53 protein-coding genes, 4 tRNA genes and 5 pseudogenes (2 of these 62 cut by a window edge) are annotated in these 57671 nt (G+C 51.7%); 32 read left to right on the top strand and 30 right to left on the bottom strand.

The annotated features are described in order from the left end of the window. Together tsaE and nnr are read right to left on the bottom strand one after the other, a co-directional pair. On the bottom strand, nt 1-10 hold the 5' end (the start) of the coding sequence (gene tsaE, locus K5I40_RS09985) for a tRNA (adenosine(37)-N6)-threonylcarbamoyltransferase complex ATPase subunit type 1 TsaE (protein WP_223074469.1). It extends 452 nt beyond the left edge of the window; 10 of the gene's 462 nt are visible here — the first part of the coding sequence; it begins with the start codon at nt 8-10; the stop codon falls past the left edge of the window. Then, nucleotides 3-1529, bottom strand: a complete 1527-nt coding sequence (gene nnr, locus K5I40_RS09990; protein WP_223074470.1) for a bifunctional ADP-dependent NAD(P)H-hydrate dehydratase/NAD(P)H-hydrate epimerase — start codon at nt 1527-1529, stop codon at nt 3-5. Before nnr ends, tsaE begins: the two co-directional genes overlap by 8 nt. On the opposite strand from nnr, the gene queG reads away from it, so the two are divergent. Further along, nucleotides 1528-2667, top strand: coding sequence for a tRNA epoxyqueuosine(34) reductase QueG (gene queG / locus K5I40_RS09995; protein ID WP_039028435.1), 1140 nt, complete (start codon nt 1528-1530; stop codon nt 2665-2667). The genes nnr and queG overlap by 2 nt on opposite strands. Nucleotides 2668-2937: 270 nt before the next feature. Here the strand turns inward: queG and K5I40_RS10000 are convergent. The 4 genes from K5I40_RS10000 to orn form a co-directional block, all read right to left on the bottom strand. Next, nucleotides 2938-3013, bottom strand: a tRNA-Gly gene (locus K5I40_RS10000). 158 nt (nt 3014-3171) lie between these two features. Next, nucleotides 3172-3247 (bottom strand) — tRNA-Gly (locus K5I40_RS10005). A gap of 78 nt (nt 3248-3325) precedes the next feature. Further along, nucleotides 3326-3401 (bottom strand) — tRNA-Gly (locus tag K5I40_RS10010). 189 nt (nt 3402-3590) lie between these two features. Further along, nucleotides 3591-4136, bottom strand: a complete 546-nt coding sequence (orn, locus tag K5I40_RS10015) for an oligoribonuclease (protein WP_039028434.1) — start codon at nt 4134-4136, stop codon at nt 3591-3593. A gap of 107 nt (nt 4137-4243) precedes the next feature. Between orn and rsgA the strand changes: the two genes are divergently transcribed. The 3 genes from rsgA to mscM all read left to right on the top strand — a co-directional run bounded on the left by rsgA (nt 4244) and on the right by mscM (nt 9703). After that, the gene (gene rsgA / locus K5I40_RS10020) at nt 4244-5296 is read left to right on the top strand and encodes a small ribosomal subunit biogenesis GTPase RsgA (RefSeq protein ID WP_171029960.1); all 1053 of its coding nucleotides are present in this window, start codon (nt 4244-4246) and stop codon (nt 5294-5296) included. Nucleotides 5297-5394: 98 nt separating this feature from the next. Next, on the top strand, nt 5395-6363 hold the full coding sequence (gene asd, locus K5I40_RS10025; protein ID WP_139564035.1) for an archaetidylserine decarboxylase: 969 nt from the start codon (nt 5395-5397) through the stop codon (nt 6361-6363). A gap of 16 nt (nt 6364-6379) precedes the next feature. Further along, the gene (mscM, locus tag K5I40_RS10030; protein WP_223074471.1) at nt 6380-9703 is read left to right on the top strand and encodes a miniconductance mechanosensitive channel MscM; all 3324 of its coding nucleotides are present in this window, start codon (nt 6380-6382) and stop codon (nt 9701-9703) included. A gap of 85 nt (nt 9704-9788) precedes the next feature. Here mscM and epmA read toward each other — a convergent pair whose 3' ends face one another. Further along, entirely contained in the window at nt 9789-10766 is a 978-nt protein-coding gene (epmA, locus tag K5I40_RS10035; RefSeq protein WP_223074472.1) for an elongation factor P--(R)-beta-lysine ligase, read from the bottom strand. A 307-nt stretch (nt 10767-11073) separates the two neighbouring features. Between epmA and frdA the strand changes: the two genes are divergently transcribed. From frdA to K5I40_RS10060, 5 genes are all read left to right on the top strand, one after another. Further along, nucleotides 11074-12864: a fumarate reductase (quinol) flavoprotein subunit gene (frdA, locus tag K5I40_RS10040; protein ID WP_223074473.1), complete on the top strand. Its 1791-nt coding sequence runs from the start codon at nt 11074-11076 to the stop codon at nt 12862-12864. Then, nucleotides 12857-13591, top strand: a complete 735-nt coding sequence (locus K5I40_RS10045; RefSeq protein ID WP_039028428.1) for a succinate dehydrogenase/fumarate reductase iron-sulfur subunit — start codon at nt 12857-12859, stop codon at nt 13589-13591. The genes frdA and K5I40_RS10045 overlap by 8 nt, the downstream gene beginning before the upstream one ends. 10 nt (nt 13592-13601) lie before the next feature. After that, nucleotides 13602-13997, top strand: a complete 396-nt coding sequence (gene frdC / locus K5I40_RS10050) for a fumarate reductase subunit FrdC (RefSeq protein ID WP_039028427.1) — start codon at nt 13602-13604, stop codon at nt 13995-13997. 10 nt (nt 13998-14007) lie between these two features. Continuing rightward, on the top strand, nt 14008-14367 hold the full coding sequence (gene frdD / locus K5I40_RS10055; protein ID WP_039028426.1) for a fumarate reductase subunit FrdD: 360 nt from the start codon (nt 14008-14010) through the stop codon (nt 14365-14367). Between the two features lie 86 nt (nt 14368-14453). Next, nucleotides 14454-14984: a lipocalin family protein gene (locus K5I40_RS10060; protein WP_039028425.1), complete on the top strand. Its 531-nt coding sequence runs from the start codon at nt 14454-14456 to the stop codon at nt 14982-14984. Here the strand turns inward: K5I40_RS10060 and sugE are convergent. Beyond that, complete coding sequence (gene sugE, locus K5I40_RS10065; protein WP_032616159.1) at nt 14981-15298, bottom strand: quaternary ammonium compound efflux SMR transporter SugE; 318 nt, start codon at nt 15296-15298, stop codon at nt 14981-14983. The genes K5I40_RS10060 and sugE overlap by 4 nt on opposite strands. 271 nt (nt 15299-15569) lie before the next feature. On the opposite strand from sugE, the gene K5I40_RS10070 reads away from it, so the two are divergent. Then, on the top strand, nt 15570-16148 hold the full coding sequence (locus tag K5I40_RS10070) for a helix-turn-helix transcriptional regulator (protein WP_039028424.1): 579 nt from the start codon (nt 15570-15572) through the stop codon (nt 16146-16148). A 66-nt stretch (nt 16149-16214) separates the two neighbouring features. On the opposite strand, the gene ecnB is transcribed toward K5I40_RS10070, so the two are convergent. The 3 genes from ecnB to efp form a co-directional block, all read right to left on the bottom strand. Next, nucleotides 16215-16361, bottom strand: a complete 147-nt coding sequence (gene ecnB / locus K5I40_RS10075) for a lipoprotein toxin entericidin B (protein ID WP_072036606.1) — start codon at nt 16359-16361, stop codon at nt 16215-16217. 107 nt (nt 16362-16468) lie between these two features. Then, nucleotides 16469-16573, bottom strand: coding sequence for an entericidin A/B family lipoprotein (locus tag K5I40_RS10080; RefSeq protein ID WP_375540637.1), 105 nt, complete (start codon nt 16571-16573; stop codon nt 16469-16471). Nucleotides 16574-16667: 94 nt separating this feature from the next. Beyond that, on the bottom strand, nt 16668-17234 hold the full coding sequence (gene efp, locus K5I40_RS10085; protein WP_010427766.1) for an elongation factor P: 567 nt from the start codon (nt 17232-17234) through the stop codon (nt 16668-16670). 40 nt (nt 17235-17274) lie between these two features. Between efp and epmB the strand changes: the two genes are divergently transcribed. After that, nucleotides 17275-18303, top strand: a complete 1029-nt coding sequence (gene epmB, locus K5I40_RS10090; protein WP_223074474.1) for an EF-P beta-lysylation protein EpmB — start codon at nt 17275-17277, stop codon at nt 18301-18303. A gap of 118 nt (nt 18304-18421) precedes the next feature. Here epmB and K5I40_RS10095 read toward each other — a convergent pair whose 3' ends face one another. Then, nucleotides 18422-18985, bottom strand: coding sequence for a winged helix-turn-helix domain-containing protein (locus K5I40_RS10095; RefSeq protein ID WP_251931015.1), 564 nt, complete (start codon nt 18983-18985; stop codon nt 18422-18424). Between the two features lie 500 nt (nt 18986-19485). Between K5I40_RS10095 and K5I40_RS10100 the strand changes: the two genes are divergently transcribed. From K5I40_RS10100 to K5I40_RS10140, 9 genes and pseudogenes are all read left to right on the top strand, one after another. Further along, a complete protein-coding gene (locus K5I40_RS10100; RefSeq protein ID WP_251929657.1) occupies nt 19486-20040 on the top strand; it encodes a fimbrial protein in 555 nt (184 codons plus the stop codon). Nucleotides 20041-20153: 113 nt separating this feature from the next. After that, nucleotides 20154-20521, top strand: a pseudogene (locus K5I40_RS10105) (fimbria/pilus periplasmic chaperone); the annotation flags it as partial. Nucleotides 20522-20533: 12 nt separating this feature from the next. Continuing rightward, nucleotides 20534-20806 (top strand): hypothetical protein, encoded by a 273-nt coding sequence (locus K5I40_RS10110; RefSeq protein ID WP_251931018.1) that lies wholly within the window; start codon nt 20534-20536, stop codon nt 20804-20806. Continuing rightward, nucleotides 20807-21163 carry a FimD/PapC N-terminal domain-containing protein gene (locus K5I40_RS10115; RefSeq protein WP_251931016.1) on the top strand — a complete coding sequence of 119 codons (357 nt, stop codon included), beginning with the start codon at nt 20807-20809 and terminating at the stop codon, nt 21161-21163. 11 nt (nt 21164-21174) lie between these two features. Beyond that, nucleotides 21175-23039 (top strand): annotated as a pseudogene (locus K5I40_RS10120) (fimbria/pilus outer membrane usher protein); the annotation flags it as partial. Beyond that, nucleotides 23022-23381, top strand: coding sequence for a FimD/PapC C-terminal domain-containing protein (locus K5I40_RS10125; protein ID WP_251931019.1), 360 nt, complete (start codon nt 23022-23024; stop codon nt 23379-23381). The pseudogene K5I40_RS10120 and the gene K5I40_RS10125, both read left to right, overlap by 18 nt. A gap of 12 nt (nt 23382-23393) precedes the next feature. Beyond that, the gene (locus K5I40_RS10130; RefSeq protein WP_223074478.1) at nt 23394-24353 is read left to right on the top strand and encodes a fimbrial protein; all 960 of its coding nucleotides are present in this window, start codon (nt 23394-23396) and stop codon (nt 24351-24353) included. 317 nt (nt 24354-24670) lie between these two features. Next, entirely contained in the window at nt 24671-25024 is a 354-nt protein-coding gene (locus K5I40_RS10135) for a hypothetical protein (protein WP_223074479.1), read from the top strand. Between the two features lie 175 nt (nt 25025-25199). Further along, the gene (locus tag K5I40_RS10140; protein WP_223074480.1) at nt 25200-25553 is read left to right on the top strand and encodes a hypothetical protein; all 354 of its coding nucleotides are present in this window, start codon (nt 25200-25202) and stop codon (nt 25551-25553) included. 135 nt (nt 25554-25688) lie between these two features. Here K5I40_RS10140 and K5I40_RS23925 read toward each other — a convergent pair whose 3' ends face one another. Beyond that, nucleotides 25689-25817: a hypothetical protein gene (locus K5I40_RS23925; RefSeq protein WP_255588926.1), complete on the bottom strand. Its 129-nt coding sequence runs from the start codon at nt 25815-25817 to the stop codon at nt 25689-25691. A 199-nt stretch (nt 25818-26016) separates the two neighbouring features. Between K5I40_RS23925 and K5I40_RS10145 the strand changes: the two genes are divergently transcribed. The 3 genes from K5I40_RS10145 to yjeJ are packed head-to-tail and all read left to right on the top strand — an operon-like array spanning nt 26017 to nt 30303. After that, nucleotides 26017-27303 carry an HlyD family secretion protein gene (locus tag K5I40_RS10145; RefSeq protein ID WP_223074481.1) on the top strand — a complete coding sequence of 429 codons (1287 nt, stop codon included), beginning with the start codon at nt 26017-26019 and terminating at the stop codon, nt 27301-27303. Beyond that, nucleotides 27296-29407 carry a peptidase domain-containing ABC transporter gene (locus K5I40_RS10150; RefSeq protein WP_223074482.1) on the top strand — a complete coding sequence of 704 codons (2112 nt, stop codon included), beginning with the start codon at nt 27296-27298 and terminating at the stop codon, nt 29405-29407. Before K5I40_RS10145 ends, K5I40_RS10150 begins: the two co-directional genes overlap by 8 nt. Before the next feature lie 38 nt (nt 29408-29445). Continuing rightward, the gene (yjeJ, locus tag K5I40_RS10155) at nt 29446-30303 is read left to right on the top strand and encodes a YjeJ family protein (RefSeq protein ID WP_223074483.1); all 858 of its coding nucleotides are present in this window, start codon (nt 29446-29448) and stop codon (nt 30301-30303) included. Between the two features lie 65 nt (nt 30304-30368). Here the strand turns inward: yjeJ and K5I40_RS10160 are convergent, their stop codons facing one another. From K5I40_RS10160 to K5I40_RS10170, 3 genes are all read right to left on the bottom strand, one after another. Then, nucleotides 30369-30722 (bottom strand): DUF4156 domain-containing protein, encoded by a 354-nt coding sequence (locus K5I40_RS10160; protein ID WP_039028412.1) that lies wholly within the window; start codon nt 30720-30722, stop codon nt 30369-30371. A gap of 137 nt (nt 30723-30859) precedes the next feature. Beyond that, a complete protein-coding gene (gene groL, locus K5I40_RS10165; protein ID WP_039028411.1) occupies nt 30860-32506 on the bottom strand; it encodes a chaperonin GroEL in 1647 nt (548 codons plus the stop codon). A 44-nt stretch (nt 32507-32550) separates the two neighbouring features. After that, the gene (locus K5I40_RS10170) at nt 32551-32844 is read right to left on the bottom strand and encodes a co-chaperone GroES (RefSeq protein ID WP_032616151.1); all 294 of its coding nucleotides are present in this window, start codon (nt 32842-32844) and stop codon (nt 32551-32553) included. A 177-nt stretch (nt 32845-33021) separates the two neighbouring features. Between K5I40_RS10170 and yjeH the strand changes: the two genes are divergently transcribed. Then, nucleotides 33022-34260: an L-methionine/branched-chain amino acid transporter gene (yjeH, locus tag K5I40_RS10175; protein ID WP_039028410.1), complete on the top strand. Its 1239-nt coding sequence runs from the start codon at nt 33022-33024 to the stop codon at nt 34258-34260. Nucleotides 34261-34339: 79 nt separating this feature from the next. On the opposite strand, the gene K5I40_RS10180 is transcribed toward yjeH, so the two are convergent. After that, on the bottom strand, nt 34340-34810 hold the full coding sequence (locus tag K5I40_RS10180; RefSeq protein WP_223074484.1) for an FxsA family protein: 471 nt from the start codon (nt 34808-34810) through the stop codon (nt 34340-34342). A gap of 335 nt (nt 34811-35145) precedes the next feature. Here K5I40_RS10180 and aspA point away from each other — a divergent pair, with 335 nt between their 5' ends. The 5 genes and pseudogenes from aspA to K5I40_RS10205 all read left to right on the top strand — a co-directional run bounded on the left by aspA (nt 35146) and on the right by K5I40_RS10205 (nt 40730). Then, a complete protein-coding gene (aspA, locus tag K5I40_RS10185) occupies nt 35146-36582 on the top strand; it encodes an aspartate ammonia-lyase (protein ID WP_039028408.1) in 1437 nt (478 codons plus the stop codon). A 114-nt stretch (nt 36583-36696) separates the two neighbouring features. Beyond that, nucleotides 36697-37997: pseudogene (locus K5I40_RS10190) on the top strand (anaerobic C4-dicarboxylate transporter). A gap of 120 nt (nt 37998-38117) precedes the next feature. Continuing rightward, on the top strand, nt 38118-38435 hold the full coding sequence (gene cutA / locus K5I40_RS10195; RefSeq protein WP_223074485.1) for a divalent cation tolerance protein CutA: 318 nt from the start codon (nt 38118-38120) through the stop codon (nt 38433-38435). Continuing rightward, nucleotides 38411-40108: a protein-disulfide reductase DsbD gene (locus K5I40_RS10200; protein WP_223074486.1), complete on the top strand. Its 1698-nt coding sequence runs from the start codon at nt 38411-38413 to the stop codon at nt 40106-40108. The genes cutA and K5I40_RS10200 overlap by 25 nt, the downstream gene beginning before the upstream one ends. 46 nt (nt 40109-40154) lie before the next feature. Then, complete coding sequence (locus K5I40_RS10205) at nt 40155-40730, top strand: transcriptional regulator (protein ID WP_039028483.1); 576 nt, start codon at nt 40155-40157, stop codon at nt 40728-40730. Here the strand turns inward: K5I40_RS10205 and K5I40_RS10210 are convergent. After that, the gene (locus K5I40_RS10210) at nt 40727-41317 is read right to left on the bottom strand and encodes a LysE family translocator (protein WP_223074487.1); all 591 of its coding nucleotides are present in this window, start codon (nt 41315-41317) and stop codon (nt 40727-40729) included. The genes K5I40_RS10205 and K5I40_RS10210 overlap by 4 nt on opposite strands. 36 nt (nt 41318-41353) lie before the next feature. Continuing rightward, entirely contained in the window at nt 41354-42196 is an 843-nt protein-coding gene (locus K5I40_RS10215; protein WP_223074488.1) for an AraC family transcriptional regulator, read from the bottom strand. A 171-nt stretch (nt 42197-42367) separates the two neighbouring features. Here K5I40_RS10215 and K5I40_RS10220 point away from each other — a divergent pair. Beyond that, a tRNA-Phe gene (locus K5I40_RS10220) sits at nt 42368-42443 on the top strand. A 119-nt stretch (nt 42444-42562) separates the two neighbouring features. Here K5I40_RS10220 and K5I40_RS10225 read toward each other — a convergent pair. Next, nucleotides 42563-43987 (bottom strand): DUF4832 domain-containing protein, encoded by a 1425-nt coding sequence (locus K5I40_RS10225; RefSeq protein WP_375540634.1) that lies wholly within the window; start codon nt 43985-43987, stop codon nt 42563-42565. A 228-nt stretch (nt 43988-44215) separates the two neighbouring features. On the opposite strand from K5I40_RS10225, the gene K5I40_RS10230 reads away from it, so the two are divergent. Both K5I40_RS10230 and galE read left to right on the top strand, forming a co-directional pair. Continuing rightward, nucleotides 44216-45142 carry a hypothetical protein gene (locus K5I40_RS10230; protein WP_138370065.1) on the top strand — a complete coding sequence of 309 codons (927 nt, stop codon included), beginning with the start codon at nt 44216-44218 and terminating at the stop codon, nt 45140-45142. Between the two features lie 121 nt (nt 45143-45263). After that, nucleotides 45264-46279: pseudogene (gene galE, locus K5I40_RS10235) on the top strand (UDP-glucose 4-epimerase GalE). A 41-nt stretch (nt 46280-46320) separates the two neighbouring features. Here galE and K5I40_RS10240 read toward each other — a convergent pair. The 10 genes and pseudogenes from K5I40_RS10240 to K5I40_RS10285 all read right to left on the bottom strand — a co-directional run. Then, entirely contained in the window at nt 46321-46728 is a 408-nt protein-coding gene (locus tag K5I40_RS10240) for a hypothetical protein (RefSeq protein WP_039028400.1), read from the bottom strand. A 2-nt stretch (nt 46729-46730) separates the two neighbouring features. Beyond that, the gene (locus K5I40_RS10245; RefSeq protein ID WP_223074489.1) at nt 46731-47843 is read right to left on the bottom strand and encodes a glycosyltransferase family 4 protein; all 1113 of its coding nucleotides are present in this window, start codon (nt 47841-47843) and stop codon (nt 46731-46733) included. Between the two features lies 1 nt (nt 47844). Further along, nucleotides 47845-49055: pseudogene (locus K5I40_RS10250) on the bottom strand (glycosyltransferase family 4 protein). After that, entirely contained in the window at nt 49055-50053 is a 999-nt protein-coding gene (locus tag K5I40_RS10255; protein WP_223074490.1) for a glycosyltransferase family 2 protein, read from the bottom strand. The pseudogene K5I40_RS10250 and the gene K5I40_RS10255 overlap by 1 nt, the downstream one beginning before the upstream one ends. Further along, nucleotides 50050-51426, bottom strand: a complete 1377-nt coding sequence (locus tag K5I40_RS10260) for a hypothetical protein (RefSeq protein WP_039028396.1) — start codon at nt 51424-51426, stop codon at nt 50050-50052. Before K5I40_RS10260 ends, K5I40_RS10255 begins: the two co-directional genes overlap by 4 nt. Next, complete coding sequence (locus tag K5I40_RS10265; protein WP_139564018.1) at nt 51423-52634, bottom strand: lipopolysaccharide biosynthesis protein; 1212 nt, start codon at nt 52632-52634, stop codon at nt 51423-51425. Before K5I40_RS10265 ends, K5I40_RS10260 begins: the two co-directional genes overlap by 4 nt. Beyond that, nucleotides 52631-54751 (bottom strand): polysaccharide biosynthesis tyrosine autokinase, encoded by a 2121-nt coding sequence (locus K5I40_RS10270; protein WP_223074491.1) that lies wholly within the window; start codon nt 54749-54751, stop codon nt 52631-52633. The genes K5I40_RS10265 and K5I40_RS10270 overlap by 4 nt, the downstream gene beginning before the upstream one ends. A 2-nt stretch (nt 54752-54753) precedes the next feature. After that, on the bottom strand, nt 54754-55311 hold the full coding sequence (locus tag K5I40_RS10275; protein WP_039028393.1) for a polysaccharide biosynthesis/export family protein: 558 nt from the start codon (nt 55309-55311) through the stop codon (nt 54754-54756). A gap of 1 nt (nt 55312) precedes the next feature. Next, entirely contained in the window at nt 55313-56599 is a 1287-nt protein-coding gene (locus tag K5I40_RS10280; RefSeq protein ID WP_039028392.1) for an outer membrane beta-barrel protein, read from the bottom strand. Then, nucleotides 56589-57671 carry the 3' portion of an undecaprenyl-phosphate glucose phosphotransferase gene (locus tag K5I40_RS10285; RefSeq protein ID WP_223074492.1) on the bottom strand. It continues 333 nt past the right edge of the window, so the window shows 1083 of its 1416 coding nt (coding positions 334-1416); its start codon lies beyond the right edge, outside the window; it ends in the stop codon at nt 56589-56591. Before K5I40_RS10285 ends, K5I40_RS10280 begins: the two co-directional genes overlap by 11 nt.

The raw sequence follows: 57671 nt of genomic DNA on the forward strand, positions 1-57671 counted from the left end.
GATTAATCATTTTCTACGTCAATTGTTTTCGGGTTAACGACACGCCGTAGCGCGTCAAAAAGATCGGTTGCCAGCATGCCGCGCGTGCCGTACTGGTCCGCCTGCCTGTCGGCAGCTGCACCATGCGCGACGCAGCCTGCGCAGGCGGCATCATAAAGCGCCAGTTTCTGTCCGAGCAACGCTCCGATAATACCCGAGAGCACGTCGCCCATTCCGCCGCTCGCCATTCCGGCATTGCCGACATCCACGATGCCTGCCATGCCGCTCTCGCTGGCGACGACGGTACCGGCGCCTTTCAGAACCACAACACCACCGTAACGTTTTACCAGACGCTGGGCAGAATGTAAGCGATCGCTTTCAATTTCTGCAACGCTGCAGTTAAGCAGCCGCGCGGCTTCGCCAGGGTGCGGCGTCAGGATGCGATTGTGACGTTTATCCGGGTTGATTGCCAGAAGGTTCAGCGCGTCAGCGTCCCACAGCATCGCATGCCGGAAGTTCTCGACCTTGCGTAATGCCTCTTTCCCCCATGACTCCTGCCCCAGACCGGGTCCAATCACCACCACATCGGCCCATTGCAGGCTGTCTTCCAGCGCCTCTGGCGTCAGTTCATGCACCATAAGTTCAGGCCGGGCGGTGACGATCGGCGCGATATTTTCGCTGCGCGTCAGCACGCGCACCAGCCCCGCCCCCGTACGCAGCGCCGCTTCGCCGGTCATGCGGATAGCGCCCGCAGTGCCGTGGTCGCCGCCGATAATCACCAGCCTGCCGTGATCGCCCTTATGGGATGTGGGACGGCGTGGCGGCAGCCACTGCGCCAGATGCGAGGCATCAAAGCGCGTAATACCCGTCTCCTGCCCGGCGAGCCAGCCCTCCAGTCCAAGGGCGTTATGATGCAACGTCCCGACCACATCCCGCGCTTTACCGGTCAGCAGGCCGGGTTTAAGGGCGATAAACGTCACCGTATGGTCAGCTTGAATGACCGCACCCGGCGTGGTGCCCGTCTGGGCAACCAGCCCGGAAGGAATATCCAGCGCCACGATGGGCGCTTTATGTTGGTTTGTATGGGTGATTAATCCGGCGACCTCATCGCGAGGTGCGCTGTGTAAGCCGGTTCCCAGCAGGCCGTCGACGATCAGGTCGATACCTTCCGGCCAGGGCGTATCCGCGGCATGGATCATTCCCGCCGCGTCCAGCCAGGCTTGCCGCGCGTTTGTTGCCTCTTCCGGAAGCGGTTTGTCGCTTTCAAGCGCCAGCAGCGTGACGGTAATGCCTGCGGCAAGCGCCAGGCGGGCAACCACATAGCCATCGCCGCCGTTATTGCCATGACCGCACAGGATCAGCCAGTGGCGGGACTGCGGGTATGCCGTGCGGGCAACGGTGAAAGCCGCCTCGCCCGCGCGCTGCATCAGTTCGTAAAGGGTTATGCCGAGACTGTCTGCCGCCTCTTTTTCGGCGCGCCGCAGGTCATCCGCGGGCCAGACAGAGTGTGGTATACTTGCAGGGTTTTTCTTCACAGTATGGTCCGTCATGTCACAGCCCCTCGATCTCAATCAGTTAGCGCAAAACATTAAACAGTGGGGCGCTGAGCTTGGTTTTCAACACGTGGGTATCACCGATACCGATCTCTCTGCCAGCGAGCCAAAGCTGCAGGCATGGCTGGATAATCAATACCACGGCGAGATGGAGTGGATGGCGCGCCACGGCATGATGCGCGCCCGCCCGCATGAACTCTTGCCGGGAACCCTGCGCGTGATCAGCGTGCGTATGAACTACCTTCCCACCGGGGCCGCTTTTGCCAGTACGCTGAAAAATCCGTCGCTGGGCTATGTCAGCCGTTATGCCCTGGGGCGTGATTATCATAAACTTTTGCGTAACCGACTCAAAAAGCTTGGGGAAAGGATTCAGGAGCAGTGCGCCACGCTGAATTTTAGACCCTTTGTCGATTCTGCGCCTGTTCTCGAGCGCCCGCTGGCTGAAAAAGCCGGGCTCGGCTGGACAGGTAAGCACTCACTTATCCTCAGCCGCGACGCCGGCTCTTTCTTCTTCCTTGGCGAGTTGCTGGTTGATATCCCTTTACCGGTGGATAAACCGGTTGAAGAAGGCTGCGGCCGCTGCGTGGCCTGTATGACTATCTGCCCCACCGGGGCCATTGTCGAGCCGTATACCGTCGATGCCCGCCGCTGCATCTCGTACCTGACCATTGAACTTGAAGGGGCCATCCCGGAAGAGTTTCGTCCCTTAATCGGCAATCGCATCTACGGCTGCGATGACTGCCAGCTGATCTGCCCGTGGAACCGTTACTCGCAGTTAACGGAAGAGGACGACTTCAGCCCCCGCAAGGCATTGCACGCGCCTCCGCTGATCGAACTGTTCGCCTGGAGCGAAGCCTGGTTCCTGAAAGTGACAGAAGGATCGGCGATTCGCCGTATTGGTCACCTGCGCTGGCTGCGTAATGTCGCCGTTGCGCTGGGAAATGCCCCCTGGGATGAGGCCAATATTCAGGCGCTGGAAAGTCGCCGGGGTGAGCACCCACTTCTCGATGAGCACATAGAGTGGGCGGTTGCGCAGCAAATAGACAAGCGAAACGCCTGTGTGGTGGAGGTGCAATTACCGCAGAAAATCAGGCTGGTACGCGTGATCGAAAAAGGGCTGCCGCGCGATGCATGATGTTTCCACAGGCTGTGAATAAAAATTAAAAGCCAGAAGTACTCTGGGTGCGGCTACAGGTCAAGTGATCGGCTTAACAATTTGAAATGAAATTTTATTTATAATTTTCAAGGAATTATAAAGTTACTATTCATCAGGCGAAGTAATTGAGTAATCGTCAGAAAAAGACAAAGCTGTGGATAAGTCTGTTAAGAAGAGTTTGTCAGAAATGAAACAAATCATCCCTGACGGGGCTTTCCGCTGTGGATATCTGGAGGAGGAGATAAAATTTGGAGCGGGAAACGAGACTCGAACTCGCGACCCCGACCTTGGCAAGGTCGTGCTCTACCAACTGAGCTATTCCCGCTTAATCTTCGTCTTTCAAGCCGCCACTGCGTTGGCTGCCTTCACTCACCTTAGTCACTTACTTAAGTAAGCTCCCAAGGATTCGTTCAGTTGCCGCCTTGTTGCAACTTGAAATCCTGCGATTTTGGTGGTGTGTATCTTGCGATACCTTTCAAATTTTGGAGCGGGAAACGAGACTCGAACTCGCGACCCCGACCTTGGCAAGGTCGTGCTCTACCAACTGAGCTATTCCCGCATAATCTTCGTCTTTCAAGCCGCCTTGTTGCAACTCGAAATCCTGCGATTGGTGGTCTTACTGCGCAGCAAACAGATTTGGAGCGGGAAACGAGACTCGAACTCGCGACCCCGACCTTGGCAAGGTCGTGCTCTACCAACTGAGCTATTCCCGCAAAATCTGTGCTGTCGTAACGATGAATTCTCTGTCGTTACGGGAGGCGCATTATACGAGAAATCTTTCCTCCTGCAACCCCCTCAAAAGCGTTTTTTTATAAATTTAGTTCAAGCGCTGCAATATTCATCACATTGTACAGATTTAGAGCGCAATACCCCGGCAGACGCAGCGCTGCCGGGAAGAGTGCTTATAAATTAATAAAATGTTCGCGGTAGTAAGCCAGCTCCGCCACTGACTCACGGATGTCATCCATGGCCTGATGGGTGCCCTGCTTCTTAAAGCCGTCGAGGATTTCTGGTTTCCAGCGACGCGCCAGCTCTTTCAGGGTGCTGACATCAAGATAACGGTAGTGGAAATAAGCCTCCAGCTCCGGCATGTACTTAAACAGGAAGCGGCGATCCTGGCCGATGCTGTTGCCACAAATCGGTGACTTGCCCTGCGGCACCCACTGCTTCAGAAATTCGATTGTTGCCAGCTCAGCTTCGCGGTCGCCCTGGGTACTGGCTTTCACGCGATCCACCAGCCCGCTGCCGGTGTGGGTACGCACGTTCCAGTCATCCATCAGCGCCAGCTGTTCGTCGGACTGATGTACGGCAATGGTTGGCCCTTCCGCCAGGATATTCAGGTTCGCGTCGGTCACCAGCGTGGCGATCTCGATAATGCGATCGCGCTCGGGATCCAGTCCGGTCATCTCCAGATCGATCCAAATCAGATTGTTTTCATCTGCACTCATGTTATTTTCCACCCTTCTCGCATAACCGGCCGTGGCAGGTTAACTAGTATTAATTAGTGTGTATCATAGAGGTTTTGCCCAATATGGGCGACCAGGAGCCAGCACGATTGAGTAAAAATAAACTCTCCAAAGGGCAGCAGCGCCGCGTAAAAGCCAACCATCAGCGCCGCCTTAAAACCACTTCGGAGAAGGTCGACTACGACGACAACCTGTTTGGCGAGCCCGCGGAAGGCGTCGTGATTAGCCGCTTCGGTATGCATGCCGACGTGGAGTCTGCCGATGGCGACGTTCACCGCTGTAACATTCGCCGCACCATCCGCTCGCTGGTCACCGGTGACCGCGTGGTATGGCGTCCGGGCAAAGCTGCCGCAGAAGGCGTAGCGGTGAAAGGGATCGTGGAAGCCGTGCATGAGCGCACGTCGGTATTAACGCGCCCTGACTTCTACGACGGCGTAAAACCGATTGCCGCCAATATCAATCAGATCGTGATTGTCTCTGCCATTTTGCCGGAACTGTCGCTGAACATTATCGACCGTTATCTCGTCGCCTGTGAAACTCTGCAGGTAGAACCGTTGATCGTGCTGAACAAGATTGATTTACTCGACGACGACGGTATGAGCTTCGTTAACGAGCAGATGGATATCTATCGCAAGATTGGCTACCGCGTGCTGATGGTTTCAAGCCGTACGCAGGATGGGCTGAAGCCGCTCGAAGAGGCGTTGACCGACCGCATCAGCATTTTTGCCGGCCAGTCCGGGGTGGGTAAATCCAGCCTGCTGAACAACCTGCTCGGCTTGCAGCAAGAGATCCTGACTAACGACGTTTCTGATAACTCGGGTCTGGGTCAGCACACTACTACCGCCTCACGTTTGTATCATTTCCCGCACGGCGGGGATGTGATCGACTCCCCTGGGGTGCGTGAATTTGGTCTGTGGCATCTCGAACCCGATCAGATCTTTAACGGCTTTGTCGAATTCCTCGACTATCTAGGCGCGTGTAAATACCGCGACTGTAAGCATGATAACGACCCCGGCTGCGCCATTCGTGCCGCGGTTGAAAACGGTGAAATTGCGGAAACCCGCTTTGCGAATTATCACCATATTCTAGAAAGCATGGCGCAGGTAAAAACGCGTAAAAGCTTTTCTGAATCTGATGACTGACAACTAAGCTAAGCGTCGCTAAAATCGTCCCCTTTTTTCAGGTTCCGGCTGTCTGACGGCCGGATCAGGAACGACAAAACAATGGCCTGGAGGCTACCTTGTTAAACTCATTTAAACTTTCGCTTCAATACATTCTGCCGAAACTGTGGCTCACTCGCCTGGCGGGCTGGGGCGCGAGCAAACGAGCGGGCTGGCTGACGAAGCTGGTAATCGATCTGTTCGTGAAATACTACAAGGTCGATATGAAGGAAGCGCAGAAGCCGGATACTGCCAGCTACCGCACCTTCAATGATTTCTTTGTCCGCCCACTGCGCGACGAAGTGCGTCCCCTGAATACTGACCCGAACGTGCTGGTGATGCCTGCCGACGGCGTGATCAGCCAGCTGGGCGCTATCGAAAACGACAAGATTTTGCAGGCTAAAGGCCACAACTACAGCCTCGAGGCCCTGCTGGCCGGTAACTACATAATGGCGGATCTGTTCCGCAACGGTACGTTTGCCACCACCTACCTGTCGCCGCGCGACTATCACCGCGTGCATATGCCGTGCAACGGCATCCTGCGCGAGATGATCTACGTGCCGGGCGACCTGTTCTCGGTTAACCACCTGACGGCGCAAAACGTACCGAACCTGTTCGCCCGTAACGAGCGCGTTATCTGCCTGTTCGATACCGAGTTTGGCCCGATGGCGCAGATTCTGGTGGGTGCGACCATTGTTGGCAGCATTGAAACGGTCTGGGCTGGCACCATTACGCCACCGCGTGAAGGCGTGATCAAACGCTGGACGTGGCCTGCGGGCGAAAGCGAAGGCTCGGTGGCGTTGCTGAAAGGCCAGGAGATGGGACGCTTCAAGCTCGGCTCCACCGTTATCAACCTGTTTGCCCCAGGCAAAGTGCAGCTGGCAGAGCAGCTCGAAAGCCTCTCCGTGACCAAACTCGGCCAGCCGCTGGCGGTATCGACGGAACCCTTCGTCACGCCGGATGCAGAGCCTGCGCCGCTGTCAGAAGAAGAAATTGCCGCCGAACTCGACGCCAGCCCGCTGGTTGACGACAAGAAAGACGAAAGCTAAGTAAAGGTAAACTGACGTGCGCCTGATTATCACTTTTCTGATGGCCTGGTGCCTCAGCATGGGGGCGTACGCAGCGACGGCCCCCGATACCAAACAAATCACCCAAGAACTGGAGCAGGCGAAGGCGGCAAAACCCGCCCAGCCGGAAGCCGTCGAGGCGCTCCAGGCTGCGCTGAACGCCCTTGAGGAGCGGAAAGGCTCCCTTGAGCGCGCCACGCAGTATCAGCAAGTTATCGATAATTTCCCCAAACTTTCACAGACCCTGCGCACGCAGCTGAGCGATATTCGTGAAGAGCCGCGCCAGGTGCCTGCGGGCCTGACCTCAGACGCACTCAATCAGGAGATCCTGCAGGTCAGCAGCCAGTTACTGGAAAAAACCCGCCAGGCGCAGCAGGAGCAGGAGCGTGCCCGTGATATCGCCGACTCTCTGAGCCAACTGCCCCAGCAGCAAACCGATGCCCGCCGTCAGCTTAATGAGGTAGAACGCCGGGCCGGGGCGCAAACCGGCAATACGCCTCTTAACCAGGCGCAGAGTCTCGGCATGCAGGCGGAATCCGCCAGGTTAAAAGCCCTTGTGGATGAGCTGGAACTGGCGCAACTGTCGGCCAACAACCGTCAGGAGCTGGCGCGAATGCGCTCTGAGCTGGCGAAGAAGCAGGGTGAACAGCTGGATGCTTATCTCCAGGCGCTGCGCAATCAATTGAACAGCCAGCGCCAGCGCGAAGCAGAACGGGCGCTGGAAAGCACCGAGTTGCTGGCGGAAAACAGCGAGAACCTGCCGGCCGGCATCGTTGAGCAATTCAAGGTTAACCGTGAGCTTTCGGCCGCGCTGAACCAGCAGGCGCAGCGCATGGATCTGGTGGCCTCGCAGCAACGCCAGGCCACGAATCAGACCCTGCAGGTGCGTCAGGCGCTGAACACCCTGCGCGAACAGTCCCAGTGGCTGGGTTCGTCGAATCTGCTCGGCGAAGCCCTGCGGGCTCAGGTGGCTCGTCTGCCCGAGATGCCTAAACCCCAGCAGCTCGACACCGAAATGGCGCAGCTTCGCGTCCAGCGCCTGCACTTTGAAGATCTGCTCAACAAGCAGCCTCAGCTGCGACAAGTCCACCAGCCGGACGGCAAACCGCTGACCGCCGAGCAAAACCGGATCCTGGAAGCCCAGTTAAGAACGCAGCGCGAGCTGCTGAACTCTCTGCTGCAGGGCGGCGATACCCTCCTGCTTGAGCTGACCAAACTGAAAGTCTCCAACAGCCAGCTGGAAGATGCGTTAAAAGAGGTCAACGAGGCGACTCACCGCTATCTGTTCTGGACCTCGGACGTGCGGCCGGTCTCTTTCTCCTGGCCGATTGATATTGTTCAGGATCTGCGGCGTTTAATTTCGCTGGATACCTTCAGCCAGCTCGGCAAAGCCAGCGTCATGATGCTCACCAGCAAGGAGACGATTTTCCCGCTGCTGGGGGCGCTGATTCTGGTGGGGTTCAGCATTTACTCGCGCCGCCACTTCACCCGCTTCCTTGACCGCTCCAGCGCGCGGGTCGGCAAAGTGACCCAAGATCATTTCTGGCTCACGCTGCGCACGGTCTTCTGGTCGATTCTGGTCGCCTCCCCGCTGCCGGTACTGTGGATGACGCTGGGTTATGGCCTGCGCGAAGCCTGGCCTTATCCGCTGGCGGTGGCCATTGGCGCCGGGGTGACGGCCACCGTGCCGCTGCTGTGGGTGGTGATGATCTGTGCCACCTTCGCCCGTCCTAACGGGCTGTTCGTCGCCCACTTTGGCTGGCCACGTAATCGCGTGGCGCGAGCCATGCGCTACTACCTGATGAGCATCGGGCTTATCGTGCCGCTGATAATGGCGCTAATCATGTTCGATAACCTGAACGACCGGGAGTTTTCCGGCTCGCTCGGTCGCCTCTGCTTTATGCTGATTTGCGGTGCGCTGGCGGTGGTGACGCTGAGCCTGAAGAAGGCCGGGATCCCGCTCTACCTCGATAAAGAGGGCAGCGGCGATAACATGCTTAACCGTATGCTGTGGAACCTGCTGCTCAGCGCCCCACTGGCGGCTATTCTCGCGGCAGCCGTCGGCTATCTGGCCACTGCCCAAGCGCTGCTGGCGCGCCTCGAGACATCGGTGGCGATCTGGTTCCTGCTGCTGGTGGTCTATCACGTCATTCGCCGCTGGATGCTGATTCAGCGCCGTCGTCTGGCCTTTGACCGGGCCAAGAACCGCCGGGCCGAAATTCTTGCCCAGCGTGCGCGCGGTGAAGAAGAGCCGGCCCATACGCTCAGCACCGAAGGGGCGATAGAGGTCGATGAAACCGAGCTGGATCTGGATGCCATCAGTACCCAGTCACTGCGCCTGGTGCGCTCCATCCTGATGCTGGTCGCCCTGCTCTCCGTTATCGTGCTGTGGTCGGAAATTCACTCGGCGTTTGGCTTCCTCGAGAACATCACCCTCTGGGATGTGACCTCGACGGTACAGGGCGTGGAGAGCCTGGAACCTATTACGCTCGGGGCCGTACTGATTGCGATTCTGGTGTTCATCATCACTACTCAGCTGATCCGTAACTTCCCTGCGCTGCTGGAGCTGGCCCTGTTGCAGCACCTGGATTTAACCCCCGGAACCGGATACGCCATCACCACCATCACCAAATACCTGCTGATGCTGTTTGGCGGGCTGGTGGGCTTCTCGATGATCGGGATTGAGTGGTCGAAGCTGCAGTGGCTGGTTGCCGCACTGGGTGTCGGGCTCGGGTTTGGGCTGCAGGAGATCTTCGCCAACTTTATCTCTGGCCTGATTATCCTGTTTGAAAAGCCGATCCGTATCGGCGATACCGTGACGATCCGCGATCTGACCGGGAGCATCTCCAAAATCAACACCCGTGCCACCACCATTAGTGACTGGGACCGTAAAGAGATCATCGTCCCTAACAAGGCGTTTATCACCGAGCAGTTTATTAACTGGTCGCTGTCCGACTCCGTCACGCGTGTGGTCCTGACCGTACCTGCCCCGTCGGATGCCAACAGCGAAGAGGTGACGCAGATCCTTTACACGGCGGCGGAGCGCTGCTCGCTGGTGATCAGCACCCCAGAACCGGAAGTTTTCCTGGTAGATTTACAGCAGGGTATCCAGATTTTCGAACTGCGTATTTATGCTGCGGAAATGGGGCATCGTATGCCGCTGCGTCATGAAATCCACCAGCTGATTCTGACGGGCTTCCGTGAACACGGTATTGATTTGCCGTTCCCACCGTTCCAGATGCGTCTGGAAAGTCTGGACGGGCGTAAGACGGGAAGAACCTTGACGTCAGCGGCGAAGGCGCGCCCGGCGGGGAGTTTGTAGTGCAAATGCCGGGTGGCGCCTCGCTTACCCGGCCTACGAAAATAGTAGGCCCGTGCAAGCGCAGCGCCACCGGGCAAAAAAACCGTCAGGCGCGATCTACGGTAAACGCAATCACATCACCCAGCTGCTCGGCGCCCAGCGCCAGCATCACCAGACGATCGACACCCAGCGCCACGCCGGAGCAGTCCGGCAGGCCGGCTTTTAACGCACCCAGCAAATTGTGGTCGATAGGCTGCTGCGGCAGGCCGCGCGCGGCACGCTTGCGGTTATCCTGATCGAAACGCTGCTGCTGTTCACGGGCATCGGTCAGCTCATGGAAACCATTCGCCAGTTCAATACCTTTAAAGTAAACCTCGAAACGCTCCGCCACGCGGTGGTCTTCCGTGCTGATCTGTGCCAGTGACGCCTGGCTTGCCGGGAAGTGATAGACGAAGGTCGGGCGATCTTTGCCAATCTGCGGCTCAACGCCAAAGGTAAAGAGCATCGTCAGCAGCGTGTCGCGATCTTCTTCGGTATCGGCAATATTGCTGAGATCCAGCTTCGCTGCCGCTTCACGCAGCTGGGTTTTGTCCGCAGAGAGCGGATCAAGCTCCAGATAGCGCTGGAAAGCCTGCTGATAAGAGAGCGTCTCGGCTTCCGGGCACTCCAGCACCTGCTGCAGCAGATCGTCCACCTCGTTCATCAGGCGATACATATCATAATGCGGGCGGTACCACTCCAGCATGGTGAATTCCGGATTGTGATGGCGTCCCATTTCTTCATTACGGAAGCTGCGGCACAGCTGATAAACCGGTCCACACCCCGCTGCCAGCAGGCGCTTCATGTGGTATTCCGGGCTGGTCATCAGGTAGAGATTCATCCCCTGGGAGTGACCAGGGCCAACAAAACGGGTTTCAAACGGCACCAGATGAATGTCGGTCACCGTCGCCTGACTCATGCAGGGCGTTTCCACCTCCAGCACACCGCGGTCGGCAAAGAAGCGGCGGATCTCCGCCATAATTGCTGCGCGTTTTAACAGATTGGGGATGGATGCGCTCGGCTGCCAGGTGGCCGTTTCGCTCATGAGAATTTCTCCGATTTCAGACAAGGGGACGAAGTCTACTCGTAACCCATGGCGGAGACAAATTTTGCACAGTGAATTTTGGGGTTTTCATAACCGACAATAATTACGTGACGCAATTCATCAATTGCGGTGATAAATCCAGAGAAATAACCGCAAAAATCGAACACGTCAAATTTCCCTTCTTTCCCTGCGGCTATACTGCGTTACCCATAAAGGAGCAGTGGAATCGCTTTCGCATTCGCCCTCCCGGGCCGTGCACTACCTTAGGTCGTTACGATGCGAAATATCAAAAATCTGGAGGAATGTCGTGCATACCTTTCAAGCCGATCTTGCCATAATTGGCGCTGGCGGAGCGGGATTACGCGCAGCAATAGCTGCAGCCCAGGCTAATCCAAACGCTAAAATCGCCCTGATTTCAAAAGTATACCCTATGCGCAGCCATACGGTTGCCGCTGAGGGGGGATCCGCCGCCGTTGCGCAGGATCATGACAGCTTTGATTATCACTTTCACGACACAGTGGCCGGCGGTGACTGGCTGTGCGAACAGGATGTCGTCGATTATTTCGTCCATCATTGCCCGACGGAAATGACCCAGCTGGAGCAGTGGGGTTGCCCGTGGAGCCGCCGGGATGACGGCAGCGTCAACGTGCGTCGCTTCGGCGGTATGAAGATTGAGCGTACCTGGTTTGCCGCCGATAAGACCGGCTTCCATATGCTACACACCCTGTTCCAGACTTCACTGCAGTTCCCCCAGATCCAGCGCTTCGACGAGCACTTCGTCCTCGACATTCTGGTTGATGACGGTCAGGCTCGCGGCCTGGTGGCAATGAACATGATGGAAGGTACGCTGGTCCAGATCCGCGCCAATGCGGTGGTAATGGCAACGGGCGGTGCGGGTCGCGTTTATCGTTATAACACCAACGGCGGCATCGTAACGGGCGACGGCATGGGCATGGCGCTCAGCCACGGCGTACCGCTGCGCGATATGGAGTTTGTGCAGTATCACCCAACCGGTCTGCCGGGTTCCGGCATTCTGATGACCGAAGGCTGCCGCGGTGAAGGCGGTATTCTGGTCAATAAAGACGGCTATCGCTATCTGCAGGATTACGGCATGGGCCCGGAAACCCCGCTCGGCGAGCCGAAGAACAAATACATGGAGCTTGGCCCGCGCGATAAAGTCTCTCAGGCCTTCTGGCATGAGTGGCGCAAAGGCAACACTATCCCAACTCCACGCGGCGATGTGGTCTACCTCGATCTGCGTCACCTGGGCGAGAAAAAGCTGCTGGAGCGTCTGCCGTTCATCTGTGAACTGTCCAAAGCCTATGTGGGCGTCGATCCGGTTAAAGAGCCAATTCCTGTGCGTCCAACCGCGCACTACACCATGGGCGGCATCGAAACCGATCAGCAGTGTGAAACCCGAATTCAGGGCCTGTTTGCGGTGGGCGAATGCTCCTCCGTCGGCCTGCACGGGGCTAACCGCCTGGGTTCAAACTCGCTCGCGGAGCTCGTGGTATTTGGTCGTCTGGCCGGTGAGCAGGCCATGGCGCGCGCCGCGACTGCCGGGGTAGCGAACGATGCCGCGCTCGATGCGCAGGCAGCAGATGTCGAGCAGCGTCTGAAAAAGCTGGTTAATCAGGAAGGCAGTGAAAACTGGGCGAAGATCCGCGATGAGATGGGTCTTTCCATGGAGGAAGGCTGCGGGATCTACCGTACGCCGGAGCTGATGCAGAAAACCATCGATAAGCTGGCCGAGCTGCAGGAGCGCTTCAAACGCGTGCGGGTGAGCGACACCTCCAGCGTGTTCAACACCGATCTGCTCTACACCATTGAGCTGGGACACGGTCTGAACGTTGCCGAATGTATGGCGCACTCCGCCATGGCGCGTAAAGAATCACGCGGTGCGCACCAGCGTCTGGACGAAGGCTGCACGGAGCGTGACGACGTTAACTTCCTCAAGCATACCCTCGCTTATCGCGACGCGGACGGCTCTACCCGTCTGGACTACAGCGACGTGAAGATCACTACGCTGCCACCGGCGAAACGCGTTTACGGTGCAGAAGCGGAAGCAGCCGATAAGAAGGAGACGGCGAATGGCTGAGATGCAAACTCTGAAAGTTGAAGTGGTGCGCTATAACCCGGAAGTGGACAGCGCGCCGCACAGCACTTTCTATGAAGTCCCTTACGATGAGCAGACCTCCCTGCTGGATGCGCTGGGCTACATCAAAGACAACCTGGCACCGGACCTGAGCTACCGCTGGTCCTGCCGTATGGCGATCTGCGGCTCCTGCGGGATGATGGTCAACAAGGTGCCTAAACTGGCCTGTAAAACCTTCCTGCGTGAATACCCGAAGGGGATGAAAGTCGAAGCCCTGGCCAATTTCCCAATTGAGCGCGATCTGGTGGTCGACATGACCCACTTTATCGAAAGTCTGGAAGCCATTAAGCCGTACATCATTGGTAACCCGCGCACGCCGGATCAAGGGCCTAACAAGCAGACCCCGGCGCAGATGGCCAAGTATCACCAGTTCTCCGGCTGTATTAACTGCGGCCTGTGCTATGCCGCCTGCCCGCAGTTTGGTCTGAATCCGGAGTTTATCGGCCCGGCAGCCATTACCCTGGCGCATCGCTACAACGAAGACAGCCGCGATCACGGTAAGAAAGAACGTATGGCGCAGCTGAACGGTCAGAACGGCGTATGGACCTGTACCTTTGTCGGCTACTGCTCGGAAGTCTGTCCGAAGCACGTCGACCCGGCCGCCGCGATCCAGCAGGGTAAAGTGGAAAGCTCGAAAGACTTTCTTATTGCCACCCTGAAACCACGCTAAGGAGTGCATGATGACGACTAAACGCAAAGCCTATGTGCGGCCGATGCCGTCCACCTGGTGGAAAAATCTGCCGTTTTATCGCTTCTATATGCTGCGTGAAGGCACGGCAGTCCCGGCGGTGTGGTTCAGTATTGAACTGATGTACGGCCTGTTTGCCCTCAAACACGGCCCGGAAACCTGGGCCGGTTTTGTCGGGTTCCTGCAGAACCCGATTGTGGTGATCCTGAACATCATCGTGCTGGCAGCGGCGCTGTTGCATACCAAAACCTGGTTTGAACTCGCGCCAAAAGCAGCAAATATTATCGTGAAAAACGAAAAACTCGGGCCAGAGCCAATTATCAAAGGACTCTGGGTGGTGACTGCGGTGGTAACCGTGGTAATTCTCGGCGTAGCCCTGTTCTGGTAAGGAGACCACTGTGATTAATCCAAATCCAAAACGTTCCGATGAGCCCGTCTTCTGGGGGCTCTTTGGGGCAGGCGGCATGTGGTGCGCCATTATCGCGCCGGTCATCATTCTGCTGGTGGGCATTATGCTGCCGCTGGGGCTCTATCCCGGGGATGCGCTGAGCTACGAGCGGGTGCTGGCCTTTGCCCACAGCTTTATTGGCAGGGTATTCATCTTTCTGATGATTGTTCTGCCGCTGTGGTGTGGTTTGCACCGTATTCATCACGCCATGCATGACCTGAAGATCCACGTTCCTAACGGTAAATGGGTGTTCTACGGTCTGGCGGCTATCCTGAGCGTGGTTACGCTGGTTGCCGTAGTCTTTATGTAATGCTTCCTCGCTCTCCCGCCCACCGGTGGGAGAGCAAAATTCCTGACAGGTTCTACACTTAACAAAAATCCTGTAAGGATAATCCTATGCGCATCCTGCCTGTCATCGCCGCAGTTACCGTTGCGTTTCTGGTTGTTGCCTGCAGCTCCCCTATCCCACCCCGGGGCGTGACGGTTGTCCATCCCTTCGACGTCCAGCGATATCTGGGCACATGGTATGAAATTGCCCGCTTTGACCACCGTTTTGAGCGTGGTCTGGAAAAAGTGACAGCGAATTACAGCCAGATGAACGACGGCGGCATTCAGGTTATCAACCGGGGTTATAATCCTGAACGTGGCATGTGGCAAAAGGTGACGGGAAAAGCGTACTTTACCGGCGCGTCTGATACTGCAGCGCTGAAAGTCTCTTTCATTGGCCCCTTTTATGGCAGCTATAACGTGATTGGGCTGGATAAAGATTACCGCCATGCGCTGGTGTGCGGGCCGGATCGCGATTACCTGTGGATCCTCTCCCGCACACCGACGATTTCAGATGAGATGAAACAGACGTTACTGAATTCTGCAACGCGTCAGGGATTTGATGTCAGCAAACTCATCTGGGTTGAGCAGACCCATTAATGGGTGCTGAGCTTCAGCCCGATAATACCGGCAACAATCAACGCGAGACTGGCAATACGCGCCAGGCTTGCAGATTCGCCCAGCAGTAAAATGCCGGTAATGGCTGCGCCTACCGCACCAATCCCCGTCCAAACGGCATAAGCCGTTCCTACAGGCAGCGAACGCATCGCCCACGAGAGCAGCACAATGCTTACAATCATGGCGGAAACGGTAATGATGCTGGGCGTAAGACGCGTAAACCCGTGGGTATATTTCAGGCCGATGGCCCATACCACTTCGAGTAAACCGGCAATAAAAAGAATGATCCAGGACATATCAGGCTCCTTAACTTAAATAACAGTCTGGGGCCGTCCCCGGTGAGAGAAATGCTTACAGGTCGTCCTGCAAGATATATGAATTACTTATTGTGAAGAGCATGAACTCTTTTTTCAACTTGTTTGTTTAAGGTAGCAATTGGGGCATTGAAGCCCAGAAATAGGCGCAATTCGAAGCGAAATTCAGTCATTTATTACTCATCCGACTTCTTTATGATGAGGCACTTCCTGATAGCAGGAAGCGACTACACTTTGCCGATTGCGAAATAACATGTTCAAAATTCTCTTGATTGACCGATGTCATTACACCCGCATGGGCCTGGAAATGTGGATCAATCATTCTGGGCTGTTTCCTTCACCTGTGTTGGTGACAGGCCTTAATAACCTCTTTCTTGCCAGAGAGCATATCCTGCAGTGGAAACCAGCGTTAGTTATCGCAGATTTTCAGGGGTTCGCCTCCGACATCCAGCAACTCTCTTCAGTGATGAACGCCAGCGAAACCGTGCCTTTCATTTTGCTTCACACAGATGAGACGCCTGAAATGTCAGCCTTCACGGGTACATTTCCTTTATGCGCATCGTTACCTAAAACGACCCCGCTGGAGGCGCTTGCAAAAGTGATTAATGAGGCGCTGGCAGCACATGAGGGTAGTGAATCCGGGCCTGTCGCTACGCCATTATTGACGCGTCAGGAGGAAAAAGTGTTAACGCTGTGGATGGATGGAGCCAGCAACCAGAAAATTGCCAGCAAGCTGAGTATTCATGGAAAAACGGTTTATACCTACAAGCGCAATATCAGGATGAAATTGCACATGGATACGCGGTACTCGCCGTTTCTGTCGCTACCGTGATGAGCAAAACTGAGGGTACGGCGACTCGATATTTAGCACCGTACCGCCCAAAATTATGCCTGTGCTTTAGTTCTGTGCTTTAGTTGCTGCGCCAGAGATTGCGCTACCACCCTGAGAGATATCCTCACCAACACCACGGGTGGTGTTACAGGCGGTTAAAACTGAAGAAAGCACGAGGACAGAAAAGATCGCTACAAATGTTTTCTTAAGCATAATGTCTTCCTTTTTTAGCCAAAGTTATTGTGTACAGCCACATAAGCATAGGACAGGATTTCGTCAGATGACGGAAAAGGAAGAATTTTTAAGAAAAGTAGAAAGTATCAGGAGGCGGCGTGCGAAATAGCATTGCCCAAGCTTTTAATGTCTTCCCCAACGCCACGGGCCGTGTTGCATCCGGAAAGCATTGTGCTGGCAATCACCATCATCAGAACAATTTTGATTGTGCGCTGCATCGTCCATGAACCTTTTTAAGGTTGGAAAGGCGCAGCAAAAGTGCTGCGCCCTGCATCCCGAAATGAATTACTTCACGCGAGAAACGTATTCACCAGAGCGGGTGTCTACTTTGATCACTTCGCCAGTCTGTACGAACAGTGGAACTTTAACCACTGCACCGGTAGACAGCTTAGCTGGCTTGCCGCCAGTACCTGCGGTATCACCTTTCAGACCTGGATCGGTTTCAACGATTTCCAGCTCAACGAAGTTTGGTGGGGTCACAGCGATAGGCTGGCCATTCCACAGCGTCACGATGCATTCAGCCTGATCCAGCAGCCATTTAGCGCTGTCACCGACCGCTTTCTCATCAGCGGAGAGCTGTTCGAAAGTAGAGTTGTTCATGAAGTGATAGAACTCACCGTCGTTGTACAAGTAGGTGAGGTTCATATCCACTACGTCTGCGCCTTCAGCGGAGTCGGTGGATTTGAAGGTTTTCTCAACACGGGTACCGGTCAGCAGGCGGCGCAGCTTAACGCGTGCAAAAGCCTGGCCTTTACCTGGTTTCACGAATTCACTGGCTTCAACCGCGTACGGTTCGCCGTCCATCATGATTTTAAGACCGGCACGAAAATCGTTGCTATAGTAAGTCGCCATAAGGCCCTCTGAAATTGTTAACTGGTAGCTAAGCCACAAAATGGCGCATATTGTAACCCTAAACACCCCATCCAGAGAAGATTGGTTATTGCAACTTGCAGATGTAATCACCAGTCCGGATGAACTGCTGCGTCTCTTAAATGTAGACGCTGACGAAAAACTTCTTGCAGGACGAGAAGCGAAGCGCCTCTTTGCGCTGCGTGTTCCACGTGCTTTTGTTGCACGTATGGAGAAAGGTAATCCTGAGGATCCACTCTTAAAACAGGTGCTTACTTCGCAGGAAGAGTTTATCGCCGCCCCCGGTTTCAGCACCGATCCCCTTGAAGAGCAGAACAGCGTGGTGCCCGGTTTACTGCACAAGTACCGCAATCGCGCCCTGCTGCTGGTTAAAGGCGGTTGTGCGGTAAATTGCCGGTACTGTTTCCGTCGCCACTTCCCCTACGCCGATAATCAGGGCAACAAACGTAACTGGCAGACGGCGCTTGATTACATTGCCTCCCATCCTGAGCTAGATGAGATCATCTTCTCCGGTGGCGATCCATTGATGGCGAAAGATCACGAACTGGACTGGCTGATTACAGAGCTGGAAGCGATCCCGCATATTAAACGGTTACGAATTCATAGCCGTTTACCGATTGTTATCCCCGCGCGTATTACCGATGGGCTGGCCCATCGCCTGGAACAATCATCGCTGCAAATCCTGTTGGTGAACCATATCAACCATGCCAACGAGATTGACGAGACGTTCCGGGACGCAATGGGTCGTCTGCGCCGGGCCGGCGTGACACTGCTCAACCAAAGCGTCCTGCTGCGTGGTGTGAATGACAATGCCGCGACGTTAGCCGATCTGAGTAATGCGCTGTTTAATGCCGGAGTAATGCCCTACTACATCCACGTGCTGGATAAAGTACAGGGTGCTGCGCACTTTATGGTGGATGATGATGAAGCTCGCGCCATTATGCGTGAGCTTTTGACTATGATTTCAGGGTATATGGTACCGAAGCTGGCACGTGAGATTGGCGGGGAGCCGAGTAAGACGCCGCTGGATTTAGGGCTTAAACAGTGCTGAAAGAAATGGACTGCCAGGGCTCGCCTGGCAGGCTTTTTGCGAACAAAACCACATACAAGCACCTTTTTAAGTAACAACTGAAATCTGGTGACTGATTCATATCAAAAAACACGGTTATTCAAATAATAATATTAAAAAAGAGCAAGATAATATTAATGGCAGCCATAACAATAAGAACTAATAAAATCCAAGCAGGTATATTAAGCACACTCTTTTTTCCAAAAAAAAATTTTTCATGGCCTAATGTGTTCCTGTTAACCACTTTGATTTCTTCATCATAACCCGATTTTTTTATCCTTTCCTTTATACCCCCCTCTTCATTATTACCCTCAGTGTTGGAACAAGGAGTTACTTCAATATTAGAAGCAAGAACAAACCCCCTTTGTCGAACAGTGACGATGATATCTTTAGACAAGCCAGCCTGTTCCAGCGATTTACGCAACAATGATATATTTTGATAAAATGTGTTTTGTGAAACAACCACGCCTCTCGCGTTCCATACCTCTGCCAGAAACTCTTCTCGTGAAATAACTTTACCATTGCTCATGAGTAAAAGCTTGAGGCAACGCGCTGTTGGGGCATTGAGAGTCACCTTTATCGATTCATCCTCTACAGAATGCAGTATATTAGCATCAGAATCGAATATCACTTCCTTATTAATTATAAATCGTGTAAATGCCAAAATATCTCTCCGCAATCATCAAATTGATTAAAAACATGAAGTTAGAACGATTTGTTTTAAAAATCATAATCCGCCATTGTGAACCAAAAGGGTAAGTGACTTCACATTTCAAATCTCTACTTCATCCCTAAAGTATAGCGAAGACTACCATGATTTAAGACTTCCGCAAAAGAATGCCATTATCCTAAAATCACATCTTCAACGGTTTATTAAGCCTAAAGGTAGGATTAAGGACACATATATCACATATTATTTAGTAAGAATTCACATGTACTTTATCCCTGTCTATATTAAATTCCTTGTCACTCCACACGGGTGCAGTTTGCAAACGTGATGAGAGAAAATGATACTAGATAGCTTTCAGAGCAACACCTAATAAGTAGCAAGTATAAATTTTACGATTCCGAATTTTAGTTATACTAAAATAACAAAACAGAAGATCTTAAAAGCCTTATTACTTATTATACTGATAGTTATTTAAGGACGATGTACTTACAAATATGGATTATCGTAATGAAAAAAATATTCTTGCTGTATTGCTGACCGCTGGTAGCCTCGTTTCCCTGAATGCACTGGCAAGCGATGGTACCGTTCAGTTCCAGGGCAGCATCACTGATGGTTCATGTACTGTTGACGTACAGAATTCAGGTGCTTCTGCTGGTACTGTTGTACTGGGTAACGTGCCTAAAAGCCAGTTTACCGGTGTAGGTTCTACTGCAGGTGGCGCAGATGGCTTGGCATCTATCGATATTTCTCTGAGCGGATGCCCAACCACCAAAACTGCTGCGTACGTTGCGTTTGATGGTGAATACTATAACGGTAACAACGACTATCTGAAACTGGCTGATTATGGCGACACCGGTGTAGCTACTGGTGTTGCAATCAAACTTTTAGATGGCAACGGCACCCATATGAAGTTAGGCGTTAAATCTGCACCAATTACACTGACCAATGGTAGCGCGAATGTTGATTTTAAAGCGAACTACGTTCAGGTAGAAAAAGACGTTAAAGAAGGTACTGCTAACGCAACCGCAACACTTCTGGTCACTTATTAATTATTCTTAATTAATAAATTGATTATAAATTCTATTCGCTCCTGAAAATGGGGCGAATATTTACTTTTCTCCGGTGATGTATGTTTAAGAAAATCATATCAAACACGGCACTAATGTTGGTATTGTCAACCTGCACCGCATATGCAGGAACACAAATAGGTGCAACGCGAGTTATTTATACAGAAGGAAAAAAAGAAGCATCCGTAAATATTACTAACAAAGATGCATCACCCTACTTAATTAAATCGTGGATAGAGAACTCTAACCTCTCGGGATCACATTTTATAGTTACACCTCCATTATTCAGAATGATGGTAATCAAAAAAATGTCATTCGCATTTTCAAAACGAATAATCAACTTCCTACTGACAGGGAAAGTTTGTTCTTTTTAAATATCACATCGATTCCGGCGTCAAGTACTGAAGAAGACCGAAATACACTGCAAATTGCCGTTAGAACAAAGATGAAACTGATTTACCGGCCTAAAGCATTAATGTATGACATACCAGAAACATTTTCCCAGAAAATAATATGGACGGTAAATGGAAACAGTATCACGGGTAAAAATTCCTCACCCTATTATCTAAACCTGGCGCAAATCACATTAAATGGGAAAGTCATCCCTATGGCAGAAAAAAACTATTTGCCCCCAATGTCGTCCACAACATATGAACTTCCTCAGGGAACCAGTAAAATTGGTGTTCTAGAATGGAGTGTTATAAATGACCATGGAGGAAAAGGGAACACTCATACAGCGAAGTTATAAATGAATATAACAAAGCCTGATTATTTTAATTTTATATTTACAGGGATAGTTAAGATGGCCACTATAAAATTCAAGTTACGATCTTGCTTAACCATACTAGTAAGTTTAAATATTATCGGAATGCCGTCAGTGGCGATGGCACGCGACCTGTTCAACCCCGCCTTCCTTAATGATATTAACGCTTCAGGAGCACGAGTCGATCTTTCGGCTTACGAACAATCCAATAGTCAGGCCCCTGGAGTCTATAAGGTTGATGTATTCATCAATGGTGAATTCATTGAAACATCGGACGTGGTTTTTACAACCTTAAAAAAGAAAGCAATGACCTTGTCCCTTGTTTTAGCCTTGACAAATTAAATAGCTATGGAATTAGAACGAAGGCAATTAAGAGCTTGAAGGTTGATGAAAAAGGATGTGTTGATCTTAAGCAGATTCCTGAGGCTGACTCTCAATTTAACTTCAACTTACAGCAGCTTAAATTAAGCATACCTCAAGCTGCACTAGTTGCAACTGTTCGTGGATATGTAGATCCAAAATATTATGACAATGGGATTACCAGCTTATTTTTAAATTATCGTGCTTACGGGAGTAAGGGTTATTCACGCGATAACAATCCTGATAACGAAACGTACAGCTTAAATTTATTGCCAGGTTTAAACATTGGGGCCTGGCGCTTGCGTAATTATAGCACCTGGAACAAATCATCGAATAATAACAATGATAGCTGGGATACTGTTTATACCTACTCAGAACGAAATATTATCCCCTTAAAAAGCGTTTTGACATTGGGCGAAAAATTCACATCTTCAGATATTTTTGATAGCGTTCCGTTTAAAGGGGCACAACTTTCAACAGATGAAAGCATGGATGCTGAAAGTTTACAGGGATATGCGCCTGTTGTTCGTGGTATCGCTAAGACAAATGCCAAAGTACTAATCAAACAAAACGGCTATACCATCTACCAATCATTTGTTCCAGCCGGCGCTTTTGAAATTACCGATCTCTACTCTACTGGCGGAAGTGGTGATCTTGAGGTGGAAGTTGAGGAAGCTGATGGTAGCAAGCAACAATTTGTCGTTCCTTATGCTTCTCTGCCCGTATTGCGTCGAGAAGGAAGTCTAAAATACAGCATCACTTCAGGTTTATATCGTCCTTCTGATGACGAAGTGGATGAAACACCCTTTACGCAAGCAACTGCAAGTTATGGCCTGCCTTTGAATACAACATTGTACGGTGGCTTCCAGGCGGCATCAAAATACCAAGCGATAACTGCGGGTATAGGTAATAACTTAGGCGATTTGGGTGCAGTTTCCGTAGATGTTACGCAAGCATGGTCAAAACTAAAAAACAGGGACGATCTCTCGGGCCAGTCTATCCGTTTTCGCTATAGTAAAAACCTAAGCTCAACAGGGACAAACGTATCGATTGCGGGTTATCGTTATTCAACCAGCGGTTTCATGACCCTAAATGATACCCTGGATACATATCGGGATAGTTATTCCTATAACATGATCGATCGCTTAAAGAGTCGTTCAGAATTAACCATTAGTCAGAATTTACCTGACCAGTGGGGCTACATTAATGTTGGCGGTTACATAGAAGATTACTGGAACCAGAAACGTAAAACGACCTCTGCAAATATTGGCTATAGTAATAGCTGGAAAGGAATAAGCTACACTCTTAATTATGCCTATAATCAATATTCATCTGAATATTCAGATAAGCAGAATGAGAAGCTTTTTTCGTTAAATGTTTCAGTACCTTTTTCGGCATTTATGCAGAATACCTGGCTTAATTATGGTATGACCACAAGTTCACCCGGCTCAACAGCAAATACCGTGGGTCTGACTGGCACTGCACTGGAAGGAAATAATTTAAGCTGGAACGTTCAGCAGGCATATGATAACCGAAATTATGCAAGTGGTAGTGCTGGCGTTGATTACAGCGGTACATATGGGGAAGTCTATGCTAATTATGATTACGATAACTCCCGGCAAAACATCAATTATGGCGCATCTGGAAGTATGATACTTCATGAAGACGGCCTTACGTTTGGTCAAGCATTCTCTGACAGTGCAATATTGGTGAAAGTACCAGGTGTAAATGGCGCGCGATTTCTAATGATGTTGGGGTATTTACGGACTACCGTGGATATACCATTGTTCCTAATGTTGCCTTATATCGACGTAATGATGTGTCTTTGGATACAGAAACAATGCCGGACAATGCCGAAATCGAAATTGCAACAACAAGCGTGATTCCATCAAGAGGCTCAATCACACGGGCTGAGTTTTCTGCGAACGTTGGTTTAAGAGCATTTTTAACGCTCAATGATTCGTCAGGTAAAAGCATACCTTTTGGTGCAACCGTTAGTTACCTTTCAACAGTTAATGGTCAATCATCAAACGGTATAGTCAGCGATGGTGGTCAGGTCTACATGTCAGGACTAGATGAGAGTGGAACGTTAGACGTCCAATGGGGCAGAAATAATCATCAAAAATGTAAAGCACAGTATCAGCTAAAAAGTAATAGTGCTGTTAATGGAATTACGCAAGCCAATTCTATATGCCGTTAAAAGGAATTTGAAATGTTCAGAAAAAGAGTCATCACAAGCGGAACACTGTTGCTTGCTCTCTATAACTATCAAAGCCTGGCCGCAGACTTCTGTAATATGAGTTTTAAAGATTATCCTATCCCACAAACAATTCTATATATCGACCCAGATATGGATGATGGTTCACTACTTGCAAAAGCCGAAGTGAATACTTCAGGTGTGAAAGGAATCTGTGCGCCCAATACAAAAAGCGGCAAATATGCCTCTTCGATGCAAAGCCCATTTAATACAGTGGTAGGCAGTAATGAAAATGGGAATATATATTCATCTGGCGTGCCTGGTATTGGTTTGCAGATTTCAGATTTGCAGAAACGTGTAAATATGGTGCCCTATGAGACTAACATCAGATACCAGGATTTGATTCCATGGGAAACTGTGGGTAGAACAACGGTATATTTTATAAAAACGGGAAAAATTTCTACTGGCACTACCTTAAAAGGGGTGGTTGCCAAGTATACTCTTGATAAACAAAATATTGCCACTGTCACACTTTCAACCAATCTTGCCTGGACAAAAAAAAGCTGTGTTGTCGATCCTGGTAATCGTAACCAAGTTGTACCAATGCCCCCCACATCTTACACCGTTTTTGGAGGTGTGGGCACTACGGGACCATCTAAAAATTTCAGCGTAACTTTAGATTGTGATGAAAATGATTTACCTGTCTTTGTTTCATTTGAAGCCACAACAGGAAGTACTGGTAATGGCATACTGAATATAGACAACACAGTTGAAAATGCGGCAAAAGGTGTGGCTATTGAAATACTGAATCGGGATGATTCTTCGCCACTAATTTTTGATAATGAGGTGAAATATCATTCCAACATGGAGAAAGTCGTCTCCATACCTTTTGTTGCGCGCTATAAGAAAATCGCCACGACTGTTACTGCAGGTACTGCTAATGCAGCAATGACGTTTACTATCAACCAGTATTAACGCTTTTATATATGAATTCATATAAATAGGCTCTAAGCCTATTAGACGCTGAATAGTTCAGATAAATTAAGCTATCTATTGCGCTGCATTTAGTTAAATGCAGCGCATTTTTAAGAAAATGCATTAACAATTAAAATGCACTAAAATTAACACAAGCAAAAAACCCAAATAATTAAATTAAATATTTTAAAGAAACCATTAACTTGTATTAATACTAGCTTCGAGTAATATTTACCTCCAGACGATGCATGCTTACAAGGCGTCGTTCATTGAAGATAACAATCATAGTTAATTAATGTCATTAAAAGGAAATTAAAATGAAAGAAATTTCAATTTTTGAAATGGAACAAGTCTCAGGTGCCGGTATCGCTGAAGTGTTAAATGGTTCACAGGGTATTATTAATGGGGCTGTTGATACAGTGTTAGGCGCCCTCTATGCGGCTGTTTCTGGGGCTGCTTTTGGTAGCGTAATTGGCGGTTACTACGGTGGTTCAAGTGGCGGTGGTATGCTGGGCTTTGGCGTAATTGGCACCATTGTTGGTTGGGGAGCAGGTGTAGTGCTTGGTGGTGCAGCTGGAGGCCTTTATGGTGCATTCCATGGCATTCCGGCAGGTGACCACATCATGGAAACTATGATAAATGCCTTCTCCAGCGGTTCGTGGGTAGCATAAGTTTAATTATACTTTATTTGAAAGTAAAAGTTCATAATACCAAATAACCCTATAGCTTGTTAATAAATACAAACGTCACATGTTGGTTTGTTATGAATAACCATCATTACAAGATAATTAAAGAGCAGCTATAGGATCTTATTTGATAGAATTTACTTATATAGAGGGAATTTATATGAAAGAAATTTCAGTTATTGAAATGGAACAAGTATCCGGCGCCGGACTGGCTGAAATGTTAAATGGTTCTCAGGGAATTATTCCAGGTATTGCCGATACCGCTTTGGGTGCTGTTTACAGCGCCGTTTTAACCGCGAGTTGGGGTAGCGTGATTGGTGGTTACTACGGTGGTTCCAGCGGTGGCGGAATGTTCGGTATTGGCGTAATCGGCACTATCGTAGGATGGGGTGCAGGTGTGGTGCTGGGTGCTCTGGCTGGCGGTTTTTATGGTGCGTACCACGGAGTTGCTGCAGGAGATCGCGTTGCTAATATGATTCTCGACTCCTTCTCTTCAGGTTCCTGGGTCTCTTAAGCAAGTGCTGCCTGAAGGTACCACATAAAAGAAAAATTTAATTCAGCTGGCCTTGTATTAGGTAACGCTATATTTTTACATAATACCTTGCCAGCTTTTTACATTAGTGTTTTGTTCATTTAAAAAATTGCAGTATCATTTTTTTAAAGCAGTTGGCTCGGCATTCACAAATTCCCCCTGCAATGTCGGCATTAACTCATCATGCAAAGCAGTTTCCATAATCCAGACATGTAAATCGATGTCAGTCAGTCGATCATAATCCATACCACAATGTCACCTTAGAAATCCTTAATCGCTATTGGTTGAAAACCGCTTTATAATCCATGAAAGTAAATTCATCATGCTCCATAAGCTTTAATACATTTAGCATAATCAATGCTCACATTCGATCAATGAGGTCGTATTAATTGGAAGTATTGACCTTACACTATTAACCCTAACCACTAAGTATGCTTACACAATTATGAGCAATAAATTATTTCGCAAGGAAGCGATTGAATACAAAAAAAACCATTGGAAGGGGAAAGCATTACTATTAGCCGGAATGCCCGCCTGGTTAATTACCTTTTTCGCAGTGGCATTTTTACTCATTCTCATTTCAACGCTCACCTTTTGTAGCTATACGCAGCGTATAGATGTCAGTGGAGAGGTCATCACAATCCCTCACTCAGTCAATGTCTACTCTCCTCAACAAGGTTTCGTCGTCAAAAAACACGTTGAGATAGGCGATTTCGTAAAGAAAGGCACCCCCTTGTATGAACTCGATGTATCTCGTTCAACAGTCATGGGTAATGTTACGGACGCTATGAATGCAGCAATCTTAGAAAAAATTAGTAATGCTGAGGAAATCATTGCCAAAATTTCGACTAACAAAGATGAAACATTAGAAGCGCCAGAAACTCAGGTTAAACAATACACTGATTCGCTGAAAGAAACAAAAGTCATGCTGAATAATGCGAGCGCAGGATTGAGCAAAATGAAGTCAAATCTTGCTAGTTACGATTCTTACCTGAAGCAAGGGCTGATAACTAAAGATCAATATAACTACCAGCATTCGCTTTATTTTCAGCAGCAGGGTACATATCAATCTCTTATTAGCCAAAAAATGCAACTGGAATCGCAATTAACTCAACTTAAAAGTGATTTGATAATAAAAGCCTCTGACTTTGACAATCAAATCTCTAATCAGAAAAACCAAATAAATGATTATAAAAATCAAGCTGTAGAGTCAAATGCTAACGGTAATGTTGTAATAAAAGCGACCACGCAAGGAAAGATAGAATCTGTTGCAGTCACTATTGGGCAAATGGTCGATAAAGGCAGCACTATGGTTCAAATAAAACCCACAGGTAACATTGAGTATTTTCTCATATTATGGTTACCTAATAACAGTATCCCATATGTTAAACAGGGTGATATTGTAAATATACGCTATGATGCATTTCCGTCAGATAAATTCGGCCAGTTCCCCGGAGAGGTTTTGTCAATTTCTTCTATACCAGCATCACGGCAGGAAATGACGGAATATACCAACGTTTACTCAGGCGGTAACCAACAAGAACTCGCGCTCTATAAGGCCATCATTAAAATAAAGAATAAGAATTTCCATTACAATGGAAAAAACCTTCAATTATCGAATGGTTTGAAAGCCCGAGCTATCGTCTTCCTTGAAGAACGACCACTGTATATGTGGATGTTTACGCCATTACAGAAAATAACTCAAAGCGTTGTTGGACCGATCAATGAATAAAGAATTATTTACACTTATTACAGACAAACTTAACTTTTCCCTGCGAAAAAAAACACCGGTTATTTTGCAATCTGAAGCATCAGAATGCGGCGTTGCCTGCCTTGCAATGGTTGCTGGATATTATGGACTGAACGTCGATCTTTTCACTTTCCGTGAGCGGTTTGGTAGTTCGGCGCAAGGTGTAACTCTTGTTTCTTTAAGTCGTATCGCTGAACGTGCCGGGTTAAAAAGCCGGGCTCTTTCTCTGGATATTAATGAAATTAAGCAACTGAAGCTCCCCTGCATTATTCACTGGGGGATGAATCACTATGTTGTTTTAACGAAAGTGCGCAAATCGAGCTTCATTATTCATGACCCCGCACTAGGTAAACGCGTTATTGGCGTTCAGGAGATGTCTAACTACTTCACTGGCGTAGCATTTGAACTTTGGCCGGATAAGAGCTTCAAGCAGGAGAAAGTTAAAACTCGCTTAAGTCTTATGGATTTAATGCGAAACATTGTCGGTTTAAAAGGTACCCTTACTAAGTTATTCGCTTTCTCAGTCGTTATAGAAGCGATAGGCCTGTTATTGCCAATAGGGACTCAGTTAGTTACTGACCATGTTATCATGGCTCACGATCAAAGTTTACTTGCGGTAATTTGTATAGGCCTGGTTTCTTTTACATTATTTCGTACATTTATCAGTATGTTGCGTGCATGGACCTCATTAACGCTTAATACGTTGACTAACATTCAATGGAAAACTACGTTATTTGATCATCTGGCTGGCCTGCCACTATCATTTTTTGAAAAACGTCACTTGGGTGATATTCAATCACGCTTTTCGTCGTTAGATACTATACGTTCTACTTTTACTAACAGCATCGTTTCCGGTGTGATCGATTCAATCATGACGATTGGTCTGTTAGTGATGCTCACGCTTTACGGCGGTTGGCTCGTCTGGGTGGTTATAGGATTTACCGCATGTTACGCTATTATGCGTTTGGCGACCTACCGCTTTTATCGCCGCGTTTCTGAAGAGCAAGTCATTAAAGGGGCGCGTTCCAATTCACATTTTATGGAGACCCTTTATGGGATTGCCACTATTAAAGCACTCAACCTTAAGGATATACGCTCCAAACATTGGTTAAATATTAATATTGATGCCTGCAATGCCGGAATCAAACAGACTCGTTTCGATATGATGTTTGGCGGCGTCAATACTTTCATTTCCACATTAGATCAGGTCGTTATCCTGTGGTTAGGCGCTGTGATGGTCATTGAGAATAATATGACCCTTGGGATGTTCATGGCATTCAATGCTTATCGAGGACAATTCTCACAGCGTGCATCAAGTCTCATTGACCTGTTTATGCAAGTCAGGATGCTGTCATTACATAATGAAAGACTTTCAGAGATTGTCTTTACTGAACCTGAAGCAGAACTGCCATCTCGTCGTGTTTTCGATGATAACCATGCGGTAGGTATTCAAATTAAAAACTTGAGCTATCAGTACGATCCGTTCTCTCAGCCCATTTTTTCCAACCTTGACCTCACTATTTCGCCAGGCGAATCGATTGCGTTGGTTGGGCCTTCAGGTGTAGGGAAAACCACGCTCTTAAAGGTTATGTGCGGGCTTCTTTCTCCAACAACTGGAGATGTCCTGGTAAACAATCTGGATATCAACAAAATAGGGTTGAATAATTATCGTCTCAGTACAGCATGTGTTTTACAGGAAGATCGACTTTTTTCCGGCTCCATTGCTGAGAATATTTGCTGCTTCGGAGAAAATATAGATCAGCAACTTGTTGAGCAATGTGCCCGTAACAGCAACATACACGATGAAATTATGAAAATGCCTATGGGCTATGAAACGCTCGTGGGTGAATTAGGTTTAGGTATTTCTGGTGGGCAAAAACAGCGTTTACTTATAGCGCGAGCGCTTTATCGTAAACCAAGCATTCTCTTTATGGATGAGGCTACAAGCCATCTTGACCTCAGCAATGAGTCACATATTAACCAGGCCATTTCAAACCTAAGCATCACGCGCGTCATTGTTGCTCATCGTCCATCGACAATTGCTTCGGCCGATCGTGTTATCGATCTTTCAAACTACAGAAATTGATTGTTCACGTTTTACATTAATGAAAGGAAATCAACAACATGGGAATTAAAGGAATTAATACTGCACCGATTATCCAGGATGATCGTTTATTTCTGATGTCATTTAAATTTAAAGATAGCAGTAATAATGAACGCATGTGTTTTATGCAGATCCCCACGCTTATTGATTTTCTTCTCATACTACGGGGCTGCGCTTCACGGGTCGGGCAACGACTTACTACTCAAGGCGAAGATTATAAAGCGAAATGTGTTGCTGATAATGAATTGCTGGCTAACAATATTCCTTTAATCACCCAAGAGGAAGTTATGCAGCCTGACCCAGGTAATTTGGTGATGTCTATTGCACCAAAACTGAGTCAAGACCATTTTTCTCTGATAGCTGTTTTACATAATGAACATGTAATAACCATTGAGATTGATGATACACAGGCTGAATTTGTTCTTTTAGCGGTCAGGAAAGCGATTGAGTATATCAAGGACGATGAAACATTACGTATGATTGGTACCTTTATGGACTTCATGGTACTTCTGGATGTTGATTTATCAAACATCAGCAATCTTAAATATAATGAATTAAAACATGAGCCATGGAAGCAATATTTTTTCGCAAAATATATTGCCATTCTTTATTGCTTCGAAACCGAGAATGGTAAGCAACTCTTGGCGGGAAACATAATTAAAATTAATGTAGAACCTGATTCACCCCAGGCAGAGAATATTCTGCAGAAAATTGCATCGCTGACGCCTACATGCAAAGCAATGCGTGAAAAATATACGCTCTGCCAGACTTTTACTCATGTAATTCCCACGGCTCAAAATCAGATCTTAACCCGGGATGAGAGTCTGCGAGCGTTACATAACTTTTGTCTTGAAACAAAAACCGCTCTTAGCCAGTAATGTAAATACCGAAATTCTTTAAAGCGTTATCCCTCTCTTTATACAGAGGGATAACGTTATCAGACTCAGTTTGGGCACTTATAAACCTGACCCTGCATCTCGCTGGCGGTCGGGACAAAGCTCGACAACATCCCCTGTGTCGGACTGCTCACGCCATAAATCACGTTTCCGCCCATCTCTGCCGCCTGATTACGCAGCGCGTTTGCCGCGCCGCGCATCGAACCGCCCTCTTCGCCATGCTGCCCTGAGAGCCAGTTACTTTGTTTACCGGTTGCGGTACCGACCAGCTGACATTCACTGCCCGGCTTATCTTCCACAAAGCGAACGCTCTGCCCACCAGCAGACAGTTCGTTACCGGAACTACAACCCGCCAGCAGCAACGCTGCTGCTACTATCCCTGCACCCACTTTAACGCGCATGTTATTCCTCGTTTTCAATAAGCTGGGCACGTGCTGCCCGCGTCTAAACCTTATACTAAAAAGATGACCAAAAGAAAAACCCCCGATCATTTCTGACCGGGGGTTTATTCATTTCTGCGAGGTGCAGAACAACATGATTACATCATGCCGCCCATACCACCCATGCCGCCCATACCACCAGCAGCACCTAAGTCAGGCGCATCGCCTTTTGGCAGGTCAGTGACCATGCACTCGGTAGTGATCATCAGGCCAGCAACAGATGCCGCGTACTGCAGAGCAGAACGGGTCACTTTAGTTGGGTCCAGGATACCGAAGTCGATCATGTTGCCGTACTCTTCGGTAGCAGCGTTGTAACCGTAGTTACCTTCGCCCGCTTTCACCATGTTTGCCACAACAGACGGCTCTTCACCGGCGTTGGAAACGATCTGACGCAGTGGAGCTTCCATTGCGCGCAGCGCAACTTTGATACCCACGTTCTGGTCTTCGTTCTGAGCGGTCAGGCCAGCCAGTTTCGCTGCAACGCGAACCAGAGCAACGCCACCACCAGCAACCACGCCTTCTTCTACCGCAGCACGGGTCGCGTGCAGGGCATCGTCAACGCGTGCTTTCTTCTCTTTCATTTCAACTTCGGTAGCTGCACCGACTTTGATAACTGCAACGCCGCCTGCCAGTTTAGCAACACGTTCCTGCAGTTTTTCACGGTCATAGTCAGAGGTCGCTTCTTCGATCTGCTTACGGATCTGAGTCACACGGCCCTGGATTGCATCTTCTTCACCCACGCCATCGATGATGGTGGTGGTGTCTTTGTTGATAACAACACGTTTCGCCTGACCCAGGTCTTCCAGGGTCGCTTTTTCCAGCTCCATACCGATCTCTTCAGAGATAACGGTACCGCCAGTCAGGGTCGCGATATCCTGCAGCATAGCTTTACGACGATCGCCGAAGCCAGGTGCTTTAACCGCAGCCACTTTCACGATGCCACGCATGGTGTTAACCACCAGGGTCGCCAGCGCTTCGCCTTCAACGTCTTCAGCGATGATAACCAGCGGCTTGCCTGCTTTCGCAACGGCTTCCAGAACTGGCAGCATTTCGCGGATGTTGGAGATTTTTTTGTCAGCCAGCAGGATGAACGGGCTTTCCAGCTCAACAGCGCCAGTTTCTGGCTTGTTGATGAAGTATGGGGACAGGTAGCCGCGGTCGAACTGCATACCTTCAACCACGTCCAGTTCGTCTTCCAGACCGGTACCGTCTTCAACGGTGATCACGCCTTCTTTACCGACTTTATCCATCGCTTCTGCGATCAGTTTACCTACGGTTTCGTCGGAGTTAGCGGAGATAGTACCAACCTGAGCAATGGCTTTAGAGTCAGAGCACGGTACGGACAGCGCTTTCAGCTCTTCAACAGCAGCAAGGACAGCTTTGTCGATACCACGTTTCAGATCCATCGGGTTCATGCCCGCAGCAACGGCTTTCAGACCTTCGGTGATGATTGCCTGCGCCAGTACGGTTGCAGTAGTGGTGCCGTCGCCTGCAGCGTCGTTCGCTTTAGAGGCAACTTCTTTCACCATCTGGGCACCCATGTTTTCGAACTTGTCTTCCAGTTCGATTTCACGCGCTACGGAAACGCCATCTTTGGTGATGGTCGGTGCGCCGAAGGATTTGTCCAGAACCACGTTACGGCCTTTCGGGCCCAGGGTTACTTTAACTGCGTCTGCCAGTACGTTTACGCCGCGCAGCATTTTCACACGAGCGTCGTTACCGAATTTTACGTCTTTAGCTGCCATTTTAATCTTTCCCTTAAATTCGTATGTTCAGTGTCGTTCGCGGATTACGCTTCAACAATTGCCAGAATGTCGCTTTCGGACATGATCAGCACTTCTTCGTTGTCGATCTTCTCGGACTTAACACCGTAGCCATCGTTGAAAATGACGATGTCACCAACTTTAACGTCCAGCGGCTGCACATTACCGTTTTCCAGAATGCGACCTTTACCGACAGCGATGATTTCGCCACGAGTTGATTTTGCTGCTGCAGAACCGGTCAGAACGATGCCGCCCGCAGATTTGGTTTCAACTTCTTTACGTTTGACGATCACACGATCATGTAACGGACGAATACTCATTGATAGCTCTCCTTTGAGAAAGTCATTATCAGTTATGGGTGACGCCGGGCCGTAAGCGGTTTTCCGGCTAGTGCCCTGAGAGATGGGGATGGGGTTTTACCCCTTCAAGGGGTAGTCGAAAAAAAATTTGTGAAAGTGTTACCATCGCCTCTCTTTTGATGGCGGCAGGACAATGGAATGAGTGGACTCAAACAGGAGCTGGGACTCGCGCAGGGTGTTGGCTTACTTTCAACGTCTTTATTAGGTACGGGGGTTTTTGCCGTGCCTGCGCTGGCAGCCCTGGTGGCGGGTGATAACAGCCTGTGGGCGTGGCCGGTGCTCATCGTGCTGGTCTTCCCGGTGGCAATTGTCTTTGCCATTCTCGGGCGTCACTTCCCGAGCGCGGGTGGTGTAGCGCACTTTGTCGGGATGGCGTTTGGCCCGCGTCTGGAGCGCGTCACCGGCTGGCTGTTCCTTTCCGTCATTCCCGTGGGTTTGCCTGCCGCTCTGCATATCGCGACGGGCTTCGGTCAGGCCCTCTTTGGCTGGCACGACGCGCAGCTGTTACTGGCCGAGCTGGGCACCCTGGCCATCGTCTGGTGGGTTGGCTCACGTGGAGCCAGCTCCAGCGCCAACCTGCAAACCCTGGTCGCCATTCTGATTGTGGCGCTGATTGCCGCCATCTGGTGGGCGGGAGATATTGAAGTTTCAAAGATCCCCTTCCCTGCGGTCACAGATATCAACCACTCGCAGCTTTTCGCGGCGCTTTCTGTGATGTTCTGGTGTTTTGTCGGCCTCGAGGCTTTTGCCCATCTGGCTTCCGAATTTAAACAGCCGGAACGGGATTTTCCGCGCGCCCTGATGATCGGTCTGTTGCTGGCAGGCACGGTCTACTGGGCCTGTACGGTGCTGGTACTCCACTTTACCGCCTACGGTGCCGAGATGGCGGCAGCGGCTTCGCTTCCTGCCATCGTGGTACAGCTGTTTGGCGTGAAGGCGCTGTGGATTGCCTGCGTCATTGGCTATCTGGCCTGCTTTGCCAGCCTGAATATCTATATCCAGAGCTTTGCCCGACTGGTCTGGTCCCAGGCCCTATACAAGCCGGAAAGCCGTCTCGCACGACTGTCGAAACGTCAGCTGCCGCTCAACGCCCTGAATACGGTGTTGGGCTGCTGTGTGCTGAGTACGCTGGCTATCTACTGGCTGGACATCAACCTCGACGCGCTTATCGTCTATGCCAACGGCATTTTCATTATGATCTACCTGCTGTGCATGCTCGCGGGATGTCGTCTGCTGAAAGGCCGCTATAAAGCGCTGGCGGTGATTGGCGGAGTACTCTGTTTGCTGCTGCTGGCAATGGTGGGATGGAAGAGTCTCTACGCAATTGTGATGCTGGCGGGATTATGGCTGTTTTTGCCGAAGCGGAGTGCGGTGTAAGTTACGCCCGGTGGCGCTTCGCTTACCGGGCCTACAGATTCCCCAGGCCCGTGCAAGCGCAGCGCCGCCGGGCACATAATCAACGGTCGTCTTTATGGTCCAGACGGTCGCGCTGATCATCCTTGCGCTGATATTCCCCGTCAAACGTCTCGCCACCGCCCGTACCGGTGCTGAAACCACCGCCCGGCATACGGTTAAAACGCAAATGCGGCATCAGCTTCAGCGTCAGGAGCTTTTGCACTGGCGGGACAAGCAGCAGCAGGCCGAGGAAGTCGGTGAAAAATCCGGGAATAATCAGCAAAATACCGCCGATAATCAGCGATACGCTTTTGATCATCTCCGCAGCCGGACTCTCCCCTGCGGCCATCTTCTGCTGCATTAACAGGAAGTTTTTGAAACCCTGATTGCGCACCAGCGACATGCCAATCACCGAAGTGAAAATCACCAGTATCAGCGTCAGCAGGACGCCCAATACGTGGGCGACCTGAATAAAAATAGAAATCTCTATGTAAACATAGAGAAAGATTGCAGCTAACGGTATCCAGCGCACTGGCTTCTCCTGTGTGGCAGACGCCTTTATGGCCCCTGTCGGTATCAATTTGCGATTCGCGTCTGTCAGAAATGGAGGCGTTTAGTCAAAATTCAATCGGTTTGCACGGATATTTTTTCTGGAAATATTAAAGCGGTGATTCATTTCACAGATTAATAAATATCATGTCGCGGGCTCCATAATAAGTGATCCAGGTTACGGCATTTCGCTATCATCAGCATATCATTCCGGGTATCTGGTCGATTCAGGGGATAATCGTCGGTCAGAAAATAGACATAACCACATATGTACTGTGTGTTTAGTACATCAATCGGCAGCTTGAAAAGAAGGTTCACATGTTAAACAACATTCGTATCGAAGAAGATTTGTTGGGTACCAGGGAAGTTCCAGCGGATGCCTACTATGGTGTTCACACTCTGAGAGCGATTGAAAACTTCTACATCAGCAACAGCAAAATCAGCGACATCCCTGAGTTTGTCCGTGGCATGGTGATGGTGAAGAAAGCGGCAGCCATGGCGAACAAAGAGCTGCAAACCATTCCTAAAAACATCGCCAATACCATCATCGCCGCCTGCGATGAAGTGCTGAACAACGGCAAGTGCATGGACCAATTCCCGGTCGACGTCTATCAGGGCGGCGCGGGTACATCAGTGAACATGAATACCAACGAGGTACTGGCAAACATCGGCCTTGAGCTGATGGGCCACCAGAAAGGTGAGTACCAGTACCTGAACCCGAACGATCACGTCAATAAATGCCAGTCCACCAACGACGCCTACCCGACCGGTTTCCGTATCGCCGTGTACGCCTCTGTCGTGAAGCTGGTTGATGCGATTAACCAGCTGGGCGAAGGTTTCCAGAACAAGGCTGTCGAATTCCAGGACATCCTGAAAATGGGCCGTACCCAGCTGCAGGACGCGGTACCAATGACCCTCGGTCAGGAGTTCCACGCGTTTAACGTGCTGCTGAATGAAGAGACCCGCAACCTGATGCGCACCTCTGAACTGCTGCTTGAGGTGAACCTTGGGGCAACGGCGATTGGTACGCGCCTGAATACCCCGGATGGCTATCAGCAGCTGGCGGTGCAGAAGCTGGCCGAAGTCTCCAACCTGGCCGTTGTGCCGGCGGAAGACCTGATTGAAGCCACCTCCGACTGCGGTGCCTACGTAATGGTGCACAGCGCGCTGAAACGCCTGGCGGTGAAACTGTCCAAAATCTGTAATGACCTGCGTCTGCTCTCCTCCGGGCCACGTGCCGGTCTGAACGAAATCAACCTGCCGGAACTGCAGGCGGGCTCGTCCATCATGCCAGCCAAAGTGAACCCGGTCGTGCCGGAAGTGGTAAACCAGGTGTGCTTTAAAGTCATCGGCAACGACATTACCGTTACCATGGCGTCCGAAGCGGGCCAGCTGCAGCTGAACGTAATGGAGCCAGTGATTGGCCAGGCGATGTTTGAATCCATCCACATCCTGACTAACGCCTGCTACAACCTGCTGGAAAAATGCGTTAACGGCATCACGGCCAACAAAGCGGTTTGTGAAAGTTATGTATATAACTCTATCGGTATCGTGACTTACCTTAACCCGTTCATCGGTCACCACAACGGCGACATCGTCGGTAAAATCTGTGCTGAAACCGGTAAGAGCGTACGAGAGGTCGTACTTGAGCGCGGACTGCTGACAGAAGCCGAGCTGGATGATATCTTCTCGGCGCAAAACTTAATGCACCCGGCCTATAAAGCAAAAAGATATACGGATGAAAGTGAACAATAACAGTTCAGGTTAAACTTCATGAAGGCACGTCAGATGACGTGCCTTTTTTCTTTTTAGGCGTTACCAAAACACAACAATTTAATATCAACTTGTTAATAAGCAAGGTAGGCACTTATGTTCGGAGCAGAACTCGTCATCGTCTTGTTGGCGATATACTTAGGCGCAAGGCTCGGAGGGATCGGTATCGGTTTCGCCGGCGGTCTCGGCGTGCTTGTCCTCACTCTCTTTTTCAAATTAAACCAGGCGCTATCCCGTTTGACGTTATTGAAATCATCATGGCGGTTATCGCCGCTATCGCAGCCATGCAGGTTGCAGGCGGTATGGACTACCTGGTGAGTCTGGCGGAGCGTATGCTGCGTCGTCACCCGAAATACATCACCTTCCTTGCTCCGCTGGTCACCTGGTTTATGACTATTCTGGCCGGTACCGGCCATACCGCTTTCTCCACCCTGCCGGTCATCACCGAAGTGGCGAAAGAGCAGGGCATCCGTCCGTCCCGTCCGCTCTCTATTGCCGTTGTCGCCTCGCAGATTGCGATTACCGCCTCGCCAATCTCGGCGGCAGTGGTGTTCTTTGCCGGTATTCTTGAGCCGCTGGGCGTGAGCTACCTGACGCTGCTGGCGATCTGTATTCCGGTGACCCTGATTGCGGTGATGATCACCGCGGTGGTCTGTAACTTCCTCGGTGCCGAGCTGAAAGACGATCCGGTGTATCAGGAGCGTCTGGCAAAAGGTGAAGTGAAGCTGCGCGGCAGCCAGGCATTTATCCTGAAGCCACACGCTAAACGCTCCGTGCTGCTGTTCCTGATCGGCATCGTCGCGGTGATGTTCTATGCCACCGCCATCAGCGATACCGTTGGGCTGATCCAGAACCCGGTTCTGCCGCGTAACGAAGCCATCGTGGTGTTTATGCTGACCATCGCTACGCTGATTAGCATCACCTGTAAAATCGACACCAGCGAAGTGCTTAATGCCAGCACCTTCAAATCCGGTATGAGCGCCTGCGTGTGCGTACTGGGCGTGGCCTGGCTGGGCGATACCTTCGTCAAAGCCCACATCACCGATATCCAGACCGTTGCGGGCGACCTGCTGCATAACTACCCGTGGTTGCTGGCGGTGGTGCTGTTCTTTGCGGCTACCCTGCTCTACTCTCAGGCGGCCACCACCAAGGCGCTGATGCCTGCGGCATTGATGCTGGGCGTTTCTCCGCTGACTGCAATCGCCTCGTTTGCTGCCGTTTCCGCGCTGTTTGTGCTGCCAACCTACCCGACCCTGCTTGCAGCCGTCGAAATGGATGACACCGGCTCGACCCGCATTGGTAAATACGTGTTTAACCACGCCTTCCTGATCCCGGGCGTGATTGCCATTACCCTGTGCGTGATCCTCGGCTTCATCATCGGCGGGATTGTGCTGTAAACCTTTTTTGGCTGTAAAAAGAGTTAAAGTCGGGCCGCTTAGCGGCCCGATTCATTAATGAGCAGCGGCCCGTCGTGATATAGTGATTTTTTTACGCGATAACGAGGTCGACCTGTGAATATGCGTGACACTGTTGTTGTACTCTGTACCGCCCCTGATGAAGCTACCGCTCAGGATCTGGCTGCCAAAGTCCTGGCAGAAAAGCTCGCGGCCTGCGTGACCATCCTCCCCGGCGCCACCTCCCTTTACTACTGGGAAGGCAAGCTGGAACAGGAGTATGAAGTGCAGATGCTGCTTAAATCCAGCGTGGCCCATCAGCAAGCACTCCTCGACTGCCTCAAATCGCATCATCCTTACCAGACCCCGGAACTGCTGGTGCTGCCAGTGCTCCACGGTGATAACGACTATCTCTCATGGCTCAACGCGTCCTTACGCTGATCCTGCTGCTGTGCAGCACATCAGTTTTTGCCGGGTTGTTTGATGCACCCGGCCGCTCAAACTTCACGCCAGCCGATCAGGCTTTCGTGTTCGATTTTCAGCAAAACCAACATGAACTGAATCTCAACTGGACTGTGAAGGAGGGTTACTACCTCTATCGCAAACAGATCAGCATTACGCCCGCTCAGGCGCAGGTCGGTGAGCTCCAGTTGCCCCCCGGCGTGGCGCACGAAGACGAATTTTACGGTAAAAGCGAAATCTACCGCGGCCAGCTGTCTGTCCCGGTAACGGTCACTCAGGCTGATAAAGGTGCCACCCTGACGGTCACCTATCAGGGCTGTGCCGACGCGGGCTTATGCTATCCGCCCGAGACCAAAGTCGTGCCGCTGAGCGAAGTTACCGCAACTGACCAACCGGCTGTTTCCCCTCTCCCCTCAGGGGTGACGGGCGAAAGCGGCAGTGAACTGCCCTTCTCCGCCCTCTGGGCCCTTCTGATCGGCATCGGCATCGCCTTTACGCCCTGCGTATTGCCGATGTATCCGCTTATCTCCGGCATCGTGCTCGGGGGCAAGCAACGTCTCTCCACCGCCCGCGCGCTGCTGCTGGCGTTTATCTACGTACAGGGGATGGCGCTTACCTATACCGCGCTTGGCCTGATCGTGGCGGCAGCCGGGCTCCAGTTCCAGGCCGCACTGCAGCATCCGTGGGTGCTTATCGGGCTGTCAGTGGTGTTTATCCTGCTGGCGCTCTCCATGTTTGGCCTCTTCAGCCTGCAGCTGCCCTCTTCCCTGCAAACCCGCTTAACCCTGATGAGTAACCGTCAGCAGGGTGGTTCCATGAGCGGGGTATTTGCGATGGGCGCTATCGCCGGGCTGATCTGTTCGCCCTGCACCACCGCCCCGCTCAGCGCGATCCTGCTCTATATCGCCCAGAGCGGTAATATGTGGCTCGGCGGCGGCACGCTCTATCTTTACGCTCTGGGAATGGGTCTGCCGCTGATTCTGGCGACGGTATTCGGCAACCGCCTGCTGCCCAAAAGTGGCCCGTGGATGGAAACGGTCAAAACCGCGTTTGGCTTTGTGATCCTGGCGCTGCCGGTGTTCCTGCTGGAACGCGTGATCGGCGATGTCTGGGGGATGCGCCTGTGGGCCATGCTGGGGGTGGCATTCTTTAGTTGGGCATTTATCAGCAGCCTCAGTGCCCGCAAGCCGTGGGTCCGCGTTGTGCAGATCCTGCTGCTGGCTGCCGCGCTGGTTAGCGTGCGCCCGCTACAGGACTGGGTGTTTGGCGCGCCGGCCGCGCAAAGCCGGGCGCACCTGAATTTCACGCCGGTCAGGAACGTCGACGAATTACATCACGCGCTGGCGCAGGCGCAGGGCAAACCGGTGATGCTCGACCTCTACGCCGACTGGTGCGTCGCCTGCAAAGAGTTTGAAAAATACACATTTAGCGACCCACAGGTGCAAAACGCGCTGAAAGATACCGTCCTCCTGCAGGCTAACGTCACGGCGAACGGCCCGGAGGATAAGGTCCTGCTGAATGAGCTTAAGGTGCTCGGCCTGCCTACCATCCTGTTTTTTAATGCTCAGGGTGAGGAGCAGTCCGCTCAACGGGTAACGGGCTTTATGGATGCCGCCGCATTCAGCGCGCATTTGCGCGATCGCCAACCGTAAACGACACTTTAAGCGGGAAAGTACGAAAGTAACGGAGGAGAAAACCGTGCAACGTGAAGATGTTCTGGGCGCAACCCTGCAATTGCTTGAAATTCAAGGGATAGCCAGTACCTCGCTGGAAATGGTCGCTGAACGTATTAATTATCCTCTGGATGAACTCCGCCGTTTCTGGCCCGATAAAGAGGCTCTGCTGTACGATGCCCTGCGCTACCTCAGCCAGCAGGTGGACATCTGGCGCAGGCAGCTGATGCTTAACCCTGACCTCTCGGCGGAACAAAAGTTAATGGCGCGCTATTCCGCGCTCACCGACTGCGTGCGCAATCACCGCTACCCAGGGTGTCTGTTTATTGCCGCCTGTACCTTTTTCCCGGATCCGGGCCACCCTATTCACCAGCTTGCCGACCAGCAAAAACGCGCCTCACATGACTTTACCCATGAGCTGCTGACCACGCTTGAAGTGGACGACCCGGCGATGGTGGCAAAGCAGATGGATCTAATCCTGGAGGGCTGCCTCAGCCGGATGCTGGTGAACCGCAGCCAGGCAGATGTCGACACCGCCCAGCGACTGGCGGAGGACATTCTGCACTTCGCACAATGTCGTAAAGGGGGGGCGCTGACTTAAGCCAGCATTCCCGCCCATGCAGAAATAAAGAGGCACAGCGCCATCAGGCGCTGGAAACGCACCATTGCCGCAGTGGTGCGAAACAGCCTGTTTACTGCTTTTCCCAGCCATGCCCAGCACAGCAGGCAGGCCACTGAAATCAGTAAAAACCAGAGCGCCATCAGCGCGACGTCCCGTAATACATGCGCCCCCGCAGGCGCAAACAGGCTGACTACCGCCAGCGCCATCATCCAGGTTTTAGGATTGATCACCTGCAAGAGTGCCGCCGCACGCGCGGTAAACCGGGTATGCGTATTACCGGATAAGTTAGCCGCGGGTGCGCAAAACAACTGCCAGCTCATCCAGCTCAACCACAACACCCCGGCCCAGCTCATCCCCTGACGCACCAGCGGATACTGATGCAGCAGCTCACCCGCTCCGGCCCCCGAAATCAGCACAATGGCACTGGCTGCCGCGCAGGCGCTCACCAGCGCAGGCAGGGTTGCCTTCACACCGTGGTGCTGACTGTTGGTCAGAATCAGGATATTGGTAGGGCCCGGCGTTATCGAGGCGACAAAAGCAAACAGCAGAAACGGGATCAGATTCACAGGTGGCTCCTTTTGATAAGAGCCCTGACATTGCCGCTATTTTCTGGAAACGTCTGGAAGGTTTGTGCATAACCGCCGGTAGTGGGCGGGCGTAATGCGATAGGCACGCTGGAACCAGCGCCCTAAATGGCTTTGATCGGCAAACCCCAGCGCCGCCGCCACATCGACAGGCTGATCCCCACGCGCCAGAAGCTGCCGTGCTTTTGCCAGCCGCAGCTGAATGAGCCAGGCATGGGGCGCCAGATGAAACTCGCGCTTGAAGCAGCGGGTAAGCGTAAAGCGATCGGTGCCGGTCTCCCGTGCCAGATCGGAAAGACCAATATTGTCGCCCAGGTGCGCATAGAGATAGTCCCGCGCCCGGTGCGCTACCTCCGCGCTCTGCAGTTGCGAGGGGAGTTTTTTGCGCCAGTAGCAGTGTGACGTGAGCTGGGCCAGCAGATTATCCATCGTGCTTTGCTGCACGATTTTCATCTCGTCGTTGTGCAGCGTGGCAAAGGTGTCGCCAATGATGCGCACAAGCTGCGGCTCGCGGGTCAGGGTTTGCGTGAAATGCAGGGAATAACTGCCGGGGGTGGATTCATACAGGCCATGCAGGGTATCGGTCAGCCAGCGCTCGTCGAGGTAGAAGGTCAGATAGGTGAAGCCGCCTGCGACAGGAGCGTCGCCGTCGTGGATCTCACCCGGCTCAAGCAGAAACGCATCACCCGGATGGCTACGATGGCGCTCACGACGGCAATGGAACTGCTGGGTACCGCTCAGGGTGATGCCCACCAGATAGCTGTCGTGCCAGTGCGGATCGTAGGCATGCCCTTCAAAGTGCGCCTTGATCGTTTCAATTCCTGTATCCGCATGCTGTCGCAGTTCAAGCCAGTCGTTCACTGTCGCTCCCCTTTTTCGCTGCCAGCATTGCCCGAGCGTATCTTTCTGTCTGGAAGATTTGTGCAAAATCGCCGCGCAAACCGACAGATTGCCGCAATCTTAAGCAGTTGAACAGGGTTTCCCGAAATAAGGTTGACGACCGTACGCGATTACGGTTTAATGCGCCTCGTTGCCCGGATAGCTCAGTCGGTAGAGCAGGGGATTGAAAATCCCCGTGTCCTTGGTTCGATTCCGAGTCCGGGCACCACTATTTAAAGAACCCGCCTTTTAGGCGGGTTTTTGCTTTTACAGAGCCGGACTGGCACCACTATTTAGAAAAACAGCCTTAGGGCTGGTTTTTTGCTTTTCAGCTTTCAGCCAAATCCTTCAGTTAATCACGACCGACGACAGCCGATACCAGCCATCACTCAGTTTCCCCTCGTTAGCGAGCTGGATCCGCGCTGTGTTGTTTTTATCCACCAGCGCCATGTCCAGCTGATAGCGTCCGGCCGCAAGGTTACGCGGCGTTGCCAGCTGATAAGCCGAACTGTGCCTGCCCGGCAGCCACTGGCGGATATCATCCCCGGCGCTGCCCTGGGCGACCGTGCTCCCTCGCTGGTCCTGCAGGCGCCAGGCGAGGGTATAACGCAGATAAATCGGCGCCACGCCATCGTTTGACCATTGGCTGGTGAGCGACAGGGCCTGCCCCGCACGCGCACTCGCCGGATGCGTCAGCGACACCACCCGGAAGCGGTAACCTATTTTAGTCAGCGCCTTGTCGACGATATCGCGATACACCTTCGGTATTTCAGTGGATTTGATATTCAGGGTGCTGGCATGCTGCGCCAGCGCCCAGTCAAAGGTCGCCTGTACCTCTTCGCGAGAGTACTTTTGCTCGGTCAGCCATTCCGCCATATGGCCGCAAATCTCCAGGCTGACGGGCGCTTTTTTCCAGGCGTCGTTGAATCCCGGCCAGGCCGCCTGCGCCGCCGTAATACGCTCCGGGTAATCATTGGCCATATGGCTCCAGGTAGGGCTGAAGTTGCGCCAGTCTCCCCAGCAGTCCGCCCGCCAGCCCGCCCCTTTTTTCGCTGCATAGGCGACGGAATCATAGCCGTTGATCAGCATGATCTTAGGCGTGTCAGGGAAGGCACTGAAATGCATATCAACGTAACGGTTGAGCAGCGCGGGGGAATAGCGCTCCTGCAACGGCGGCAGGTTCGGGAAGTTGCTGTTATGCCACTCCCCCCAGGCGCCAACCATCCCAATGTCGATGAAAGCCAGCTCCGGGTTATTGTTGTACCGCGCGCCAAACGCCTGCAGAAGCCGCCGGGCGTAGGCAATATAGGTAGGATCGTCCAGATCGGGGGCAAAGGTTTTATGATCCGGCGTCCAGATGCCTTTAATCCCTTTGTCGATCAGCCACTGGGGGATCTCAGAGCCTGACTCCGGCCCATCGAGGATCATAAAGCGCAGTCCGACGTTCATGGGCGGTTGATGGGCAGCGGCCGCCGCAAACCCCTCATCCACCAGCGCAAAATTGTACTGCCCTTCTCGCGGTTCAACCTCGCTCCAGTAATAGCGCCGATATTCGAGGCCCGTCGCCGGATAATCCGCAAGGTTTAAGTCCTGATCGTGAAAACGGGCCACGCCGTTCCCGGGATTAGCCAGCGGGCCGCTAATGGCGGGCGGATTCACCGTCTGCAAGGTTTCTGCACTTTCAGCGCAGGCCCAACCCGAAGAGAACATCAGCGCTCCGGCGATAAGCAGTAACAACCCATTTTTACTGCATGGCAGATCGTTTAAGCGCATTGAATCCCCTTTTTACAGTGACTTACTTCTTATAAATAACATTTTATTTCACAGAATATATTCCCGGACTCACACGAATTGACTATTTCCATAAACCTGAAAGGAACTAATGTTGATATGTTACTGCGCGGGAAAAGTGAGTGTCAGGATTCATCTATCATACCTCTGGGCCAACAGACACCGCTTATTTCTGGTTTTATCAATTTTTATCATGAGTAGCATGGTGAAATGTTCAATAAAAATAACAAGCTAATCAAAAAGCTGTTCTTCCATGAGTCCTGGGACATCATGGTCATAAACAGCCACGGCCAGCATGTTTTCCCGGAAAACACGCTGGATATTCTTTGTAACGCTAAAGCACAGCAGCTTGATAAAAAATATATCTTCCAGGCCGACCCTTTTATTATAGATAAAGGCGATCGACTGTATGTTTTTTATGAAGCTTTCTCCTTCCTCAACTCTAAAGGCATTCTGCGTTGCCGTATCCTGAATAAAGACCTTCAGGAGATGGACGACGTTAAGCTTGAAGGCTTTGACGACTTAAAATGCCATCTCTCTTTTCCGTTCCTGTTTGAACTCGAGGGTAAACTGTTCATGATCCCCGAGTCGTCAGAGAGAAAAGAGGTCATTCTGTTCCAGTCCGTCGATTTCCCCGCGCGCTGGGAAAAGGTTAAAGTGCTGGTCTCCGATATAGCCGTGACGGATAACGTGGTCTTTGAGCTGAACGGCGTGAACTACCTGGTCTCCACCACGCTGGATAACGAGCTGGTGATCCACACCTCAGAGGGCATTCTCGGCGACTGGAAGCAAATCTCCCCGGCCCTGGATATCTGTAATGTTCATGCCAGAGGTGCCGGCAAGCCTTACTCGATCAACGACAAAACCTACCTCTTTACCCAGGAGTGCAATCCTGGCTTTTATGGAAAGTCTATCTTCATCAAGGAATTGACCAGCCTGACGCCGCATAAATATGAAGAGAAACTGGTAGGCAAAATAAGTTCGTCGATTAATAACAGTGACGGTATTCACACCTTAAACTTTACCGATAACTATATTGTCTACGATACAAAACACCTGACCTTCAGCCTGCTCTCCACGCTTAAAAAGCTGACGTATAAAGTTATGGTTAATCACCGAAAGCGTCTTTTTAGCTAAGTGACAATATGGGGAATTAGCACTAACCTAACCAGTGTCACAGGATAAAAAACTGCAAAAGAGCGTCTATATTCCGCCACCCCGGTGCGCGGACGGATGCGGGCTTTTTGGGGGATTTATTATGGCAATTCTGGTTACGGGCGGTGCAGGCTATATTGGTTCACATACGGTGCTGACATTACTGGAGCGAGGAGAAGAGGTCGTTGTCATAGATAATCTCTCTAATGCTTCGCAGGAGTCGTTAATCCGGGTTGCAGAATTAACGGGAAAACAGCCGGTGGTTCATATCGCTGATATTCTCGATCGCGACGCGTTAAAAACGCTTTTCACTCAACATACCATTACCGACGTCATCCACTTCGCGGGCCTTAAATCTGTTTCCGAGTCTATTGCCCAGCCGCTCGCCTATTATGAAAACAATGTGGTCGGGACGATGGTCCTTCTGGATGAAATGCAGCGGGCAGGCGTGACCAGTTTAATTTTCAGCTCGTCGGCCACGGTTTATGGCAATCCTGACGCCGTTCCCCTGAGCGAGAAGTCCCGCACCGGCGGTACCACGAACCCGTACGGCACCTCCAAGCTGATGGTAGAGCAGATTTTGCGGGATTTCGCGGCCGCGCAACCGCAATTCAGGATCACCTGTCTGCGCTATTTTAATCCGGTGGTGCGCACCCTTCCGGGCGCCTGGGAGAAGATCCGAACGGTATTCCCAATAATCTTGTGCCCTATATTTCCCAGGTTGCGATCGGCAAGCTGGAGTGCCTGACCGTCTTCGGCGACGACTATCCGACGCCTGACGGAACCGGCGTTCGGGATTACATTCATGTGATGGATCTGGCCCACGGCCATCTGGCCGCGCTGGATCATAAAGACGAAGGCGAGGCGTTTAAGGTCATCAACCTCGGCACCGGCATCGGGTATTCGGTAATTGACCTGATCAAGGCATTCGAAAAAGCCGCCCAGACCAGAATCAATTACCGCATCGTCGGCAGGCGTTCCGGCGACGTGGCAGAGTGCTGGTCGGATTCGTCGCTGGCGCGCCAGCAGTTGGGATGGCAGGCCACGCGCAACCTGGACGAGATGATGCGCGACGCCTGGAACTGGCAGAAGAACAATCCCGGGGGTTACAACGCCTGACGTTCAGCAGATCAAGCAGGTGCCATCAGGCACCTGTTTTTTTACTGATATTTCAGACTGAGCCACCAGTCCCAGATCCCGACGTGGAAGTTCTGGAAGACGTCTATCCCCAGCGCCGATTTGATCATGTACAGCGTCAACAGCACGCAGCACAGCAGGAACAGCGTGGCGAACAGGATGAGGAAGGTCACCACGATGCGTGACAGTTTTGACTCCGGGCGGGAACGCGCGCGGAGGTCCCGTCCCAGTAAGAACACCATATAGAGGCGTTTGCCGAAGAAAGGAAAACTTTTACGGAAATCGATCCGATGCCGCGATGCCAGGGTAATCGAAACGATGGCGTCCTCGATCTCCTCTTTTTGCTCTGGGGTCAGCTGAGCGGCAACGTTCTTATCAAGCACTTCGTAAAAACGATCGATAACTATCGGGTTTCTGGGCTTACTGGTCAATTTTAACCTATTGTTTTATCTATTTTATGGTAGACAGAGACGGTTTTTCTGGCGATTTCGTCCCAGTTGTAACGCTTCAGAAAATCACCGTAATCCACGCGCGGCAGGTTCGCCTGGCTTGCCATTTTCCGGGCTAAATCCGCGATGTTCCCCAGCTTAAAGCTGGTCTCATCCGGCAAGCCGACCTCGAGATTGGGCAGAATATCGCTTACCACCACCGGGAGCGAGTAGGACATCGCCTCCAGTAGCGCAATGGGTAGCCCCTCATGGTACGACGGCATCACAAAGAGTGAAGCCTGAGAGAAGACAACCTGCAACTCCTCGCCTTTTAAAAACCCCGTCATTACCACGCCCGGCGTCTCAAACGCGAGCTGCTTCAGACGCAAACTGTATTCCGAGGGGTGATCCGAATCCCCTACCAGCACCAGCGGCAACGTCAGGCCCGACTGTTGATACGCGGCGATGGCGTCATGCATCCCCTTCTCTTCAACGAATCGCCCGACCATCACGATATAGCCCCCGGGCTGGAGATCATAGCGCCCGAGGATCCTGTCGATCGTCTCGTTATCCAGCGGTGCTGGCACCTTCACGCCGTTATAAATCAGATGCGCATCATAGCGGTAGTATTTCTGCTGGATCAGCTGGTTGATCACCTCAGAAATCACAATCACTTCACTGGCGTACTTCACCGCCACTTTCTCACCGAGCATCAGGATTTTTTTCGCCGTCTTGCCCCACTTCTGGCGATCGTAGTCCGGCCCGTGATGGGTAAAGACCACGCGTTTGCCCAGCAGGCGTAACAGCGGCACCACGAGGCCGGGTCCGATGGCGTGAACATGAACAATATCGGATCGATCGAAGAATGTCCTCAACGCAGCGATAACAGAGTGCACGATGGCCTCAAAACTGCGTTTTTTAGGTGCCCACAGCGCCAGCGTCTCGACGTTTTTGTAGCGCGAGCGCCGGTAGGGTACATAGGGAGACCGGGCAATGACGCAAATCTCCACGTCATACTGCTGGCGAATAGCCGGATAGAGATGCTGACAGTGGGTTTCGACGCCGCCCAATACATCGGGGATCCCCCGGGTACCCAACACCGTGATTTTTTTTGCCATGTTATCGCCCGTCGAGCAGCTCGCGGTACAGCGACTGCAACGTTTCCATGTGCTTACGCAGTGAGTATTTCTGGCAAAGCCGTTCCCGGCCTCTCAGCCCCATCTCCCGGGCCTGCTGCGGGTTTTCCGCTATCACGTCCAGCGCATCGGCCAGATCCTGAGCGTTGCCAGGTTCAAACAGCAATCCTTCCACACCGTGTCGAATCTGCTCCGGGATGCCGCCAATGCGGGCCCCCACCACCGGCCGGGCGAACGACATCGCCTCCAGCACCGCCATCGAGCAGTTCTCATAACATTCTGAGGGCAGCACCACCGCCCGGGCGTTTTTAATCAACGCATCCAGCCCCGGTCCCTGCTGCACATAGCCCAGGAACTCCGCATCGGGGAAGTTCTTAACCATGTCGTCATGCAGCGGCCCGTGGCCGACCACTTTTAACGGCATTTTGTTGCGCATAAGCTGATGCGCCCGGGTCAGCGTCGGCACCCCTTTTTCGCGGCTCAGGCGCCCGACGTAGAGCAGATACGACTCATCGGGGCTCTCTTCTGGCGGCTTACCGTCGTCGATGCCGTTCACAATGACCTCGATACGGGACTTCGGCAGCGAGCGCTTCAGCTCGTTACGCAAAAATTCGCTCGGGGAGACAATCACGTCCAGCGCCTGATAATTTTGCGCGATGTACTGCCAGGTGGCCTCTAAGGAGAGCAGCAGGCTTTTCGCCGCCGAGCCCTCCTGGCAGCGATAGCGAAACGCATTGAACACGGTACCGGTCACGCAGGCATCACACACCTTGCCGTCGCGCAGCATGGAGTACGACGGGCACATAATTTTATAGTCGTGGGCGGTTAACACCGTCTTACAGCCGAAATCCCGGGCGACCTTGATCAGAGCCGGCGTCAGCTGGTGATAGATATTGTGGAAGTGGACGATCTCCGGGCGCGTCTGCTCCAGCAGCGCCCGCATTTTTTTGCAGGCTTCCCGGTTGTGAATAAAGTTGATGGCGGTTTTAGCCCCCGCCAGCAGACCACCCTCTGTATGGTAATCCACGTTGGTGACAAAGTAGTCCGCATAGTCAGAGGGAAAGTTTTCTCATGCTGCATCGAGAAATCGATCACCTCCACGCCGGCCTCTTTCAGCATGTTGCGTTCCTGAAAATAGACCGTTTCAGCTCCTCCTTTGATAAAGAAGAACTTATTCACCAGTAAGACTTTCATTACTCTCCCTGCTCACGAATAACTTTATTGCCCGGTGGCACCCTGGGGTCGCGGAGCGGATGAAAAAGCCCTTTGACCAGCCCGGCAGAGAGCACCGCCAGATTGATTACGCTGTTGAGGCCGTTTTTTAATGAGCGGTTGCGAATGGTTTTCAGCAGGATAAAGGCCAGCAGCGGCAACAGCGCGATATCGATCAGGCTGACGTCGAAGGTAAAGAACGCAATCAGCACGATAAGAATGTAACTTGCGAAGATGACTTCGTTTTTCACCAGCATCAGCGCGTCGCGGAACCAGGGTTTACCCCACGCGCTGCGCAGCAGCTCCCCCGGCGCCTGATGGAAACCGCTCTTCCAGCGATAGCGCAGCATTTTGAAGGTCGGCATTGTGTAGGAGGTGTGCCGGAAATAGGGCACGTTCAGGCGGTGCAGTTTGTAACCCGCGGTCAGCAGGCGGATCCCCAGCTCCGCCTCTTCATAGGCGTGCAGGCTGCGGTTGGTTAAGTAGCCAATGTCGGCAATCGCCGACAGGCGGTACAGTCCGCCGCCGCCCAGATGGTCGCAGTCGCCCAGGGGGTAGATCTTATTGATGCGCTGCTTGCGGGAGGTGAATTCATAGTTTGAAGCGTCGTCCATCTCCACCGTTCCGGCCACGCCAGCGTACCCAGGATTTTCCTGCAGAAACGCCACCGCCCGATCGATGAATCCCGGCTCCAGCTCCATATCGCCATCCATCAGCAGGATGAACTCACCTTCGCTGTGAAGGTAGCCCAGCTGATGCCCGACGCCGCAGCAGCGGTCTGCCGGTTCGGTTAACGACACCACCATCACCCCTTTATCGCTGGCCAGCTGCTGGGTGTTATCCGTCGAAAGACTGTCGGCAACGATAATTTTATGCGGATACTCAGCAATCTGGCTGCGAATACTGTCGATGGTTTTCTCTATACATTCGGCTTCGTTAAACGTCTTAATACTTACGGTAATAAACGGTTTGTACATCAATAGAGCCCCGTATAACGGCGTACGGTCCGGCGAATGATCAAGCTGGAACCTAATGATAAATAGAACAAGAATTGCAGCATTGGCACGATCATCAGTATCTGGCTGTAGGGAATACTGAGCAGACAGGCGATTGAAAAAACGTTAAAGGCCGGCGCAAAGCTCAGCAGCCGGAGATCCTGCTCATCAATCTGGTCAACCGACAGCAACGGTTCAGGCTGAACCACTTTCAGAATATAGACAAACAGCCCGATAAAGATGACGGTCCCCACCACCCCGACTTCCCAGAGCAGCATACTCATGGCGGTACTGTCGAGGGTCAGGTTGTAGATTTGGTTCAGGAAACCTGGCGAGAGGAAGCTGCCGCTGTTGGTGGCATTCAGCCCATAGCCGAACAGCGTGCCTGGCAACCCCGACAGGTCGTTATGCTGTAACCAGAACGTCAGGGTGGTAAAACGCCCTATCTCCCCGCCCGGCAGGATGAAGTTCGGGTCGAAAATGTAGCCCAGTGAGTCAAAGAACACGGCGAAGGGGTTTTCCGACGTATCGATGCCATAGGCGGCGCTATAGCTGTAGGCCAGGATGACAATGGCCAGGCCGATCAACAGCACCATCGACACCAGAATAGACAGCAGCACGGCCAGATTCACCTTACTCGCCTCTTTGACCCAGGAAGGCATGATCCACACCCACCCCAGCAATAACGGCGACAGCAGGATCACAAACTTCACTTCACCAATAATGCACATCACAAAACCCAGGATGATATGCAAGGCCATGTTTTTAAAGCTGGTCAGCCCATGCTTATACTCCGAGACTTTCAGCAGCATGATCAGCAGGCAGAACAAGCCCATCGCTGCGGTGTTCCCCCCACCCATCGGGTCGCCCCCGAACGTTCCCACCACGGAGTCCCATTTTTCCTCTTCGCCATGCAACGCCACGCGCTGCGGTACCACAAAGATGAGCTGGTAGAGCGCAACCGGGAACTGGAGATAAAAAATCCAGTACAGGCCGCGCGTGACCTGGTAGATCTGCGATTCCCGGCAGAACCCCAGCAGCAGGCAGAGCATCACCAGCGAGAGGGCAATCTCATTCTTAAACCCGATAAGGGTGATGAGCGCCCCGCCCTGAAACAGGGTCGAGATCCCTGCGAGCAGGATAAAAGAGAGATACAGCGTCAGGACAATGGCTTCCTGCGCATCGAGGCGCACGGGTTCGTGACGGGTCTGCAGAAGCAGGAAAGCCGCCATCAGCATCGTTAAGAAGAAGGGCAGCCACAGCACCGTCAGCTCACCGGTAAAATACTGCACCAGCCCGCAGAAGATGAGGGTCAGCAGGGTGAACGTTTGTAGGTAATGTCCGGTATTAAGATTCATGATGCCACTGACCCGTTTTTCAGAATATCGGCGCGCTTATTCACCTTCAGATAGATGAAGGCGTAGCGAATGAACGTCAGAATCGAAAATATGATGATGGAGGTCGCATAGTCATTGTAGAAGTACGGGACAACGACAAACGCGATCCCCACGATCGCCAGTTGTTCGAGCTGGATCCGCAGGAAGTAGCGGTGCGAGCCGAAAATCAGCTCAATCACCGTCAGCGGACAGACCGCCAGCGCCGGGAACAGGTACGGCAGCATGTAGCGCGAGGTGGGTACGGAGGCGATCCACTCCTCGCTGAAACCGAGATTCATCACAATCGGATAGAAGATAAAGACGCCCAGGGTGCAGATCACGCCCAGCACCAACAGCAGCAGGCGGACCTTTGTGTACTCTTCGTAGTTGAAGACGTTGTTCCTGAAATCAATCGACCATTTCGAGAAAATGGTATTGCGCACCGCATTGCCGACAATCACCACCGGGGCCAGGCAGAAGCGGCTGACCACCGAGAAGTAGCCCGCCGTTAAGGCCGAGAACCAGAAGTTGATCAGCATGATGGGCAGGTTGTTGTTAGCCATCGCCAGCACTTCGGCACTGCCCACTTTGGTGATGTGGTGGATATTTTTTTGCAGGAACGCCAGGTTACTGGAGGGCGACAGGTGATGCAGCGCGACGGTGCGAATATCAAATGCCCGCAGGATGCAGGCGCTGGTCAGCGCCATCATCAGGATCGCCCACATCCAGTAAAACGCCATCACCTGGTGGGTGAGCAGCACGGACACCACCACCACCACCGAGACGGAGATGCGTTGCACCACCAGAAAGCGAAAGTTCGCCGTGCGCAGCGACAGGTTCTCGGCTATCAGCACCCAGGTATTCGAGAGCGTGAGCAGGTAGAGGAAAAGGATATTCTGATGAAACAGCCAGCCCGTCAGTACGGCATACGGAATGGCGACGGTCAGGCTTTGCAGGAGACAAAAGACCACGTTCTGGGCCAGCTCGTCATCCTGTTGCCTGGGGATCAACAGCTGCGAGGCAAAGGTACAGACCTGCGCCCCGATCAGGGCAATGCTGTAGTTGAGCGCGTAGAGCCCCACCTCGCCAAGATCGTACTTATGCGAAATGAGCCAGATCGACAGGGCACCAATCAGTTGTGATATGACTGATGACCCCGCGATCGTGGAGGCGCTCTTAAGGAGACTCATGCCTGGCCTGTGTTATTCATCAGTTCGTGGGTATGGTAATTCAGCGAACGCAGCCCCTCTTTGCTCTCCAGATTTTTATCCACCACCTGATTCAGCACGCCGCCGATAATCACGTTGTGGTCGTTGGTCGCTTTCTCAATGGCTGGCCCAATCGTGTCGGCCGCGTTCAGACCCGCTTTCAGGACAAAGATCAGGCCATCCGTCACCTGGCTCACCAGCTGGACTTCCTGGCTCTGATTCACCGCCGCCACATCGACGATAATGCGCTGGTAGCGGCCACGCAGCGAATCGATCAGCGGTTTCAGCCGTTCAGGCGACAGCAGCAGCAGCGCCGAGACCGGGGTATTGCCGCGCGGGAGAAAGTCGAGATTCTCGCTCATCTTCACCAGCACGTTGTCGGTCGCACTGTCGCCGCGCAGCACTTCTGCCACGCCCGGCGCCTTCGGTGAGCCCAGCTCGCCCGACAGACCGTCGCTGTTGAAGAAATCCATATCGATAAGCAGCGTTTTCTGGTCAAAGCTAAAGGAGTTGGCCAGCAGGTTCGCCAGCAGCGTCCGCCCCTCTCCGCCTTCCGCCGACGTCACGGCAATGACCTGCAGCGGATGGCTGTTCAGCATGATCTGCGTGCGCATGCTGTGAATAATGTCGGCATTCAGCGGATCGCTGGCGATCAGATCGCGGATTTTGCTGCGCCCGCCCACCCCTTTAAAGCGGCGGATCTCACCCAGCGGCAGCAGATTCAGTCGTTTCTGCATCTGGCTGAGGGTATTCACCGATTTGTCCGTGGCGGTTTTCACCATGATGTACATCGTGTAGAAAAGCATCACCAGCAGCACAATCATCAACATCAGCAGCGGCTTATTCGGTTTGGCCGGAAGCGCAGCGGGTACGGCCGGATCGTAGATCTCCGCATCGGCATCGGAATAAGAGCCGGGTAATGCCAGCTCCTGCGTGCGCTGATAGGCCATCTTGTACATCTCTTCCGTTTTATCCAGCGCCAGCTTCAGGTCGTTGTAACCATCCCGCTTCATAGACAACTTCTGGAAGTTCGCTTTCTGCTCTTCCAGCTGCTTCTGATAATTTCTTTCGTCCGCCAGCGCCGCCTCGTAGTTCTGGCGTAATCCGGCTTCCTGCTCCCTGAGCGTCATCGCCGTTTGCGCCTGGATCGCGCTGATACGGGCCCGGGCCTGGATTACTTTGTCGTACTGTGGCCCGTAGGTTTTTTCCAGCTGCGAAAGCTCGCTGTTGGCCTGGATCAGGGCGATGCGTAAATCCTGGATCTGGGCATGGTTTGAAATCGATGGCAGCGAGATGGCTCTCCCCCCGCCGGAACGAATCTCGTTATAGATAGATTCAGCAGCCACCCGGCGCTCGGTCGCATTCGCCAGACGGTTGGTGATAATGCCCATCTGTTCCGTCTCAAAACCATCCACGCCGCGGAAGGTCAATAACCCCTCTTTCGCCAGATAGCCATCCAGAGCGGACTTTTGTTGCGCCATCTGCTGCTGAAGTTCCTGAAGCTTCTGCTGGTTATCATCCCTCGCCTTCGCCGTTTTTTGCTGCTTGAGGGCCAGGGTGTAATTGATAAACGACTCGGCGACGCCGTTAGCCACATCCGCCGCCAGCTGCGGCGACGTGGATTCATAGGAGACGGTGGACAGATGGGTGGTGCGCACGTTGCTGATGGTGAGATCTTTCATCAGCGTTTTCAGGGCATGATCTACCCGCTGCTGTTCGTTCTCAGGGGTTGCGCCAATGCCCGCCCCCTCGCCGTTAAACGCGGGGTTCTGATCGAGTTTCAGCGTGCGAATGGCCTGCTCAAGCACCACGCGCGACTGCATCAGCGCGGTTTGCGTTTCGTAATATCCGTTACGGGTGGAGTCATAGCCTTCCACTTTCTGGAATGGTGAAACATTGTCCGGCTGAGCTTTGATCAGTACCGTGGCGGTGGAAACGTACTTCGATGACATCAAACTCATTAGTGGCCAGGCAATCGCTCCGGCAACGATGCCGGAGAGAAGGATTTTCCAGGAGTTCTTTTTAATTTCTCTGGCAAATCTTGCGATATCGATAGCGCTTTCTCGCTTTTTGCCATTTTCCACTATTGATAGTTTCATGGTCAGAAAAATCCTGTGCCAATAATGACGAGATCGCCCGGGAGTACGGAGTGCGTAACATCAACATTTTCGAGTAACTCACCGGTGGATGATTGACGAATTTTGAGATCCGTTCGGTCTGCACGATCGGTATAGCCCCCAGCAAGGGCGATGGATTTCTCCACGGTCATACCTGGCTCGTAGGAATAGCCATTCGGGTTCTCAACTTCACCAGAGATATAAAACTTACGGAATTCAGCGATATTGACCGTCACCATGGGATTAAGTACAAAACCTTTGCGCAGGCGTTGCGTAATTTCCGCATCCACCTGGCTGGCGGTTTTGCCCTTTAATTCCAGCTTGCCAATATAGGGGTAATTAATAGCCCCACTGTTATCAAGTACTACTTTCATGGTCAGGTCAGGCTGGCCGGCAACGTTAATGTTGACGATATCACCCGAGCCCAGTAAATAATTTCCTGAATCCACTACGCTATTGTCCATTAACGTCGGCTGCGGTGATTTGCATCCGGCGAAAACAAGGCTGAGGAGTAAAAATGCGCACAGTTTCATTATTTTCATTTTAAATCTGAACCTTAGCTGTAAGCATAATCAAAGATTGATCATAGCCCAACGTTTCAGTCACGATGCGATCGTCGTTGGGGCCGATGGTAAACGTATCTGTATCTTTATTAGACTTAAGCGTATCAAAATGATATTCCACACCAACGTTAAACGATGGGGTGAAGTCATAACCTACGATAATTGAAAACACGCTATTTTTGTCGTGGCGGTCCTTGTCCTGATCTTTGTAATCCTCTGTAATATATGCGTAATCAAGCAACGTCGTTAACCGGTCGTTCATCCATAAATGTTTGTAGGAAATGCCGTACTCAGTAAGTAAATTATATCCGCCCGCTTCGGAAGGATCCTTAATACTTTGTGATGTTCTTAACGTAAACAGCGACTGCTGAAGCGGTCTCCACTCACCCAATATATCCCAGTTAATCCCGTTGAAATCCTTCGACCCGGGGTTATTCTCAAAAGTTTTATAGAGCCACGACACGTTCATATCAACATTCGTTTTGCCCGTAAGCTGGGACTGAATGCCGTAACGCAAATAATATTCATTACTGTCTTTTTGTGAGTCATGATCGTAATGAAACTGGTTAGTAATAAAACTATAGCGAAAACGCGTCTTAGATGTGTACTGATCGAAAATTTCTGCAATCAGGGTATTTTCGGTCCACTCCTGCTCGCGGATATATTGTGCAAAGTCCTCATCCTTGCTTTCAACCTGGCCGGTATTACCAAAAGACCATCTGCGGTGCATTAACGCCAGGTCAGCCCTTCCCCGTCCGTCGGGTGCACCATAACTATAGCGCAGCTCGCTGTTGAACAAATTGGTGGTTAACGGCGACGTTACGCCAAATTCACGGAACTGTTCCGGCAGGAACCCTTCCGTCACGCCACGCCCGCGCTCCTCATGGCCGAGGGAATCTTCCAGCGTCAGGCTCAGGCCATGCATCAGACCATAACGCCAGTCGCCCTTGAAGCGGAAAAAGTGATCGTCATAATCATCCGCAGAATCGCTGGAGTAGTGACGATAATCCCCCGTGTACATCAGCAGATACTTGTCCTGGCCGCGTTCCCCATTCAGGGACAATACAGGCTTGAGGCTCTGAAAGTCGGAGCCTTTCGCGTCGCTATCCTGAGGCTGGAAGGTCACATTATCGTTATGCCCATAGTTCACCCCGACATTGCTTTGAAAGTCGATACCCGCCCAGCCAATGTGTGATTTTGGCGTTAATTCTGCTAACGCGACCGGAGACGCCATAATCCCAGCGATAATAATAATTTTAGTATGCATTCTTACCGACAAATCCCTTAAAAATGGTTTTAATGATGATTTTTATATCTAACCAAAAGGACCAGTTCTGAATATATTCAATGTCGTACTGGACTCGCTTTTCCATTTTATATAGCGCATCAATTTCGCCACGATAGCCATTAATTTGCGCTAAACCTGTGATCCCAGGCTTCACTTTATGGCGAATCATGTAGTTCTCGACCTGCTTACGGTAAAGCTCGTTGTGCGCCACGGCATGGGGCCGTGGGCCGACAATCGACATATTTCCCTGAATAACATTGATGAACTGCGGTAGCTCATCCAGAGATGTCCGACGTAAGAATGCTCCAAAGCGCGTGACCCGGGGGTCATCTCGTGTCGCCTGTTTCACCGTGTCGGTATTTTCCATAACTTTCATGGTCCGGAACTTCCAGACTTTGATCTTCTGCCCGCTCAGACCGTAGCGATCCTGTTTAAAGAAAACCGGCCCGCGAGAGGTGAGCTTGATACCAATGGCAATGACGATCATTAACGAGACAATCATTACCATAATCGCGCTGCCGATCACCAGATCTTCTGCGCGTTTTATAAACGCCCCTCCGCCATCCAGAGGCGAGGTGAAAATACCGATGGTTTGTAAGTTATGGATGGAGCGTATCTGTGAGGTATTGGTGCTGTAGGCGTAAAAGTCTGGCACGATCCAGGTATTTACCGTGGTATCGGACATCATGGCCAGGAAATGGCGTATGCGCTCCAGCGCCACCATCGGCAGGGCAATGTAGATTTCGTCGACCCGGCCAGCCTTGGCTTCTTCGACCAGTTTAATTACGGGCCCGTTATAAGGGCTGGTAATTCTTTTCGCCAGTTCGCCCAGTCGCTCCGGGCCGCGTTCATCGTAGAAGGCCAGCTCCAGCTTCACGTCCGCATATTCCAGACGCAACGCCTTTTCCGCGGCCAGGCCGTTATCGGTAATCCCGATAATGGCAACTCTGATGCGCTTTTTAGCGGAAAGTTTGAAAATAATCAGGCGGACGACATAAAGAAAAGGGATCGGCGAGGCATACCATAACGGCATCGCGGGAATATTGCGCAC

This window comes from Leclercia sp. LTM14 (assembly GCF_023736175.1).
Lineage (GTDB): Bacteria > Pseudomonadota > Gammaproteobacteria > Enterobacterales > Enterobacteriaceae > Enterobacter > Enterobacter barmai.

Bases quoted from the DNA above. Each gene is read 5' to 3' on its own strand.
- queG (WP_039028435.1), top strand. From the start codon at position 1,528: ATGTCACAGCCCCTCGATCTCAATCAGTTAGCGCAAAACATTAAACAG.
- nnr (WP_223074470.1), bottom strand. From the start codon at position 1,529: ATGACGGACCATACTGTGAAGAAAAACCCTGCAAGTATACCACACTCT.
- orn (WP_039028434.1), bottom strand. From the start codon at position 4,136: ATGAGTGCAGATGAAAACAATCTGATTTGGATCGATCTGGAGATGACC.
- epmA (WP_223074472.1), bottom strand. From the start codon at position 10,766: ATGAGCGAAACGGCCACCTGGCAGCCGAGCGCATCCATCCCCAATCTG.
- K5I40_RS10045 (WP_039028428.1), top strand. From the start codon at position 12,857: ATGGCTGAGATGCAAACTCTGAAAGTTGAAGTGGTGCGCTATAACCCG.
- frdC (WP_039028427.1), top strand. From the start codon at position 13,602: ATGACGACTAAACGCAAAGCCTATGTGCGGCCGATGCCGTCCACCTGG.
- K5I40_RS10060 (WP_039028425.1), top strand. From the start codon at position 14,454: ATGCGCATCCTGCCTGTCATCGCCGCAGTTACCGTTGCGTTTCTGGTT.
- sugE (WP_032616159.1), bottom strand. From the start codon at position 15,298: ATGTCCTGGATCATTCTTTTTATTGCCGGTTTACTCGAAGTGGTATGG.
- K5I40_RS10070 (WP_039028424.1), top strand. From the start codon at position 15,570: ATGTTCAAAATTCTCTTGATTGACCGATGTCATTACACCCGCATGGGC.
- ecnB (WP_072036606.1), bottom strand. From the start codon at position 16,361: ATGCTTAAGAAAACATTTGTAGCGATCTTTTCTGTCCTCGTGCTTTCT.
- K5I40_RS10080 (WP_375540637.1), bottom strand. From the start codon at position 16,573: ATGATGGTGATTGCCAGCACAATGCTTTCCGGATGCAACACGGCCCGT.
- efp (WP_010427766.1), bottom strand. From the start codon at position 17,234: ATGGCGACTTACTATAGCAACGATTTTCGTGCCGGTCTTAAAATCATG.
- epmB (WP_223074474.1), top strand. From the start codon at position 17,275: ATGGCGCATATTGTAACCCTAAACACCCCATCCAGAGAAGATTGGTTA.
- K5I40_RS10100 (WP_251929657.1), top strand. From the start codon at position 19,486: ATGGATTATCGTAATGAAAAAAATATTCTTGCTGTATTGCTGACCGCT.
- K5I40_RS10110 (WP_251931018.1), top strand. From the start codon at position 20,534: ATGTATGACATACCAGAAACATTTTCCCAGAAAATAATATGGACGGTA.
- K5I40_RS10115 (WP_251931016.1), top strand. From the start codon at position 20,807: ATGAATATAACAAAGCCTGATTATTTTAATTTTATATTTACAGGGATA.
- K5I40_RS10125 (WP_251931019.1), top strand. From the start codon at position 23,022: ATGCCGGACAATGCCGAAATCGAAATTGCAACAACAAGCGTGATTCCA.
- K5I40_RS10130 (WP_223074478.1), top strand. From the start codon at position 23,394: ATGTTCAGAAAAAGAGTCATCACAAGCGGAACACTGTTGCTTGCTCTC.
- K5I40_RS10135 (WP_223074479.1), top strand. From the start codon at position 24,671: ATGAAAGAAATTTCAATTTTTGAAATGGAACAAGTCTCAGGTGCCGGT.
- K5I40_RS10140 (WP_223074480.1), top strand. From the start codon at position 25,200: ATGAAAGAAATTTCAGTTATTGAAATGGAACAAGTATCCGGCGCCGGA.
- K5I40_RS23925 (WP_255588926.1), bottom strand. From the start codon at position 25,817: ATGGATTATGATCGACTGACTGACATCGATTTACATGTCTGGATTATG.
- K5I40_RS10145 (WP_223074481.1), top strand. From the start codon at position 26,017: ATGAGCAATAAATTATTTCGCAAGGAAGCGATTGAATACAAAAAAAAC.
- K5I40_RS10150 (WP_223074482.1), top strand. From the start codon at position 27,296: ATGAATAAAGAATTATTTACACTTATTACAGACAAACTTAACTTTTCC.
- yjeJ (WP_223074483.1), top strand. From the start codon at position 29,446: ATGGGAATTAAAGGAATTAATACTGCACCGATTATCCAGGATGATCGT.
- K5I40_RS10160 (WP_039028412.1), bottom strand. From the start codon at position 30,722: ATGCGCGTTAAAGTGGGTGCAGGGATAGTAGCAGCAGCGTTGCTGCTG.
- groL (WP_039028411.1), bottom strand. From the start codon at position 32,506: ATGGCAGCTAAAGACGTAAAATTCGGTAACGACGCTCGTGTGAAAATG.
- K5I40_RS10170 (WP_032616151.1), bottom strand. From the start codon at position 32,844: ATGAGTATTCGTCCGTTACATGATCGTGTGATCGTCAAACGTAAAGAA.
- yjeH (WP_039028410.1), top strand. From the start codon at position 33,022: ATGAGTGGACTCAAACAGGAGCTGGGACTCGCGCAGGGTGTTGGCTTA.
- aspA (WP_039028408.1), top strand. From the start codon at position 35,146: ATGTTAAACAACATTCGTATCGAAGAAGATTTGTTGGGTACCAGGGAA.
- cutA (WP_223074485.1), top strand. From the start codon at position 38,118: ATGCGTGACACTGTTGTTGTACTCTGTACCGCCCCTGATGAAGCTACC.
- K5I40_RS10200 (WP_223074486.1), top strand. From the start codon at position 38,411: ATGGCTCAACGCGTCCTTACGCTGATCCTGCTGCTGTGCAGCACATCA.
- K5I40_RS10225 (WP_375540634.1), bottom strand. From the start codon at position 43,987: ATGCGCTTAAACGATCTGCCATGCAGTAAAAATGGGTTGTTACTGCTT.
- K5I40_RS10230 (WP_138370065.1), top strand. From the start codon at position 44,216: ATGTTCAATAAAAATAACAAGCTAATCAAAAAGCTGTTCTTCCATGAG.
- K5I40_RS10245 (WP_223074489.1), bottom strand. From the start codon at position 47,843: ATGGCAAAAAAAATCACGGTGTTGGGTACCCGGGGGATCCCCGATGTA.
- K5I40_RS10260 (WP_039028396.1), bottom strand. From the start codon at position 51,426: ATGAATCTTAATACCGGACATTACCTACAAACGTTCACCCTGCTGACC.
- K5I40_RS10265 (WP_139564018.1), bottom strand. From the start codon at position 52,634: ATGAGTCTCCTTAAGAGCGCCTCCACGATCGCGGGGTCATCAGTCATA.
- K5I40_RS10270 (WP_223074491.1), bottom strand. From the start codon at position 54,751: ATGAAACTATCAATAGTGGAAAATGGCAAAAAGCGAGAAAGCGCTATC.
- K5I40_RS10275 (WP_039028393.1), bottom strand. From the start codon at position 55,311: ATGAAAATAATGAAACTGTGCGCATTTTTACTCCTCAGCCTTGTTTTC.
- K5I40_RS10280 (WP_039028392.1), bottom strand. From the start codon at position 56,599: ATGCATACTAAAATTATTATTATCGCTGGGATTATGGCGTCTCCGGTC.